Source organism: Bdellovibrio sp. 22V (genome assembly GCF_030169785.1).
In the GTDB taxonomy this organism is placed as follows: domain Bacteria; phylum Bdellovibrionota; class Bdellovibrionia; order Bdellovibrionales; family Bdellovibrionaceae; genus Bdellovibrio.
This window is the reverse complement of the sequence record NZ_CP125854.1, coordinates 2,173,361-2,230,531: the sequence shown is the minus strand read 5'-3', so window position 1 is coordinate 2,230,531 and position 57,171 is coordinate 2,173,361. Positions and strand designations below refer to the sequence as shown.

At 47.2% G+C, this 57,171-nt stretch carries 55 protein-coding genes and 1 tRNA gene (2 of these 56 only partly in view); 27 read left to right on the top strand and 29 right to left on the bottom strand.

Annotated features, from left to right (window positions below; genetic code table 11):
* A protein-coding gene (locus QJS83_RS10760; protein WP_284604716.1) for a hypothetical protein crosses the window boundary here: on the bottom strand, positions 1–99 show its 5' end (the start). It extends 447 nt beyond the left edge of the window; 99 of the gene's 546 nt are visible here — the first part of the coding sequence; its start codon is at positions 97–99; its stop codon lies beyond the left edge, outside the window.
* Positions 100–812: 713 nt separating this feature from the next.
* Here QJS83_RS10760 and QJS83_RS10755 point away from each other — a divergent pair.
* Positions 813–1,109 (top strand): hypothetical protein, encoded by a 297-nt coding sequence (locus QJS83_RS10755; RefSeq protein WP_284604715.1) that lies wholly within the window; start codon positions 813–815, stop codon positions 1,107–1,109.
* Positions 1,110–1,204: 95 nt separating this feature from the next.
* On the top strand, positions 1,205–2,203 hold the full coding sequence (locus tag QJS83_RS10750; RefSeq protein WP_284604714.1) for a carbohydrate-binding protein: 999 nt from the start codon (positions 1,205–1,207) through the stop codon (positions 2,201–2,203).
* A gap of 7 nt (positions 2,204–2,210) precedes the next feature.
* On the opposite strand, the gene QJS83_RS10745 is transcribed toward QJS83_RS10750, so the two are convergent.
* Both QJS83_RS10745 and QJS83_RS10740 read right to left on the bottom strand, forming a co-directional pair.
* On the bottom strand, positions 2,211–2,723 hold the full coding sequence (locus QJS83_RS10745) for a hypothetical protein (RefSeq protein WP_284604713.1): 513 nt from the start codon (positions 2,721–2,723) through the stop codon (positions 2,211–2,213).
* Positions 2,724–2,783: 60 nt separating this feature from the next.
* On the bottom strand, positions 2,784–2,933 hold the full coding sequence (locus QJS83_RS10740; RefSeq protein WP_284604711.1) for a hypothetical protein: 150 nt from the start codon (positions 2,931–2,933) through the stop codon (positions 2,784–2,786).
* Between the two features lie 65 nt (positions 2,934–2,998).
* Between QJS83_RS10740 and QJS83_RS10735 the strand changes: the two genes are divergently transcribed.
* A tRNA-Gly gene (locus tag QJS83_RS10735) sits at positions 2,999–3,074 on the top strand.
* A gap of 107 nt (positions 3,075–3,181) precedes the next feature.
* Here the strand turns inward: QJS83_RS10735 and QJS83_RS10730 are convergent.
* The 6 genes from QJS83_RS10730 to QJS83_RS10705 form a co-directional block, all read right to left on the bottom strand.
* A complete protein-coding gene (locus QJS83_RS10730) occupies positions 3,182–4,258 on the bottom strand; it encodes an ABC transporter permease (protein ID WP_284604710.1) in 1,077 nt (358 codons plus the stop codon).
* Positions 4,255–5,364, bottom strand: a complete 1,110-nt coding sequence (locus tag QJS83_RS10725) for an ABC transporter permease (RefSeq protein ID WP_284604709.1) — start codon at positions 5,362–5,364, stop codon at positions 4,255–4,257. The genes QJS83_RS10730 and QJS83_RS10725 overlap by 4 nt, the downstream gene beginning before the upstream one ends.
* Positions 5,361–6,101, bottom strand: coding sequence for an ABC transporter ATP-binding protein (locus tag QJS83_RS10720; RefSeq protein ID WP_284604707.1), 741 nt, complete (start codon positions 6,099–6,101; stop codon positions 5,361–5,363). Before QJS83_RS10720 ends, QJS83_RS10725 begins: the two co-directional genes overlap by 4 nt.
* On the bottom strand, positions 6,098–6,835 hold the full coding sequence (locus QJS83_RS10715) for an ABC transporter ATP-binding protein (RefSeq protein ID WP_284604706.1): 738 nt from the start codon (positions 6,833–6,835) through the stop codon (positions 6,098–6,100). The genes QJS83_RS10720 and QJS83_RS10715 overlap by 4 nt, the downstream gene beginning before the upstream one ends.
* 1 nt (position 6,836) lies before the next feature.
* Positions 6,837–7,568 carry an efflux RND transporter periplasmic adaptor subunit gene (locus tag QJS83_RS10710; RefSeq protein WP_284604705.1) on the bottom strand — a complete coding sequence of 244 codons (732 nt, stop codon included), beginning with the start codon at positions 7,566–7,568 and terminating at the stop codon, positions 6,837–6,839.
* Between the two features lie 136 nt (positions 7,569–7,704).
* Positions 7,705–8,595 carry a hypothetical protein gene (locus tag QJS83_RS10705; RefSeq protein WP_284604704.1) on the bottom strand — a complete coding sequence of 297 codons (891 nt, stop codon included), beginning with the start codon at positions 8,593–8,595 and terminating at the stop codon, positions 7,705–7,707.
* Between the two features lie 175 nt (positions 8,596–8,770).
* On the opposite strand from QJS83_RS10705, the gene QJS83_RS10700 reads away from it, so the two are divergent.
* Genes QJS83_RS10700 through QJS83_RS10690 form a run of 3 tightly spaced genes read left to right on the top strand, consistent with a single transcriptional unit; the run spans position 8,771 to position 12,756 of the window.
* Entirely contained in the window at positions 8,771–10,432 is a 1,662-nt protein-coding gene (locus tag QJS83_RS10700; RefSeq protein ID WP_284604702.1) for a HAMP domain-containing methyl-accepting chemotaxis protein, read from the top strand.
* Between the two features lie 42 nt (positions 10,433–10,474).
* A complete protein-coding gene (gene rffA, locus QJS83_RS10695; RefSeq protein ID WP_284604699.1) occupies positions 10,475–11,611 on the top strand; it encodes a dTDP-4-amino-4,6-dideoxygalactose transaminase in 1,137 nt (378 codons plus the stop codon).
* Positions 11,608–12,756: a glycosyltransferase family 4 protein gene (locus QJS83_RS10690; RefSeq protein ID WP_284604696.1), complete on the top strand. Its 1,149-nt coding sequence runs from the start codon at positions 11,608–11,610 to the stop codon at positions 12,754–12,756. The genes rffA and QJS83_RS10690 overlap by 4 nt, the downstream gene beginning before the upstream one ends.
* A 3-nt stretch (positions 12,757–12,759) precedes the next feature.
* Here the strand turns inward: QJS83_RS10690 and feoB are convergent, their stop codons facing one another.
* Positions 12,760–14,685, bottom strand: coding sequence for a ferrous iron transporter B (gene feoB / locus QJS83_RS10685; RefSeq protein WP_284604695.1), 1,926 nt, complete (start codon positions 14,683–14,685; stop codon positions 12,760–12,762).
* Positions 14,658–14,891 carry a FeoA family protein gene (locus tag QJS83_RS10680; RefSeq protein ID WP_284604694.1) on the bottom strand — a complete coding sequence of 78 codons (234 nt, stop codon included), beginning with the start codon at positions 14,889–14,891 and terminating at the stop codon, positions 14,658–14,660. The genes feoB and QJS83_RS10680 overlap by 28 nt, the downstream gene beginning before the upstream one ends.
* A gap of 207 nt (positions 14,892–15,098) precedes the next feature.
* Between QJS83_RS10680 and QJS83_RS10675 the strand changes: the two genes are divergently transcribed.
* Entirely contained in the window at positions 15,099–16,151 is a 1,053-nt protein-coding gene (locus tag QJS83_RS10675) for a BP74-related protein (protein WP_284604692.1), read from the top strand.
* Here the strand turns inward: QJS83_RS10675 and QJS83_RS10670 are convergent.
* Positions 16,148–16,636, bottom strand: a complete 489-nt coding sequence (locus QJS83_RS10670; protein WP_284604690.1) for a 6-pyruvoyl trahydropterin synthase family protein — start codon at positions 16,634–16,636, stop codon at positions 16,148–16,150. The two genes, QJS83_RS10675 and QJS83_RS10670, sit on opposite strands and share 4 nt — an antisense overlap.
* 29 nt (positions 16,637–16,665) lie before the next feature.
* Here QJS83_RS10670 and QJS83_RS10665 point away from each other — a divergent pair, with 29 nt between their 5' ends.
* Together QJS83_RS10665 and QJS83_RS10660 are read left to right on the top strand one after the other, a co-directional pair.
* On the top strand, positions 16,666–17,025 hold the full coding sequence (locus QJS83_RS10665; protein ID WP_284604688.1) for a 6-pyruvoyl trahydropterin synthase family protein: 360 nt from the start codon (positions 16,666–16,668) through the stop codon (positions 17,023–17,025).
* Positions 17,026–17,127: 102 nt separating this feature from the next.
* Positions 17,128–18,078, top strand: coding sequence for a hypothetical protein (locus QJS83_RS10660; RefSeq protein WP_284604687.1), 951 nt, complete (start codon positions 17,128–17,130; stop codon positions 18,076–18,078).
* A gap of 27 nt (positions 18,079–18,105) precedes the next feature.
* Here the strand turns inward: QJS83_RS10660 and asd are convergent, their stop codons facing one another.
* Positions 18,106–18,930, bottom strand: coding sequence for an archaetidylserine decarboxylase (gene asd, locus QJS83_RS10655; protein ID WP_284604685.1), 825 nt, complete (start codon positions 18,928–18,930; stop codon positions 18,106–18,108).
* Between the two features lie 95 nt (positions 18,931–19,025).
* Here asd and QJS83_RS10650 point away from each other — a divergent pair, with 95 nt between their 5' ends.
* Together QJS83_RS10650 and QJS83_RS10645 are read left to right on the top strand one after the other, a co-directional pair.
* Positions 19,026–20,573, top strand: coding sequence for an NAD(P)/FAD-dependent oxidoreductase (locus tag QJS83_RS10650; protein WP_284604682.1), 1,548 nt, complete (start codon positions 19,026–19,028; stop codon positions 20,571–20,573).
* A gap of 136 nt (positions 20,574–20,709) precedes the next feature.
* Complete coding sequence (locus tag QJS83_RS10645) at positions 20,710–20,961, top strand: GlsB/YeaQ/YmgE family stress response membrane protein (RefSeq protein WP_284604681.1); 252 nt, start codon at positions 20,710–20,712, stop codon at positions 20,959–20,961.
* Positions 20,962–21,021: 60 nt separating this feature from the next.
* Here the strand turns inward: QJS83_RS10645 and QJS83_RS10640 are convergent, their stop codons facing one another.
* The 4 genes from QJS83_RS10640 to QJS83_RS10625 all read right to left on the bottom strand — a co-directional run bounded on the left by QJS83_RS10640 (position 21,022) and on the right by QJS83_RS10625 (position 27,082).
* Positions 21,022–21,987: a DUF4382 domain-containing protein gene (locus tag QJS83_RS10640; RefSeq protein WP_284604679.1), complete on the bottom strand. Its 966-nt coding sequence runs from the start codon at positions 21,985–21,987 to the stop codon at positions 21,022–21,024.
* Positions 21,988–22,168: 181 nt separating this feature from the next.
* Complete coding sequence (gene icmF / locus QJS83_RS10635; protein WP_284604677.1) at positions 22,169–25,408, bottom strand: fused isobutyryl-CoA mutase/GTPase IcmF; 3,240 nt, start codon at positions 25,406–25,408, stop codon at positions 22,169–22,171.
* A 4-nt stretch (positions 25,409–25,412) separates the two neighbouring features.
* The gene (locus QJS83_RS10630) at positions 25,413–26,210 is read right to left on the bottom strand and encodes an enoyl-CoA hydratase/isomerase family protein (RefSeq protein WP_284604676.1); all 798 of its coding nucleotides are present in this window, start codon (positions 26,208–26,210) and stop codon (positions 25,413–25,415) included.
* An 11-nt stretch (positions 26,211–26,221) separates the two neighbouring features.
* The gene (locus QJS83_RS10625) at positions 26,222–27,082 is read right to left on the bottom strand and encodes a 3-hydroxybutyryl-CoA dehydrogenase (protein WP_284604674.1); all 861 of its coding nucleotides are present in this window, start codon (positions 27,080–27,082) and stop codon (positions 26,222–26,224) included.
* A 120-nt stretch (positions 27,083–27,202) separates the two neighbouring features.
* Between QJS83_RS10625 and QJS83_RS10620 the strand changes: the two genes are divergently transcribed.
* On the top strand, positions 27,203–28,570 hold the full coding sequence (locus QJS83_RS10620) for a hypothetical protein (protein ID WP_284604672.1): 1,368 nt from the start codon (positions 27,203–27,205) through the stop codon (positions 28,568–28,570).
* Here the strand turns inward: QJS83_RS10620 and QJS83_RS10615 are convergent.
* From QJS83_RS10615 to QJS83_RS10595, 5 genes are all read right to left on the bottom strand, one after another.
* Positions 28,567–28,860 (bottom strand): Mpo1-like protein, encoded by a 294-nt coding sequence (locus QJS83_RS10615; RefSeq protein WP_284604670.1) that lies wholly within the window; start codon positions 28,858–28,860, stop codon positions 28,567–28,569. The genes QJS83_RS10620 and QJS83_RS10615 overlap by 4 nt on opposite strands.
* 18 nt (positions 28,861–28,878) lie before the next feature.
* Entirely contained in the window at positions 28,879–29,616 is a 738-nt protein-coding gene (locus tag QJS83_RS10610) for a lysophospholipid acyltransferase family protein (RefSeq protein ID WP_284604668.1), read from the bottom strand.
* Positions 29,617–29,619: 3 nt separating this feature from the next.
* Positions 29,620–30,717: a TIGR04552 family protein gene (locus QJS83_RS10605; RefSeq protein WP_284604666.1), complete on the bottom strand. Its 1,098-nt coding sequence runs from the start codon at positions 30,715–30,717 to the stop codon at positions 29,620–29,622.
* Between the two features lie 45 nt (positions 30,718–30,762).
* Entirely contained in the window at positions 30,763–31,419 is a 657-nt protein-coding gene (locus QJS83_RS10600; protein ID WP_284604664.1) for a hypothetical protein, read from the bottom strand.
* Positions 31,420–31,566: 147 nt separating this feature from the next.
* Positions 31,567–34,293, bottom strand: coding sequence for a zinc-dependent metalloprotease (locus QJS83_RS10595; protein ID WP_284604662.1), 2,727 nt, complete (start codon positions 34,291–34,293; stop codon positions 31,567–31,569).
* 110 nt (positions 34,294–34,403) lie between these two features.
* On the opposite strand from QJS83_RS10595, the gene QJS83_RS10590 reads away from it, so the two are divergent.
* The 5 genes from QJS83_RS10590 (at position 34,404) to QJS83_RS10570 (ending at position 38,352) form a co-directional block, all read left to right on the top strand.
* Positions 34,404–35,774 carry a peptide MFS transporter gene (locus tag QJS83_RS10590; protein ID WP_284604661.1) on the top strand — a complete coding sequence of 457 codons (1,371 nt, stop codon included), beginning with the start codon at positions 34,404–34,406 and terminating at the stop codon, positions 35,772–35,774.
* A 44-nt stretch (positions 35,775–35,818) separates the two neighbouring features.
* On the top strand, positions 35,819–36,049 hold the full coding sequence (locus QJS83_RS10585; RefSeq protein WP_350158771.1) for a CPXCG motif-containing cysteine-rich protein: 231 nt from the start codon (positions 35,819–35,821) through the stop codon (positions 36,047–36,049).
* A gap of 28 nt (positions 36,050–36,077) precedes the next feature.
* Positions 36,078–36,635, top strand: a complete 558-nt coding sequence (locus QJS83_RS10580) for a GNAT family N-acetyltransferase (protein WP_284604657.1) — start codon at positions 36,078–36,080, stop codon at positions 36,633–36,635.
* Between the two features lie 10 nt (positions 36,636–36,645).
* On the top strand, positions 36,646–37,836 hold the full coding sequence (locus QJS83_RS10575) for an NAD(P)/FAD-dependent oxidoreductase (protein ID WP_284604655.1): 1,191 nt from the start codon (positions 36,646–36,648) through the stop codon (positions 37,834–37,836).
* Between the two features lie 111 nt (positions 37,837–37,947).
* Positions 37,948–38,352, top strand: a complete 405-nt coding sequence (locus QJS83_RS10570; RefSeq protein WP_284604652.1) for a hypothetical protein — start codon at positions 37,948–37,950, stop codon at positions 38,350–38,352.
* Between the two features lie 62 nt (positions 38,353–38,414).
* Here QJS83_RS10570 and QJS83_RS10565 read toward each other — a convergent pair whose 3' ends face one another.
* Positions 38,415–39,254: a trypsin-like serine peptidase gene (locus tag QJS83_RS10565; protein WP_284604650.1), complete on the bottom strand. Its 840-nt coding sequence runs from the start codon at positions 39,252–39,254 to the stop codon at positions 38,415–38,417.
* A gap of 552 nt (positions 39,255–39,806) precedes the next feature.
* Between QJS83_RS10565 and QJS83_RS10560 the strand changes: the two genes are divergently transcribed.
* Positions 39,807–40,754 carry an HNH endonuclease gene (locus QJS83_RS10560; protein ID WP_284604648.1) on the top strand — a complete coding sequence of 316 codons (948 nt, stop codon included), beginning with the start codon at positions 39,807–39,809 and terminating at the stop codon, positions 40,752–40,754.
* A gap of 319 nt (positions 40,755–41,073) precedes the next feature.
* On the opposite strand, the gene QJS83_RS10555 is transcribed toward QJS83_RS10560, so the two are convergent.
* On the bottom strand, positions 41,074–43,227 hold the full coding sequence (locus QJS83_RS10555; RefSeq protein ID WP_284604646.1) for a 3-hydroxyacyl-CoA dehydrogenase NAD-binding domain-containing protein: 2,154 nt from the start codon (positions 43,225–43,227) through the stop codon (positions 41,074–41,076).
* 103 nt (positions 43,228–43,330) lie between these two features.
* Positions 43,331–44,674 (bottom strand): thiolase family protein, encoded by a 1,344-nt coding sequence (locus tag QJS83_RS10550; RefSeq protein WP_284604645.1) that lies wholly within the window; start codon positions 44,672–44,674, stop codon positions 43,331–43,333.
* Between the two features lie 381 nt (positions 44,675–45,055).
* Here QJS83_RS10550 and QJS83_RS10545 point away from each other — a divergent pair, with 381 nt between their 5' ends.
* The 5 genes from QJS83_RS10545 to QJS83_RS10525 all read left to right on the top strand — a co-directional run bounded on the left by QJS83_RS10545 (position 45,056) and on the right by QJS83_RS10525 (position 51,476).
* Positions 45,056–47,395: an NADP-dependent malic enzyme gene (locus tag QJS83_RS10545; RefSeq protein ID WP_284604643.1), complete on the top strand. Its 2,340-nt coding sequence runs from the start codon at positions 45,056–45,058 to the stop codon at positions 47,393–47,395.
* Between the two features lie 23 nt (positions 47,396–47,418).
* Positions 47,419–48,495, top strand: a complete 1,077-nt coding sequence (gene chrA, locus QJS83_RS10540) for a chromate efflux transporter (RefSeq protein ID WP_284604642.1) — start codon at positions 47,419–47,421, stop codon at positions 48,493–48,495.
* Positions 48,496–48,558: 63 nt separating this feature from the next.
* Positions 48,559–49,824, top strand: a complete 1,266-nt coding sequence (gene hflX, locus QJS83_RS10535) for a GTPase HflX (RefSeq protein WP_284604641.1) — start codon at positions 48,559–48,561, stop codon at positions 49,822–49,824.
* A gap of 108 nt (positions 49,825–49,932) precedes the next feature.
* On the top strand, positions 49,933–51,066 hold the full coding sequence (locus QJS83_RS10530) for a hypothetical protein (protein ID WP_284604639.1): 1,134 nt from the start codon (positions 49,933–49,935) through the stop codon (positions 51,064–51,066).
* Positions 51,054–51,476, top strand: a complete 423-nt coding sequence (locus tag QJS83_RS10525; RefSeq protein WP_284604636.1) for a hypothetical protein — start codon at positions 51,054–51,056, stop codon at positions 51,474–51,476. The genes QJS83_RS10530 and QJS83_RS10525 overlap by 13 nt, the downstream gene beginning before the upstream one ends.
* Here QJS83_RS10525 and QJS83_RS10520 read toward each other — a convergent pair whose 3' ends face one another.
* Positions 51,477–51,953 carry an acyl-CoA thioesterase gene (locus tag QJS83_RS10520; protein WP_284604634.1) on the bottom strand — a complete coding sequence of 159 codons (477 nt, stop codon included), beginning with the start codon at positions 51,951–51,953 and terminating at the stop codon, positions 51,477–51,479.
* A 92-nt stretch (positions 51,954–52,045) separates the two neighbouring features.
* Positions 52,046–52,438, bottom strand: coding sequence for a helix-turn-helix domain-containing protein (locus QJS83_RS10515; RefSeq protein ID WP_041873967.1), 393 nt, complete (start codon positions 52,436–52,438; stop codon positions 52,046–52,048).
* A gap of 208 nt (positions 52,439–52,646) precedes the next feature.
* On the opposite strand from QJS83_RS10515, the gene QJS83_RS10510 reads away from it, so the two are divergent.
* Genes QJS83_RS10510 through QJS83_RS10500 form a run of 3 tightly spaced genes read left to right on the top strand, consistent with a single transcriptional unit; the run spans position 52,647 to position 54,984 of the window.
* On the top strand, positions 52,647–53,072 hold the full coding sequence (locus tag QJS83_RS10510; protein WP_284604631.1) for a response regulator: 426 nt from the start codon (positions 52,647–52,649) through the stop codon (positions 53,070–53,072).
* 22 nt (positions 53,073–53,094) lie between these two features.
* Positions 53,095–53,595: a chemotaxis protein CheX gene (locus tag QJS83_RS10505; protein ID WP_284604627.1), complete on the top strand. Its 501-nt coding sequence runs from the start codon at positions 53,095–53,097 to the stop codon at positions 53,593–53,595.
* Entirely contained in the window at positions 53,596–54,984 is a 1,389-nt protein-coding gene (locus QJS83_RS10500; protein WP_284604625.1) for an HD-GYP domain-containing protein, read from the top strand.
* Here the strand turns inward: QJS83_RS10500 and QJS83_RS10495 are convergent.
* Positions 54,981–55,583: an RDD family protein gene (locus tag QJS83_RS10495; RefSeq protein ID WP_284604624.1), complete on the bottom strand. Its 603-nt coding sequence runs from the start codon at positions 55,581–55,583 to the stop codon at positions 54,981–54,983. The genes QJS83_RS10500 and QJS83_RS10495 overlap by 4 nt on opposite strands.
* On the bottom strand, positions 55,584–56,786 hold the full coding sequence (locus QJS83_RS10490; protein ID WP_284604623.1) for a CCA tRNA nucleotidyltransferase: 1,203 nt from the start codon (positions 56,784–56,786) through the stop codon (positions 55,584–55,586). It abuts the gene before it with no gap.
* Between the two features lie 60 nt (positions 56,787–56,846).
* Between QJS83_RS10490 and queG the strand changes: the two genes are divergently transcribed.
* Positions 56,847–57,171, top strand: partial view of a tRNA epoxyqueuosine(34) reductase QueG gene (gene queG, locus QJS83_RS10485; protein ID WP_284604622.1) — the 5' portion only. It continues 719 nt past the right edge of the window; only the first 325 of its 1,044 coding nucleotides appear in the window; the start codon lies at positions 56,847–56,849; its stop codon lies off the right edge, out of view.

Sequence of the window (57,171 nt, the reverse complement as noted above, 5' to 3'; positions counted from 1 at the left end):
TGCGTAAAAATATTCCGAATTGGCAGATCGGAAGTAATGCGCACAACCACTTTGGATAGTCATAATGATTATGAGTATGTTAATAGTATCAATTTTCATAAATTATTCTCTTTAGCATAGCGACTCGTCCTTGCCAAATAAAGCAATCAATGGCCATACTGAGGCGTCGTTCTTATTCTAAAATCAGCGTCTTCCTGCGGAAACTCCTGTCCAGAATTCACGCTAAGACCTCCGAAATATCCAAACGGTTCACTAATGAATTTCGAAGCGGCTTTTGTAAATCCAATATCATAAAAGAGACTTGCACCAAGCTTGGCGGTGGAGAAAACATCTTGAATCCAGCTTCCCGTGACCCAATTCAAAACTCGTCAGAAAACGATCAAACTGCATAAGATAGGGAAACGCTACATTTGGTATGTGTGATTTTAATTGAAGAGTACACAGGGGAAATACCTTAAACTAGTTTCTGTAAGCTTCGTTTAAAGATCGAATATAACAGAACACATACCAGAAGATTTAAAGGCATGTACTTCATATTGTTTTTTACAGCCACCATAACGATTGTTGAAGTCATGCAAAAAAGAAAACTGATCAACGAAATAACAGCTATATACTTCAGCTTTACAGCAGCTATAGGTCTTTCAACATAGTCTCGAGTTCCCGCTTTTGGAATATTCACATGCCTTTTTTCTCTAGAAGATGACCTAAGAAGTTTTCTGTAATACAAAATCACAAGACAAACTACTAGGCCCACCCCTAATCCTTTAGAAAGAGGAGGAGCCGCAGTAACAACAAAATAGTAAATAATGTAAATGGAACCACACAAAACGATGGCTCCTTCTAAATACTCTAAAACAGAGATTATCTTACGAAGCGACATCTTATTTTTCCTCTTTTCCGGTAAAAAGGAAATCAAGCCGCAATTTTATGTTTCTTGCGCACATAATATGAAACCCCAAATGCCACTGAAAATAGAAGAAAACAAACTGCTAATTTGCGCCCACTTAAGCTTTCGAGAGAGCCTGGCGGCAGAAGTGCAATCACTAAAAATAGCCTTAAGTAGTCCTTTTTTTGTCTGCATTTTCTCCTGGTCTCTCGCAATTCTTTAAAGACAAATTCTACCTTTAAAGAATAAACAAAAGAGGATAAACTGCAAACATTTATTAGTTTAAATAACAACTATGTGCCATATTCGAGGTCGGCAGTGAATTATTTGAAAAACATATTTATATTGATAGTGCTCAGTCTTTTTTCTGTGGGCTCGTCCGCTGTGGAGAATGTTGTTGTACCGGATGCAGTAATTTCTAAATATATGTCCAGCCGATTCAAAACTGATCCAAATGGTCGAACAAGAAGCCATGAGAATATCTACACCGAAACTATTGTTGATAAATTTGCCGGAAAAATTTCTTCCTCTATCGCAGTCATTATGTATCGGACCCCCGAGGAAGAGTGTGAACTCATTTCTTTAAAATATGAAAAAGGAAGCTTCATCAAGGCGGGAGCTACCCAGTTGAAGAATTCGAATACAACGCGTGGATGCAGCCGTCTTGATGTGAGTGATCTCAACCTCGATGGCAAGCCAGAACTGGTTGTTAACACTACAAGTGGAAGAGAGGATGGCCCACCTGCTTTCTTTAAATTCGACGGTGTAAAGCTAGTTGATATTACTCCGCTTGCAAATAGAGATGGAGTCACGGCAACCGCGTTCCGAGAAGTCTCAGTTTCGGATAAGCCTATCAAGGGCGGCCTCATTATCTTTGACTATGACAAGTACAATCCTGAAGCTCCACGAAAAATGTATCAATTCGTTAATGGCGACATTAAGCTCATCGGGACTTTTAATTACATCAGTATGATTCCGAAAACTACGAGCCTGATTTCAAAACCGACAGTACCGACTGAAGGCACTTATATTCTTACGATGAAGAACGTCTCCAATCACAATCGTGCCGTGCGTGGCGAGGTCATTGTAAACGGCAGCGTCGTATTGAAGCCGCAAGACTTCTGTAAAGCACCTCCTCCAAAAACTCCAGATAAGGGCACAGACGATATGGACGATAAAAACGAAGACAGGCTTAAACGCTGCCTCCAGAAGGGGGATGTCTATGCCGTGGTTAACCTAAAAAAGACCAACGAAGTAAAATTTAAAATCTATGGTCGCGGAGACTCGCTAGTACAATTTACTCTCAATAAAAAGTAAAACACTGTTACTCCTCACACGTATCAGGCCCTGGGCCTCCGGTGATTGGCATGGGGTCGGGTTTGTTGGAGGTTTTTTTCAGAGTGATCTCGAAGGCGTCGTAATGAGGGTTTTTATATTCGGAGCGGGTTTGTAGAGTGAGGATGAATTTATCTTCGTGTGTGCGACGGAGGATAAATGTCTCGTAGTATTTGTAGCCCTCGCGGATAAAAGAGGCGAAGCCGCTGCCTTGCTCGACGTAGCGGGATTTTTGCCAGTCCTCGGTGTTCTCAGGAAGCCCGAAAGAGCGGACGTTGTAATAGCCTTCCACACACTTTGCGAAATACAGAGCGGTTCCAAAAGAGTTCGGTAAGACGGTCATCGTTTTGAAGTCACAGAGGCGTTCTTGAAACGAAGGATTGGGGCTCAGGTTTTCGCAACTGAGGATTTGATAGTTGCCCTGCACGTTTTTAAAAACATGCCCCGAAGCCGGAAGCCCCACAGACAAAAAGAAAATCGTAAAAAACCAATGCCATCTCATAGACTCCCCTTTTTTTGAGAACCTTTATGGTTTGAGATGGAGGCAGAGTCATGTTGCTAATTATTTAGAATTCATAAGAGCCGGAGGAGGCGTCTGCGGAGGGGGATTTTGCTTACGAGCGCCCCAAACATAGCCCACGAAATAGGCAGCACAGCCTATAAGAGCGAAAATCATCCATTTTTTGATGCGTCCGTACAATATTGTCTTCATTTTTTTGATTTTTACCCGTTGACAATAAGGACTGGCAACTGTAATTTTGGTTTCTCTTTGAGAGCGCGGGAGTAGCTCAGTTGATAGAGCGTCGCCTTGCCAAGGCGAAGGTCGCGGGTTTGAGCCCCGTCTCCCGCTCCAAATTTTCACTTTGCAAATATAGCAAAGCTCATTAAAAACCGCCCCTTCTGGCGGTTTTTTTATTTGTTCTCCACCCTAAGATCCATCGCAATTCAAAAATCCACCCCTCAAGTCAAAGTCGTCTTAAATCTGCGCCAGCTTGCTGTTATCGCCAACGTCGCCATCGCGGCAAGAATGAGGACGTTCACCGCGATGAGGCGCAGGTCGCCGCCTTTAAGCATTATGTTGCGCAAGAGTTCGATGAAGTACGTCAAGGGATTGAGGTAAGAAAAAATCCGCAGCGCCCACGGCATATTCTCAACGGGAAAAACCAACCCGGAAAGCAGAACCGAGGGAAAAAGATAAAGAAAACCTCCCATCATCGACTGCTGCTGATTCTTCGCGACCGTTGAGATAAAAAGACCAATACCGACTGTGCAGCAAACAAAGACAAAGGACGCAATAAGAAGCATCCACAGACTGCCTCGCAAGGGCATTCCAAATAAGACCATCGCCACACCGACGATCAAAGGAATATTGCTCATCCCCAGAAGAACAAAAGGAATGGTCTTACCAAGAATCACCTCTTCAGGCGTGACGGGTGCTGCGATCAAAGTTTCAAAGGTGCCGAGTTCTTTTTCTTTCGCAATCGACATGCCTGTGAGAAGAATTGTGATCAAACACACAAGAAGACTCATCACACCCGGCACCAAAAACAAAGACGTGCGCAAAGCGGGATTGTAAAGCACCCGAACGTCAAACTCGATCGGGGCTTTTTGCGGATAAAGGATTCGCACGATGTTTTGAAAATATCTTTCTATACTTTGTGCGCGGGTGACATTCGTGGCGTTAATAAGTAATTGCACGTGTCCCTCTTTTCGTCCGAGGCTTTTATCAAAGCCCTCTTCTGGTGCCACCAAAACGGCGTCGGCCTCCCCTTTTTGAATTTGCTCAAATGGATCTGCCACCGATACCTTCGCCGGAATAAACCAGCCGGATGCCAGTGCTTTACGATGAAGCTCCTGCAAAGGCTGATCGCTGACCGCGCCAAAGACACTCAGACGAATATTTTTAGCTTCGGTTGAAAGAGCCGTGCCAAAGATCGTCAATTGCACGCAAGGTGCGACAAACAAAAGAAATCGCATGCGCGGATCGCGCAGAGTCTGCAAAAATTCTTTGCGGATAAAGCCCAAAAGAGTTTTCATGGCTCGACGTCCTTTTTAAATTTCTTTGTCGCCAAAAAGATCATCAAAATAAAAAGCCCGCATTGGATCAAAAATGTTGGGAGGATCTGCGAAAATAAAGATCCTTGTAAGAACAACTCCCGACTGATTTTAATAAACCACCGTGCGGGAAGAATCATCGTCGCGTAATAAAAAAACTTCGGCATGTGTTCGATAGGGAAAATAAATCCTGAAAGAAGAATTGTCGGCAGCAAACCCGAAAGCATCGCGAGTTGCATGCTGAGCTGTTGCTTGCGAGTGACAACTGAAATCAACAGCCCTTGCGCTAAATAAGTGCTCAGGAAAATTAGACAAGAAACCATGTACACGAAAAAATTCCCGCGAAAGGGCACCTCAAACACCAGTTGCGACATCAAAAAAACAAATAAAACCGCGACCACGCCCATGATGGAATAAGGTAGAAGTTTACCCAGAATAATTTCAATCGGACGAACCGGTGTCGCCAGCAAAAGCTCCATCGAGCCATTTTCCCACTCCCGGGCGACAGTCAAGGCTGTCAGTAGAATCGATAAAATGGCGATGATCGCCGCAGCAAGCCCCGGCACCACAAACCAGCGACTGTTCAATTCGGGATTAAAAAGAAAACGGGTTTTAATATCGACCGGCGGAGTAAAAACACCGAAGTTGTTTTCGTTGATCTTCCTCTGAATTCCTCCTAAATATCCCACGATAGATCCGGCCGAAGAGTTGTCAGAACCGTCTATAAGTATTTGCACTGAGTTTTCCGCAAACGGGCGAAGGTCCCGACTGAATGTCGGCGGAATGATAAGAGCCGCGTGGGCCTCGCCTTCATCCAAAGATTGAATGGCATGCGCGGGACTCCAGACGGGTTTTGAAATGAAATAACCGGAACTGGAAAAACTTCTTTCAAGCTCCCATGAGTTTTGTGTTTTATCCCCCATGTAAACAGCGAGTTTGATCCGCTCCATATTGAATTCGATAGCGAAACCGAAAAAGAGCACCATAATCACCGGCATTCCCAACGCCAGCGCCAAAGTGAAAGGATCGCGTACGATATGAAAAACTTCTTTCTTGGCGATGGCAATTATCGAGCGTCCCCTTATCATGTGCCCTCCACTTGATGGATAAAGACATCTTCCAGGGACACGTCATGCGGATCTTTATCAGGAAAGCTCGCCTGTTTTAAACCTCGCGGAGAATCCAAAGCGATCAACTCCCCCGAGCGCATTAAAGCAATTTGTTCGCACATCTCGGCTTCGTCCATGTAATGAGTCGTCACGAAGACTGTTTTCCCCTCCCCGGCTAATTCTTTAATGAGCGCCCAAAAGCGCTGACGATAAGCGGGACTCACGCCGGCCGTAGGTTCATCGAGAAAAATCAATTCGGGATCATGCAAAACCGCGGCGACCAAACTTACTTGCTGCTTCACTCCTCCTGGCAGATCGCGCACCAAAGAGTTTTCATTGCCGCGAAAACGGATGAACTCAAGAAGTTTGTTTTTTTGTTCTTTAAATTTTCTTTCGTCCAACTTACGCAAGGAGGACGCAAATCCCAGATTCTCGCGCACACTCATATCGTCATACAGAGTGAACTTCTGCGACATATAGCCCACCCGTCTTTTCACCTCGAAAGAATCTTTTTGGACATCTAATCCGCAAACCCAGGTTTTTCCGTGCGTGGGCACAAGGAGTCCGCACAGCACACGAATCGTCGTGGTCTTGCCGGCTCCGTTAGCTCCTAAGAAACCAAAGATAGAGCCCTGTTCAACTGAAAACGTGATGTTGTTCACAGCATAATAGTCGCCAAACTTGACAGACAACTCTTGCACGTCGACGACCTTCATACCGACTCCAAAGAAGAGTCATATTGCAGAAATACCTGATCGAAGTTTTTACTTTTTCTTTCTTGAAGAATGTCTTGCGGAGGTCCCTCTAAAAGCATTTTTCCATCAAACAGAAGATGCACTTCTTCGCACTTAAGCGCTTCATCCATGTACGACGTCGTTACCAGAATCGTGATGTCTTCATGACCGCGAAGCTCGTAAAGAAGTTCCCAAAAATCGCGGCGACTCAAGGGATCGACACCATTCGTCGGCTCATCTAAAAGCAAAACACGCGGTGAAGAGAGCAAAGCGCAGGTCAGTCCGAGTTTTTTATACATGCCTCCGGAAAGTTGCGATGCCAGACGGTCAACAAAGGATTCTAAGCGCGCCATTTCCAAAAGTTTTTTTCTGCGCTCCATATACTCGCTATCGGGAAGTTTATAGAGCGTTCGAAAAAACTCGAGATGCTCATGAATACTCAATTCAGGATAGAGGCTTTGGGTTTGCGGCATGTAGGCCACGGATTCGCGGATATCGACAAAATTCAGGGTTTGACCGTCGTCTGTAAAAACAATCTTGCCTTCATCCGGCTTAAGAAGTCCCATGAGATGCCGCAAGAACGTGGTTTTACCCGCACCTTCGGGTCCGATAATGCCATGGATTTTATGAGCGGCAAAACTCATAGAGAGTCCCTTCAGAGCTTGCGTCTGTCTGAGTTTTTTAAAGACGTTTTCAGCTCGGAGGGAGATTCCCACCTTACTCCCCTTTCCACTCGAGAGTCATACCGGGCTTCAGAACACCTTCGGGATTTTGAAAATACACTTTCACCGCGTAAACCAAGCGCGTGCGCTCATCGCGTGTTTGCACGTTCTTCGGCGTAAACTCCGCTTCAGGATTGATATAAGAAATCACACCCTCAAAAGTCTTGTCGTCCATTTCCGGCAAAGTCGCCTGCACCTTTTGCCTCAACTTCAGCGGCGCGATTTCGTCGTGCGGGAGATAAAAATACGCGTAGACCTCTTCCAGATCGCCCATCGTCAAGAGCTTAGATCCTGGATTGACCATCTCCCCCGGTTCGAAATACGTCGTCAGAATCGTGCCCTTCAGCGGTGCTTTGATATCACACCAGCTGACACGCAATTCGGCTTCGGCTTTTTGATTTTGCACGCGATCGTAAGCTTCTCGCGGAATACCGCCTGCATTCATCAAGCGAGACGAGCGCGAATAATTTTTCTTTAAAAGGTCATAAGCCAGACGGATGTCTTCACAGGCAAGCTTCACCAGGTCTTGCCCCTTGGCCACGACCTGTCCCTCTTTCACAGGAAACTCATTAATGACAGAAGTCACCCGCGCAGGAATATCCACTTTCGTGACTTCAACGGTCCCCGCGTAAGAAAAATCGTTGCGAAAAAGAAAGACCTTTACAAGATAAGCCGCAAGCAGCAGCACGACGAGAATGACAAGAGGAAGAATTTTCTTCTTAGACATCCCTCAAGAGTAACAGGGCTTTTCCACGAGGATAAATCATCCTCGTCTCGAATGAGGAAAAACATACGGCTTCGAAAAAGAAAAAGCCGGAGGTTTTTCTCCGGCTTTTAGCAGATTTTAATTTATCTCCCGAAAATTACTTTGGAGGAGCAAACCAGCAACGAGGACGAGCGCCCACAGCGTCGCGCGGTGTGTAGCAAGAACCCGCTTTGTAATCAGAGTTGCTGACAGCTTCAGATTCTTTAGCTACGCAGAGCATGCCCGCGAAGTAAGTATCCAAACGGCATTGAGTCTCTGGATGTTGATCGTTGGTGCGAGAAACTTGTCTCTTATCTGGAGTACCGAAGTTAGGTGCTGTTGTTTCTTTACGCAAAGATTGGAAAAGATTTGCAACAGATTGGCCCGCCAAAGAAGTACGCAAGCAGATCAAACGATCTTTTTCATCAGAAAACTGCGCTTCACAACCCGCCACAGCAACTGGGTCCAAATCAAGATCTTTCAAGATTGCAGCGTTGTCGTCTTCAGCAAAGAAACGGCGAAGACATTTCAATGTTGCGAAATAGTCCGAACCACCTTCGTTTGTAGCCCAAGCTCCGCCCCACCAGCTGTTGATTTTTGGAGCACCACCATTGTGGTGACCGAACTCATGACAAGCTACCAAAGCAAAACCTTCGATGTTTGTCGCCTGGTGACGAGCCAAACCACCGTACATGTTCAAAACTTGCGTGTTGCCTGATCTTTGAGCAGAAGCATTCACTGTAGGATCATTCCACAAGCGGTTGATACGCAATGTATCGCCAGCTCTTTCTACGTCTGCCTTATAAATTCTTTCGAGACGGTCCAAAACGTCGTTGAATTGTTGTTCAGTGATCCCGCCCACAGTGAAAAGCCCGACTGGGATTTTCATATCATTCTCTGGTAGGAACCCTGCGCAAAGTGTCTTTTCTGATGCCGTATTGTGCGTAAAACCTAACGTCGCAACCAATGCAACGCCCGCCAACGCACGACTTAATGTCGTTTTTGTCATGACTTCCCCCTCCTTGAGTCTAGACGCAGAAAAAATCGTATCAACATGATGCGGACAAACTCAAACAAATATCCATAAGATGGAGCATCACATCATTTAATTAAAGATCCGCAATATATACGACGATTAGACCATTACCTCTTGGTTTCACTTCTGGATCGTAAAAGGAGTCATAATGTCATCTTCCTTGTCTTGGTTTCGTGGTCTTCGCGGAAAACTTTTGTTTTCTGCCGTTATTCCTCTGGCGGCGTTTGCCATTCTTACCGGAATTTCTGTGCGTTCGATGAATACCATTGGTGGTATGTTGGAAAATGCCTATACGAATGTCATTCCAAACATGGACTCATTGGGGCAGATCGGTATGCAAAGAGCGCGCGTCGGTTATTTCATGTGGGCGGCATTAGCACTCACGGATAACGAAAAAGGACGTAACAACTTTATCGCGAAAGCCGAAGATGCTTGGGAGGATTTTAAGGTCGCGCAAGAGATCTATGAAAAGTCCCCTAGCACTCCTGAAACAGACAAAATCTACGAAAAGACCAAAGCTCATAAGGCGGAATTTCACAAACTCACTGAAAGCATGATTGCCGCCCTTAAGGAGAACACACCGGAAGCGAATCAAAGAGTCATGACCGCGATGAACGGCGGCGAGTGGCACATTCTCGCGCTGGAAGTTCAAAAAGCCACCACCGACACGATGGCTTATTATCAAAAGCTTTCTCGTGAAGGTGATGAACTCCAAAAACAACATCGCCGTTTCGAAACTCAGTTGCTTATTATTATTGCTGCATTCTGTTCGTTGGCGATCTTCGCTATCTTGATGTTTATTGCTTACCGCGTTTCTAAATCTGTAAGCTCCATTGCCTCTAATTTAACAGATGCGGGCCATCAGGTTTCCGCAGCTATCGTACAATTGACTTCCGCAGGACAAACACTTTCGCATTCTTCAACAGAGTCTGCGGCTTCTTTGGAAGAAACCGTAGCGTCTCTTGAGGAGATGTCCTCGATGGTAAAAATGAATTCAGACAATGCCAAGCAAGCAGCGGCTTTGTCCCAGTCATCGAAAGAATCGGCAGAGCAAGGACAAACAGAGATCCAACATCTTATTTCGTCTATGCATGAAATTTCCAAGTCGTCTAAGAAGATTGAAGAGATTATCAGCGTGATTGATGATATCGCCTTCCAGACCAATCTTTTGGCTTTGAACGCTTCTGTCGAGGCCGCGCGCGCCGGCGAACATGGAAAGGGATTTGCTGTGGTGGCCGAAGCCGTTCGCGCTCTTGCGCAGCGCTCTGCCGTGGCAGCTAAAGATATCAACGGACTCATTAAAGACAGCGTGGATAAAGTAGGAAAAGGCTCTGAGATCGCCGATAAATCCGGAGAGGTTCTTTTCAAGATCGTGAGCTCCGTGAAAAAAGTGTCAGACTTAAACAATGAAATCGCAGCGGCTAGCTCAGAACAAACAACAGGCCTTCAGCAAATCAACAAAGCAATGAATCAATTGGATCAAGGCGCGCAGGCGAATGCTGCGTCCTCAGAAGAAATTGCGGCCTCGGCGGAAGAAATCAATGCCCAAGCTTTACAAATGAAGAACCTCGTCAATGTCCTTAATTCCACAGTCTTAGGCAGTTCTGAAAGCTCCCCTGAAGCCGGCGAAACGAAGAAAAAACCTGAACTTTCTCAGAAAGTCGTTCCTTTCCAAGCGAAGAAAACGGCTAAGCCTGCCGCGAGCCACCCTGCTGTAAAAAAGGCACACAGCAGCAGCGCGTCTTCTGTAATCCCATTTGATGAAGATGAAGACGGCCGAGGCAAAGTAGGAACTACCGACGGCTTTTAATCCATTTGCCCCCCTTAGAACCATACGCTACTATGCGGGGGCATGAAAATTCCTTTTAATTTACCTCCGAAAAGTTCCAACGAAGAGAAGTACATCTCGCAGGCCATTTCTTCTAAAAAACTAAGTGGCGAAGGTGGCTTCAACAAAAAATGCGTGGAGTGGTTTAATAAAAATCTTCCGACGTTGATGACAGTGATCACACCGTCATGCACTTCTGCATTGGAAATGGCGATGGTTCTTGCCGACATCGGACCTGGCGATGAAGTGATCTTGCCTTCTTTTACTTTCACCTCGACGGCAAATGTGATCGCTCTTTACGGAGCAACTCCTATCTTTGTCGATGTCGATCCGCGCACAATGAATATCGACGTCGTGGAAATTGAAAAGGCCATCACGTCCCGCACGAAAGTTATCATGCCTGTTCACTATGCCGGTGTGGGTTGTGAGATGGACAAGATCATGGATCTTGCAAACAAGCACGGTATTTGGGTTGTTGAAGATGCGGCCCAAGGGATTTTCGCTTCGTACAAAGGGAAAGCTTTGGGAGCTTGGGGTCATATGGCCGCGTTTAGTTTTCACGAAACGAAGAACATCGTTTGCGGTGAAGGTGGCGCTTTAACTATCAACGATCCCCGTCTTATCGCACGCGCGGAAATCGTGCGCGACAAGGGTACCAATCGTCAGCAATTCCTTAACGGTCAAGTCGACAAATACACGTGGCAAGATAAAGGGTCCTCCTATTTGCTTTCGGAGTTAGCGGCGGCGTTTCTTCTTTCACAATTGGAGGAAGGCCCAGAGATCACCAATAAGCGCCTCGCAATCTGGAACCGTTATCACCAGGGTCTCGCGGATCTTGAGACTCGAGGTGTACTGCAAAGAATGACCGTACCGGCAGAGGCAAAAGCCAATGCGCATATTTATTATATGCTCCTGAAAACGCCAGAGATGCGCCAAAAGCTTTGGGCGCATTTAAAAGAACTCGGCATTCAATCCACGACTCACTACGTGCCTTTGCATTCGGCTCCGGCCGGAGTGAAATACGGAAAAGTGCCGGGATCACTGCAACACACTGACGACGGCGCGAATCGTTTGTTACGTCTTCCGATGTTCGCGGATTTAGGTATTGAAAATGCCGATTACGTCTTGCAAAGTGTGCATAATTTTTTCGCGAAACAATGAGTAAACCTATTAAAGTTCTTCATAGTGCATTGTCTTATTCCTGGGGTGGACTTGAGATCTACACGGTAGAGCTCATTCAAAAACTTCAAGGCACCGGTCTGCAGCAACAAGTTCTGTGTTTTGCGAATTCGCGCATTTCCGAAGAACTGCACAAAAGCGGCGTACAAACAGTTGAGATCAAACGCAAGCTTTCGAAATTTCAACACGCCCGTCTTGTTCGCAGACTGATTCGCACGGAAAGACTGACTCACCTGCACTCGCACACGCGTAAAGACATGTGGGCTTGTGCTTTAGCGATTTGGAACCTGCGCAACATCAAGCATATTTACAATCTCTACATGAATGCGATTCCAAAGCAGGACTTTGTGCATCGCTGGCTCTTCTCCAAAGTGCATGCGCTTTGCAGTTCTTCAGAATCCGTGATTGCCGACGTTAAAAAGAATTTTCCCATTGCACCGGAGCGAGTGCATCTGGTGCGCTATGGCCGCAACGACGAGACTTTCAAGAATTCTCTGGAAGCCCGCGAAAGAATTCGGGCGTCTTACAATGTTCCTTCAGATAAAATCGTTATCGGTACACTCTGCCGCATTGATCCGGGAAAAGGCGTGCGTGAGCTTGTTATGGCTCTGGAACAGCTTTCTTCCGAAGAGCGCAGCAAAATCCAGCTGTGGATCGTTGGTGACCCGACAATCATCGATAAAGATGCTCAGGGAAAAGCGATTTATCTGCCCGAGTCCTTGGCGCTTATTGAATGGATGAAGCAGCAAAGCACTACACCCACTTACAACGGTCTGGTGCATATTCCTTTCCAAAAGGATTATGTTCCCTTCTTGGATGCGCTTGATATCTTTGCACTGGCTTCGCATAACGAAACTTATTCTTTAAGTGTTATTGATGCCATGCTGATGGCAAAACCCGTTATCGGAACCAATGCCGGGGGCACCACGGAACAAGTGGGTGAAAAAAATCAGCGCGGTTACCTGGTTGAACCTCGCTCTTCTTCGTCTATTGCAGAGGCCATTCGCTATTATCTAAAAAACAAAGAGTCTATTGCCTCTCAAGGAAAAGACGCCCAGTCGTGGGCGCTTGAGAATCATAGCTGGAATAAGGTTCTGACGTCTTATACCGATTTGTATAAGACGTAGTTCTTAAGAAACGCCGACCCATCGAAGGCCCTGCACCAGGGCCACTACTAAGACATAGGCAAACAAGTTAAAGACCACCAGTTGAGTCACCGCGAACTTCCAAGAGCCGCTTTCACGAATCTGCACACCCACTGTCGACATACACTGAAGAGCAATCAGGAAGAACAACATCAGCCCGATCACGGAGCTGACGGTAAAGATTTTCTCTCCCGATGAGTTTACAGCCGTTCCCATTTGCGTGAGAAGCGCGGCTTGCTGGGTATCTTCATCCGTATCTGTAATATTGAAAGTCAAAGCCAAGGATGAAACAAACACCTCACGCGCTGCAAATGCAGAGATCAGCCCAACACCCACACGCCAGTCGACACCCATAGGAGCCACGACCGGTTCAATCACTTTTCCTAATTGACCGACGTAACTTTCCTCCAACTTTTGGTGCGCATCTTCCAATTGATAATGGGGGAACGTGGACCCCGCCCAAATCACAACCGCGAAAACGAAAATCACCGGACCGGCTCTTTTCACGTAAGACAAAGTGCGAGTCAAAGATTGACGAAGCAAAACGCGCAATTTGGGACGGCGATAAATCGGAAGCTCCATCATAAAGAGTGACGGTTCACTCTTAGGAATGAACTTGCTGACGACTCCGGCCGCGAGAGCACCGATAAACATCGAACCGATGTAAAGGGCCGCCAAAGCGAGCCCCGCCTTCCATGCGGCATCACCGTGAAACAAGAACGCGATGAAAAGAGCGTAAACCGGCAAACGCGCTGAACAGCTCATCAGCGGAATAACAAAGGCCGTGATCAGACGATCCTTCGTTGAAGGAATATTTCTTGTCGCGATAATGGCTGGAACCGCACAGGCAAATCCAGACAAAAGCGGAACGAACGAACGCCCACTCATGCCCAAGGCTGAAAACGGACGATCAATCAATGTCGCCGCACGAGCCAGATACCCCGTGCTTTCCAAAATTCCGATGCCAATGAAGAGAATAAAAATCTGCGGCACAAAAACCAAAAACGCGGCAAAGCTTGTCACAATTCCGTTTGCCAAGAAATCCGTCCATAGCGCTCCTGGCGCCCAGGAAACAACCTGGTCCGCGAAAGACGTAAACCACCCGTCGATCAAATCCATGAATGGCGTCGCCAGCCAATAAACGCACGAAAACAGTCCACCCATGATCAAAACGAAAAAGAAAAATCCAAAGACGGGATGTAAAAGCACACGGTCTAATTTTTCGGTTGTCGCCACAATGCGATTAAGACGCTCTTGAGCGTGATCGGTTTTATGGGTCAAAGCGGTTTGCGCGATTTGCTCACACTGTTTTAATTTTGTTTCTTGAATTTCGAAAGACCAAGGAACAGGACGTGAAGGGGTCTTGGTTAAAGACAGTTTTTCGGCCTCAGTGACGATCTCTTTAAGGCCGCCTGCAAGGAGTCCGTCGAATTGCAACACCGGGCAACCCAGTGTTTTGCGTAAATATTCCATGTCGATCTCAATGCCTTCTTTGCGAAGAAGATCGGCCATGGTGATGACTACGATCATCGGGAAACCCGTTTCACGCAATTGCATAACAAGTTGCAAGTGACGTGAAATTTGCGTGCCGTCGACAACAAGAATAACGCCGTCGACTTGATCCAATTTTGGATTTTCATAAAGCGAACGCAACGTCACCCATTCATCGGCACTCTTGGGATGCAAGCTGTATGTTCCCGGCGTATCCATAACTTGGACGTCGTGATTCTGCGGATTGAGATGGGAAGCAAGTTTACCCAAAGAAAACTCTACGGTCGCACCTGGATAGTTCACGGTTTTAAAACGTGAGCCCGTCAGCCAGTTATAAAGCGTCGTTTTACCGGAGTTAGGAGCGCCCACAAGCGCAATGGCTTTACTTTGTACTACTGATTCTGTTTCACTCGCGCGCATGCCGCTTCCTCATTTCGCAATGCCAGAAAACTTGTATTGAAACGAACTAAAAGAGGGCCGCCAAACGGGGCTCTTCCCAAGATAGTTAACGTTGTTCCCACACGAAGTCCCATTTCATGGAGTCGTTCACGGAAGATATCATCTCCTGTGAAGCCAACGATTTCCACGGTCTGGCCCGGCTTTAATGCTGTATCGAGTAAATTCATGTCTTTCCTCTGGAGCCTTTTAGTTAAAGGCTTGGCCTCACAAATGGAAGCTCTTTAGCCCCCTTGAAGGCAACTGAAAACCTACTGAGAACAAACCTCAATAAGGGTTAATTTTCCCTCTCGGCGCGTGGAGAAAAAGCCGACCGAAAGTCTGGTTTTTAAGACCTTTGGTTAAGTTTACCTCGGCAAGACCGATCTGAAGTCTGTATGGATTTTCGTATTAAGACTTTGATCAGCAGCATGGTTTTCCTCTCGACGACTCCTTCGGCAGCTTCGGATGTGGTTTATGCTCCCGCGTTTTGCGAACCCAGTGCTCTCACTGTGTTTGTGAAAAATAAAACCAGTGAGGCGCAAAGACTCTGGACCCAAGTGCGTTTTGGTTCGGAAATCCAAGAACTTCATCACGACCTCGATCCTAAATCGACAATCAAAATTCGTGGGACCGAGTTTTTACCGGCAAAGATGGCTTTTTCACTCAAAGCCTGGAGCAAAAACAGCCTGCAAATCACAGCATCTTGCGATGAAGGTGGAAGCACTCCTTTAAGTGATGTGACTTCGCCAGCGCAGTCTCACGCTCTCCCGTCTGGTGTTCAAGCTGTGAAGATCTATGTGTTAAACCTTTTCTTGAAGTCGCAAACGGTGCACCTGAAAGCCTTCAATCGGTACGGCTTGGTCGTCGACGAAAAGACCGTATCACTTACTAACTATTATGATACAGAAACTTTGAAGTGGTCTTTCAAGACGGATGTTTCGCGTATCGAAATCGCAGGTCCAGAAAGGTTTCACTCACTTTTATTTTATGACTCTTTCGGCACGGAAAAGCCAAGCCCCGCGATGGCTTTAAAACCCGTGGAGCTTGCACCCGCAGTACAAAACAAATACTTCCTGGTATCCACCAAGGACCCTCGCCCCGAAGAGGCTTTTGTTGTCGCTATTTCGGATACACAGATGATCGAGATTGCTCGCGAACAGATTCGCAATCCTGCTTTGGAGAAAATCATCGTCGCAGGTATTGAGCTTGGAAGCGGCGGCTACAACCGAGCCTTTTTGTCCCGCGACAAATCCCCTTATTCTTGGTCTGTGAATCGTGTCGATGCTTTTGCGGACTTCGCGCATATTGATTGCGATGGAAGCCCCGATCTGACGGAAGAGCGTTTGCTGCAAAAACTCGAAGCCGGCGGTCGCATTTGTTTCTGGCGTTACCGCGTGGTCCGCGAACTCACCGCTTCCGAAGTCGCTACTGGAAAATTGAAACCTTAAGAAGGCACTGTCGTTGAAGCGCCCTGCCCGCGGGTTTCTTCAACGTAAACACGTACTTTTTGCACGCCGTATTTTTTAAACTCCGCATAGAACTCCTCCGCCAAAAGATGCGAAAGATTTTCCACACTCGTATTACTCACTGGCAGCAAAAGAACTTCGTTCAAAGGAAAAACGTAGAAACGATCTCGGAACGTCACCTCAAGAGACTTCGCCGTTTTTTTAAATTTCATATCAGGATGTTTTTCAGGCAGCAGAGTGATCTCGTCCCATTGATCCAAACGCGCTTTGATAAATTTCTTAAAAACGTTGAAGTCAATAAAGTAACCTTCGGCGTGAAGATCCGCTTCCGCCGGTGTTTTTAAGTCCACGCGCACTTGATAGTTATGTCCATGCAAGCGCTCGGCATGATTTTCGTCAAAAATCAAAAAGTGAGCGGCCGAGAATTTAAAGTTCTGTTTGGCCAAATGCAATGTGGTCGTGGACATATTCACCTCAAAGTGGTTATATCATTAACATGAAATTCGAACTGAAGCAGCATTTTCAAATTGAATCCGCCCGTTTCTTGCCGCATCTGCCCCTGTCTCACCCTTGTTCACGCATGCATGGGCATAGCTTTAAGATCATTCTGACTTTGGTGGGCGATTTAGACCCCAAAATTGGCTGGGTCATCGACTACAATGACATTCAAGCTAAAATGAAACCTCTTCTTGAAAAAATCGATCATCGCGTTTTAAACGAAGTCGAAGGTTTGGAAAACCCGACGTCGGAGCTTCTTGCAAAATGGCTTTATGACCGCGCTTTGCAGGTGCTTCCTATGCTCACAAAGGTGACGATCGCGGAAACGCCGCTCACTGAGTGCACATATCCTGCCTAAGAGACTATGTCATTTGCGCACCCCTCTCGCGCGCCCCTGCTAATCCCGCCATAATCGGAAAAAGGTACCAGGGACCTTTTTCCCATTTTTCTGGCGGAGATTATGAAAACGCTGATTCTGGTGTGCTTCGTTTTCTTTTCACTAACAGCTCAAGCTTCGGAACTCGAGCTGATTTTTTATCGTGCTCCAAAGCCTTTGAATTGGCGCACGCCCGGCCATCTTGTGCGCAGCAGTCTGCGTAATATGCGAATGAAGGTCGCGGGAAAGAATTATCCGCATCCTATCTCACACGTGAATATCCGTCTGCAATGCGGGAATGAACCTTCGATTTATCGAGGCATGACTTCTTACAAATCCAATGCCTCTTATCTTTGGGATTTTTTCGGCAAAGGCCAAGCCCTAGATACTTTCATCATCAATGTGCCAGGGCGATTTTATCGCAATGAAGAAATTCTGGCGTGGCTCCCCTACCTCAAAAAGAAAGGCTATGTGCGAAGCCTAGAGTTGCAGTTGAATGATGAGCAGTGCGCCCGAGCGCAAAGATATCTGAAACTCTATGAAGATCTCGGCCTGGATCAAATTTACGGGGGGCTTCGTTCACTTCCGCACGAGGGCGAGGGTGCCGGATGTTCGGCTTTTGCTGTAAGCTTCCTGCAGATTCTCGATTTATTTCCTGAAAGTGTGGACCGCGCTTGGCGCCGGGAACTGCGCGTGCCTTTGGAACTTATGCGCACTCGCTCGCAGTCTCCGCGCATTGGCGTTTTGGGCTATCTACGCGGACGGGATCGCGCTTGGGCCTCGCCTGCGGAAAAACATTTTGTGCTTAAATTCTGGGACCCTGAACTGATGTACAACTGGGTGGGCGACAAAGGAAAGATTTTCTGGGATGTGCGCACAGAGCCCACGAGCAAAAACTATTTTTTCGCTTATCGCAGAAATATTCTGGATAAGACCCTTCGCTATCACTTAAAAAATCTAGGCCGCGTGCTTACTGATGAGGAGGTTCTTGATACCTCCTCACGACCTTGTCGCAATTTTAATGTTTGCAGATAATGGGAAAAAGGCACCTGGTACCTTTACTTAGACGAGAGCGGCGTTGACTTTGACGGCCGGGCCCAAGTGAAGCTGTTTTTCAAACTTCTGGCGAAAAGCCGGAGGATACAACATCACAACTGTCGAGCCCATGCGGAACATTCCCAGCTCAGAACCCTTGTGCACCGGAATTTCCGGTGAGTAGGTTTTGTGTTGGAAAATATGCGGGCCTTTTTGATTTCCTTTGATAGTGTCATCGAAACTTAAAACGATGTGACCGACGTTTGTAGCCCCTACAAAGACAACGCCCACGGGTCCCATATCTGTTTCAATTTCAACAAGCACACGCTCATTCACCGTGAAAAGATCAGGAACATTTGTCGTGCTCCATTCATTCACGGGCCACAATTCGCCAGGCATATAACGAACATTTGTGATCACACCATCAACAGGAGAATGCACGCGGTGGTAGTCGGTCGGGCAAAGATAATAAGTCAGGAACAGACCCCCGCCCCATTTTTTCTGGCATTCAGGATCTTGAGTGAACTCATTAAGGTGATAAGTAATACCTTTAGCTTGAATCAACGTCCCGTTATCAATCGGCGAAGACTGCGTGATACGGCTGTCAGCGGGATGAACCGCCCAGGCCGAAGCCACAGGACGAATCCCTGATTTGAGGCGACGAACAAAGAACTCCCCGATAGAAGGATAAGCCGTGTAAGGTTTCTCAGCTTCCTCCAGATTGATGTTATAAAACCACGCAAAGGCCTTAATGGACGCTTTAGCCCAGATAGAAGGTCCTTGCCAGTGCATGAAATACCCCACCCAGCGGCTGAGGCGACGTTTTGGAAGAAGACGAGTGATTGCTGACATATAGAATATATATACCGACCCTCGCCCCCTTTGTCACGCGGGTTGGACTTTGCTATATTGAGTTTATTGGCCCCTAACAAGAGCCCGAGGTCTCCATGTCGAAAATATTCCAGAACGTCGAAATCCCTGTTGATTCAGATTTAGAAGAAAAATTGCAATGGTTGATGCCAGAGCACGGTCCTTACCGTATTCTCCGCCAAAGCGTGGATGCACGCCGTTCGCACTCCCCCCATTTTGTATACTCTATTGAGGTTGCTGAAAAAGGCGAAACACTGGAGATCCCGCAGTTTGATCTTGAAAAGATTCCGACCCCCAATGAAAAACCTCTGATCGTCGGTACGGGTCCTGCGGGTCTGTTCGCGGCGCTTCGTTTTGTTGAAAGAGGCGTGCCGTGTGTTCTTTTTGAGCGTGGCTCTGACAGTGGCGAGCGCATCAAAGGGATCAATCAATACTGGCGTTATGGCAAACTCGATCCGCGCAACAACGTGTGCTTTGGTGAAGGTGGTGCAGGTCTTTATTCCGATGGTAAATTGATCACGCGTATTAAATCACCCCATATTCCCTACGTGATGAACCGTCTTGTGAAGTTCGGAGCACCTGAAGAGATTCAATGGCTTTCAAATCCGCACGTAGGCTCGGACCGTATTCGCCGTGTGATTCCAAAACTCCGCGAATTCTTGCGCGCCAACGGCTGCGAAATTCACTTTAATACGCAAGTCACAGAAATTCTTCTTGAAGGCAAACAAGTTGTCGGCGTCCGTACTGAACACGGGACGGAGTTTAAATCTCCGCATGTGATTTTAGCGACGGGTCATTCGGCAGAGGACATGATCAATCATTTACGCGACATCGGCGTGCACTTAGACGGAAAATCTTTTGCGATGGGTCTGCGTGTGGAGCACTCGCAAGCGTCTATTAACAAAATCCAATATCGTCAGTTCTCTGAACACCCTAAGCTTGGCGCCGCGAACTACAAGCTGGCTCATCACAACGACAAAACGGGTATCGGCGTTTATTCTTTTTGTATGTGCCCCGGAGGATACGTTCTTTCCTCCGGCACCGAAGCCGATGGTATCGTTTGTAACGGCATGAGTAATTACAAACGGAATTCGCCTTTTGCCAATGCCGCCATCGTCGTGAGTATTGATCATGACAAAAACTTCGGCCAAGACGTTTTCGGCGGCATGAAAATGCGCCGTGATCTTGAAACGCGCGCCTATAAATCCGTTCTTGATGCCGGCGGGACTCGCGAACTGCCTGCGCAAAACTTAATGGATTTCCTCTATGGAACAAACTCCAAGACCGGTCCCCGAGCTTTGCGTGCAGGCTCCTCTCCGTCGGGAGCGATCAATGTCCGTCTTGACGAACTTCTGCCAAAACACATGCGCGATCGTTTACGTGAAGGGTTTGAAAACTTCCAAAGAAACATGAAAGGCTTCTTAACCGAAGACGCTCAAGTTTACGGTGTGGAATCCCGCACAAGCTGTCCTGTGCGTGTGACTCGTGACAATGAGTCCTTGGAAAGTGTCTCGCACGCAGGTCTTTACCCCGCAGGTGAAGGTGCCGGATACGCGGGCGGTATTACCTCAGCGGCATGCGATGGCATTCGTATCGCAGAAAAAATCATTGAAAAACTGAAATAGGTGCCAGGCCCTATTTCTGTGCCACCACAGCAATTGCCGATGAGTTTTGTGACTGTTGTCGAAAGCTTGGAAGAGTCTTTGGCACTCCCAACATCTCTGCGTTTAATAAAATAAATCTATTTTCGAAGGAGAGCACGTGGGACTGCTAGGGACTCTTATTATCGGCTTCATAGTTGGCGCTCTTGCCAAACTGATTATGCCAGGCAAGGATGTTGGAGGTTTCATTGTCACGACCTTATTGGGGATCATCGGAGCTTTTGTCGGAACTTATGTCGGCAGTTGGCTTGGTTTTTACGAAGTCGGCGAAGAAGCGGGCTTCATTGCGTCTCTACTGGGCGCCTTGTTGGTGCTTTTCCTTTATCGCAAGTTCGTTCAGAAACGGCATTAAGACAAATAAAAAAGGCTTCTCCGAAGAGAAGCCTTTTTAGTTACGTGCCTTAAAAATCCCTTACATCAATTCGTAAAGCTGTGATGGAGATACAATAGGCTCTTCACCATCAACCACTGGAGTGTAATCCCAACCGTCGTTACTTGAATCATTTTGGTCTTGAGTTATCACTAACTCTTCACCCGTTTCTGGATTCGTCACGACTTCAACAGGTTCTCCGCCCGTCTCGCCACCTGTTCCAGGGTTTGTGACCACTTCGCCACCAGTTTCACCACCGGTTTCGCCGCCGGTTTCACCACCAGTCTCGCCTCCGGTTTCTCCGCCCGGATTTTCAGGATTTGTGACAACCTCACCGCCGTCGTCCCCACCACCTTCACCTGGATTTTCTGGATCAACAGGATCTACGGGGTCTACCGGATCGACGATAATTGGAATTCGCATCGCCGATTTCAGTTTCAAAACTGGTTTCAACAAACAACGCCCATTGCCCTGTACGACAACGGATTTTTTAGCATCAAAGTCGACAACGATATTGTACTTGTTGCCGGCCTCGAACTGCACTTTGTTCGTCAAAATGATTTTAACTCCCGTTTTTTGCGCACTCGGAGTTTTCAACTCGCACATAGAGTCGTCGCCCTTGATGGCGTAATGCCCTTCAGACTTTAACACCAAACGAATCTGCTGAATTTGCAGACCCGCCGGAGCCACCACGTCTTGCAACGGGAGAGTCACACCGTTTTGCAGGGTTAATAAGTCCACCATGCCGAGGTCTTTCGCGAGGATCAAACGCCCGGCCTTGCTCGCGCCCGCAACCAGTACTTCCATATGGTCGATATTAACAAAGACTGATTTCAGATCTTCATGAGGAGCGTCGGTAAGCTTAAAACTCACCATCGACTCTTTCTGAGGATCAAAAGAGCTTGCACTGGAAGTACCTGAATCCGAATCCAAAGACCCGGATTGTGTACAAGCTGCGATCAGCGCTACGAAAGTCACAATGGATATCTTTCTGCCGATTTTATTCATTCTACCCTCCTGGTAGTGTTCAGTTCAGCTCTTACTGTACTCCTGGTGAGCAAAAGAATAAAAAAAGCCCTCTCTGAAACATTCATTTCGAGAGGGCTGTCTAAAGATTTTTCAGTTTCTTAAAGATTCAGCAGCAGGGGCCCTCTACTGCGCTGTCCACAGAATCAGGGCCTGGCACCTTTTAGAGGTTGCGCCGGTATTGACCGCCGACTTCATAGAGAGCTTGAGTCATTTGATACAAGCTGCAATGTCTTGCTGCAGACATCAAAGCCGCGAAGATATTGCCGCCATTCAAGACCGTGTCCTTGAGGTTCTTCAGTTCGATATCGGCTTGAGACTTATGGTCCACCTGATATTTTTGAACGTTGGAAAGCTGCTGGTTTTTCTCATCGTAAGAAGCGCGAGCAAGCTCGATTTTAGGTGGAACATAATCCGCAGCCATTGTCTTCGGATCAATGAACGTGTTGACACCGATGATCGGCAATGTGCCGTCATGTTTCAAGCGCTCATAGTATAAAGACTCTTCTTGAATTTTCGAGCGTTGGTACTGAGTTTCCATTGCCCCCAAAACACCACCACGTTCGTTGATCTTTTTAAATTCATTCAAGACGGCTTCTTCAACAAGATCTGTAAGTTCGTCCATGAAATAAGAACCCTGCATTGGGTTTTCATTCATAGTCATGCCGAACTCGCGATTGATGATAAGCTGAATCGCCATAGCACGACGAACAGATTCTTCCGTCGGCGTCGTGATCGCTTCGTCGTAAGCATTCGTGTGCAAGCTGTTGCAGTTATCATACAACGCAATCAAAGCCTGCAAAGTCGTGCGAATATCGTTAAAGTCGATCTCTTGCGCATGCAAAGAGCGGCCCGAAGTTTGAATATGATATTTCAACTTCTGAGAGCGATCGTTGGCTTTGTAAAGATCGCGCATCGCCACCGCCCAAATACGACGGGCCACACGACCCAGCACTGAATACTCAGGGTCCAGACCGTTCGAGAAGAAGAATGAAAGATTCGGAGCAAAGTCGTCGACTTTCAAGCCGCGCGCCAAATAGTATTCAACGAATGTGAAACCATTTGAAAGCGTGAACGCCAATTGTGAAATCGGATTCGCGCCCGCTTCGGCAATGTGATAACCGGAAATGGAGACGGAATAGAAGTTACGGATCTTTTGTTTCACAAAGAATTCCGCAATATCACCCATCATCTTCAAAGCAAAATTAATAGAGAAGATACAGGTATTTTGACCTTGGTCTTCTTTCAAGATGTCAGCTTGAACCGTACCGCGTACTTGTTGCAAAGTCCAAACGGCAAGATCCGCCCACTCTTGCTCTGTGAGCTTGCGGCCCAGTTCATTTTCTTTCTTCTCGACTTGTTGATCAATCGCCGTGTTGAAGTAGAATGCGAGGATCATCGGCGCAGGACCATTGATCGTCATCGACACAGATGTATTTGGATTGATCAAATCAAAGCCCGCATAGAGCTTTTTCATGTCGTTCAATGTACAAATGCTAACGCCGGACTCGCCGACTTTACCGAAGATATCTGGACGCTGATCAGGGTCTTGGCCGTACAAAGTCACGGAGTCAAAGGCCGTTGACAGACGATGCGCTGTCTCGCCTTTTGTGAGGTAATGGAAACGACGGTTGGTACGCTCAGGAGTTCCCTCCCCTGCGAACATACGCTTTGGATCTTCATCGGCACGCTTCAGGGGAAACACACCCGCTGTATAAGGGAATTCACCTGGAACGTTTTCCAGTTTCAAGTAACGGAATCTATCGCCCCAATCCTTCATTTTAGGAACAACGACGCGACGGATTTTTGTGCCGCTCAAAGACTCTTTCGTTAATGACTGACGAAGTTCTTTATCACGCACTTGGAACACCAATTCGTCACCCGAATAGCGTTCAACGAGCTTGTCGTAATTCTTAATCGAATCCAATTCTTCCGCAGTGAAGTCCGCTTCGAGTTCCGCAGAAACTTTTTTCACTTGCTCTGGCGGCGTTCCCAAAAGAGGTGCGACTTTATGAAGGCCGCCCAGTTTTGAAGCCTGCTCAGCCAAAGTCTCTGTGCGCTTCTTATATTTATGAATCGTTTGCACGATCTCCGCCAGATAGTTCTGACGGTCTGCCGGGATAATACCGTGCTCTTCCGCCGATAAGATGTTGGCTTTGTGAGCCGCATCGACTGTCCAGCGACCGGGCTGTTTTGTTTCCAAAACATCGGCAATTCTGAAGAACAATTTATTGACGCCGCCATCGTTGAACTGGGATGCCTGAGTCAAGAACACCGGCACTTCGACTTTATCATCGAAGATTTTACGCGAGCGTTTGTACTGTTTCGACACATCACGAAGAGCATCCAAAGCTCCGCGGCGATCGGCTTTATTGACGGCAATCAAATCGGCGAAATCGATCATGTCGATTTTTTCAAGTTGCGACTGCGCCCCGAAGTCAGAAGTCATCACGTACATAGAGATATCAGAAACTTCCGTGATGGCCATGTTACCCTGACCGATACCGGATGTTTCTGCAATGATGAAATCAAAATCCAACTGACGAACAAAGCTGAGAATATCCGGCAACGTCGATGCAATCTCACGACCGGAACCGCGCGAAGCCACGGAACGCATGTAAACTCTGTTTCGAGATAGTGAGTTCATACGAATACGGTCACCCAGCAATGAACCGCCCGTTTTGCGTTTGGAAGGGTCCACGCAGACGACCGCGATGGATTTTGTCGGGTACGCATTCAAGTAACGTTGCACAAGTTCATCGATCAAAGACGACTTACCTGCGCCCCCTGTTCCCGTTATACCCAAAACCAACGGCGGATTCTTTGCTTTGAAAGACTCCAGACCAAATGAATTCAATGAAACATCTTTATGGCCGTTTTCAATCGCCGTCAAAGCCACACCCAGTTCCACCGAAGGAACGATGTCGCCCTGGAAGATATTCTTTTTTGTCTTAAATTCTTTTTGTTTTTCTAGAAGGTCGAAATCGCAACCACGAACAATCATCTCGATCATTCCTTCCAAACCTAAACGACGGCCGTCGTCGGGGTGGAAGATTTGCGCAATTCCGTAAGCTTCGAGCTCACGTTTTTCTTCGTGAACGATGACACCACCGCCACCACCGAAAATCCTGACGTAACCTGCGCCCGCTTCATCCAGGAGATCCTTCATGTACTTGAAGTACTCCATATGACCGCCCTGGTACGAGCTGATGCACACGCCTTGAGCGCCTTCTTGCAAAACAGCTTTCACAACGTCGCTGACAGAGCGGTTGTGGCCCAAGTGAATAACTTCAGCTCCCATATCCTGAAGGATACGGCGCATGATATTGATACTCGCATCGTGCCCGTCAAAGAGGGCCGCTGCAGTAACGATACGAATAGGATTCTTCGGAGTGTATGCCATAGTTCTAGAGACCTTTAAAATTCGGCTTGCGTTTCTCGATGAAGGCGCCCGTGCCTTCTTTTACGTCTTCAGAAGTGAAAAGCTCTGCAAAAATCTTTGCTTCGTTCTTTTGCGCTTCTTCTACATCCATATCCCAAGCTTGATTGATAGAAATTTTCGCTGAACCGACAGCGATCGGCGCTTTCGCCAAAATCATCTCGACTGTTTTCATCACATTGTTCATGAGTTCAGCCGCCGGGAATACTTTGTTTACAAGCCCCATGCTTTGCGCTTCCTGAGCGGTAATCATCGCACCCGTATAAGTTAATTCACGCGCACGACGCTGTCCAATCGCTCTCGCCATACGAACAGTCCCGCCGAAGCCAGGAATCAAACCTAAGCTCACTTCCGGTAAACCGAACTTCGCGTTTTCAGAAGCGTAAATAAAGTCACATCCCAGCGCGAGCTCACAGCCTCCGCCCAAGGCGAAACCATTCACCGCCGCGATCACAGGAATTTTTAGCAATGTGAATTCATGGAAAATGCTCTGACCGCGTTTTGCGAAAGACAAAGCTTTCTCTTCGTCTAGTTCGTGAATTTCTTTGATATCTGCGCCCGCAACGAAAGCTTTTTCGCCGGCACCCGTGACAATCAAGGCCCGCGCATCTTCGTAAGACATTTCGCCGATCTGACGAAGAGCCTCGCCCATTTCATTGAGCACTGTGGAATTCAAAGCGTTCAGGGATTCAGGACGATTGATCGTCAGAACCCACACGCCATTTGTTTTTTGTTCAAGTAGAATTGTTTTATAATTACTAGCCACAAAATCTCCGTTTACTTCGCGGAATAGTCGTAGAAACCACGACCGGATTTACGTCCCAACCAACCCGCTTCAACGTATTTCACTAGAAGAGGACATGGACGGTACTTGGAGTCGCCCAAACCTTCATGCAACACATTCATGATCGCCAAGCACGTATCCAGACCGATGAAGTCCGCCAAAGTGAGAGGACCCATTGGCTGATTTGTTCCCAATTTCATCGCGCTATCGATAGACTCAACCGATGCAATGCCTTCATGAAGCGTGTAAACCGCTTCGTTAATCATCGGCATCAGGATGCGATTCACAATAAAGCCTGGCATGTCCTTCACTGACTCGACGAAAACTTTATCCATTTTCTCTGCCAAAGCTTTTACTGCTGCGAATGTCTCGTCGGACGTTTGCAAACCGCGGATGCCCTCAACCAATTTCATCAACGGCACTGGATTCATGAAGTGCATGCCAGCGACTTTCGTTGGACGTTTTGTCACGCCCGCGATTTTCGTGATAGAGATGGAAGATGTGTTAGACACCAACAATGCTTCGGGTTTTACAGCAGCATCCAGGTCTTTGAAGATTTTCAATTTCAAATCGATGTTCTCAGTCGCCGCTTCGATCACGATGTCGCAATCTTTCAAAGCGCTAGTTTCTTGCGCTGTTTTGATTCTGCCAAGTAAAGCCGCTTTGTCCGCTTCGCTCATGCCGCCTTTTTTGATAATGCGATCACAGCTTGCAGAGATTGTTGCAATTCCTTTTTCCAGAGCCGCACCACTCACATCGAGCATGATGACGTTGAAGCCAAAGTTCGCTGCCACTTGTGCAATACCGTTACCCATTTGACCTGCGCCAACCACACCAATCAGTTTGATATTCATTCTTTACCACTCCGCGTTAATATGTCTGTTAAAACAACCCGATATGACTACTTTACTTTAGGCCAGAGGTCAAAAGTTCTGGTCTTGAGAGCACCGAGCCTAAGCCCGCAAAATAAGGGAATGCGGTCCGTACTTTCGCTGTCTTTTTCAATGCTAATGCTCTCCTCTGCCTCTTGGGCCGCTCTTGCCACCGACGCAGGCACGGCTGTCTCGTTTTTCCGTAACAAAAACAGCCTCTTTCCCTCTGGCCAGGTGAGTCGAACAAAGCTTGAAGACAAGCTGATTCGCTCGGAAACGGAGATCGCTTACCGCACATCGTGGGACAAAAAAGAATACGTTCTCAATGGCGATCAAATTCTGCGCGATATTCAGGTGTCGCGTTTTGTAGAGACCAAAAATTCGGTCGTACTTTTAAGTTTGGATCGCGCCGAGGCGCCTCCCGTAAAAACTCTTCCAGCTAAAGCCTCGCTAGAAATTCTTTCGACCGATGACTATTGGGCGCGGGTGCAAGAAAAAAGCACCGGTGCTCAAGGCTACCTCCCCCTACATCTCTTGCAGAGCCGTCACGATGATGCCGGTGTCTTCGTGAATCTTGTCGATACGTACATTCGTAAAGAAGCTTCCGCTGCGGGCAAAGTCATTACGACTTTGCCTCGTTTGCGCCGGGTCACGCCTCTTGAGATCTCGAAGAGCTTTTTGAAAATCAAATACAACGGACACATCGGCTTCGTTGATACGACACACTTCGTTTCTCGCGCTGACTTCGCGAACCTCGCTTATCATCCCAAGAAGAACTGGGTCGCTGTTCTGTATCGCAACAACGATGCCGTCATCACGCAACAAGGTCTGACTCTTCCGATGAAAGAACTTTTGGGTTTCGTGACGAACTCGCATCGCGGGATTATCGTTCGTCCTGACTCTTCCTACGGCCCGCCTTTGCGTGCGCGTGTGGAAATTCTTAAACCGGAAGCGCACATTTGGGGTGTCAGTACTGTCGACGGCCACGGCGAAGTTTGGTGGAAGAAAAAAGATTTGCTAATTGAAGAGGCCAAGCCTTCCACAACAACAATCAGCACAGACACATTGATGAAAAGAGAAATTTATTCTATCGCCTTTGAGAATAAAAACTCAGTGCGCGGTTTGATTTCGTCTGAAGGTGTTTACACGACGGAAGATGGCATCACTTGGACAATGATTCCCTTCTTCGGAAAACAAAATTATCCCGTCAGCATTCATCCGAACGGCACGTGGTTTGTGGGTTCTTACAAAAGCACCAACAAAGGCAAAAGCTTTGAACCGTTCATCCGCTGGGACAATATCGCACAAGCAATTGAATCCGCTTATCACCGCAATCCGAAGATCATGCGTTTAACGCAAATCGAAGCTTTGCCAAACTCGCGCATTCAAATCCACGTCGACACCGGCGCAAAGCAAGTCAAGCTTCGCAGCTTAATCGGTGATTTGCATTGGGACGTGATTAAAAATTAATTCCAAAGCTTTCCCGCGCACATCATGTAAAACATTTTGAAGTCGCCGAGGAGCGACCAGAGGGGATGTTTGAAGGTCGCAGGTCGGTTTTTTTCGATGACGAAATGCCCGATCCAAGCGAAGCCGTAACCGATCACGGGTAAAAGCCACAAGATCACCCATTGTCTGGAAATCACCGCATCGAGAATCAAAAGATGAACGAAAAGTGTTCCGACAAAGTGCCATCGGCGATTGGTGGGGTGAGAGTGCTCTTGCAGATAAAAAGGCCAGAATTCCTGAAACGTCTTCATCTTGCTCTCACTCCCCTTTTAAAAATCATCCCCGCGAAAGAAAGGTTCCATCAGCTTACGCACATGTTCTTGCAACTGCGGGCGCTGCTCAACTGTGTATTGAGTGGCATCGACAGGCGGCAAAACTTGCAAAGTGATTGTGCGGCTCCACACGCCCCAATTGGGAATAGTGTGTCCTTTGGGCAAAATCGCGGCAGCCCCCTTAACGATCACCGGCACAATCGGAGCTTTCGCATTGATCGCGAAAATAAAAGGCCCGGACTTAAAGTTGCCCAGTCGTTCTGTTTCTTGACGAGTTCCCTCGGGAGCCAGAGCAAAGCGTTCACCGGCAGCGATGCGGGCTTGCGCGGCTTGATAAACCTTGAACACTTCTTCGCGGCGCTCGCGAGCGATGGGAAGAATGCCGGCGCGTCTCATCGCAGCTCCGAATACGGGAATTTTAAAAAGTTCGATCTTGGCGCCAAAACGGAAACTTCCCAGCCAGCCGTTCATCGCAAAAATGTCGAAAAAGCTTGTGTGATTAAAGACGAAAAGAAAACCGCCTTGCGGGATGTTCTCACGGCCTTTGACGACGACTTTGACTCCAAACATGCGACACGCATTGCGGGTCCAGAACTCGACAATGTGATCTTCGATCTTGCGATTGTTGAGCGTGAGATTGACGATAATCATCGCCAGCGCACAAAGCATAGTGTGAAGAGGAAACAAGATAGTCGCGATGAAAGATCGAGGATACGAAAGCAATTTCCAAAACATATACTAAGAGCCTGAATCAGGGAAAAGACGTTTGCGCGCCGCCATTCTTTGTCTTTCTTTATAAGCTTGATGCTCTGACGGGCCGGAGAGAATCTTTTGGTGCGCTTTTTCATCCATGATCTGAACTTCAAAAGGATAGAAGAAGCTAAACGCCTCTTTGCTTCCTTGCGGTTTAATATGAATGAGTTTGCGCGAAATAAATTTAATAAACTGATAGTCTGATCCAGAAAAGAAATTTTCTTTTCGCAGGAACTTCACATTTTCACCTTGTTCAGCGAGCTTTTGATCGAAGGCCTCTTGAATGCTCTTTTCATCCAAAGTATCGAGGCGATGCGAAAGATCGTCGACGACTTCCATGAAAACATCCACCGGATACAAGTTGTTCGAGCTTTGATCCGGCATAATATGCGGAAAGCTGATGACGTTTTCGCGAACAAGAAAACGCACGACTTGGAAAGTATCAAAAAGATTGCGTGTAACAAAACGCACGCCGAGTTTATCAAAAATCTTCATCGCCAAAGCATCGGGCTTTGCGAGAAGTTTAATAACCGTGCTGGAGGAAGTTTTAAAAGGTTTGACTTCAAAACCCAAAAGCTCAATCGGCTCCGCATCCTCGGCTGTTCTTAAAAACGTTCGGTGAGTCGTGCCGTCATGACGGATGCGTTCTTGAAAAGGCGTGAGGATTTGCGACTGAATCTCTTCCGAAAAAGTTCCGAAAAGATCGTTCTCGGCGTGAACGAATACGTGCATACAGCGAAGAACGGCACAGGACCAGCGTTGCAACTGCTCATCCTTCGGAGCCGCAGAACTCGCATATAACAAAAGTTGGCGAATATCGCCGAGATGTTTGCGGTCGTGCAGAATTTCAGGAATTTCGCTTTCGGTAAAACCTAACTTTTCAATCATTAGGACTAAAGCGCGACGATAATAGTACCAAAGCTTTTCAAGATCGTCTTGATTGGCGATATCAAAGCCATAGCTCAGAAGAAAAGCACTGGCCGCCTCAAGAGTGTGGATATTCAACTTGGGAATATCCACTGCGGACTTTCCTCCAACAACGGAGTTTAAAATAGAAGAATCAAAGATGAAACGTTGAGGCATCTCCCTATCTTCAAACTCGATAGGGAGTGAAGCAAGACGCGCCGCTTATTTAATAAGGGCGCAAGCGTAAGCGCGGAAGGAACCCAAAGTTCCGCTAGATGCTTGATAACCGTTCACTGCCGTATAGTTCTGATAATACACAGTCCCTGAAGCTTCCTGATTATTGTAAGCACCTTGAAGAATGATCTCACCATAGCTGTCTTTGAACTTAACTTGGAATTGACGCGTTGTACGGTTGATCATACCTTCGCTAGCCGCATTAAACTCAACAATATAAGGAGCGACCGTTTGCCCGTTGTAGACTTGGCCCACGTATGAGTCGACAATCTTAATGTGGATTGAAGAAGAACCTGTCACCAAACGGCCTGCACTATCAAACTGAAACGAACCTTTAAAGTCGATGCCCGTTCTGTCATTGATATTACCGCTGATAGTTCCCAAAGACTGAGGATCTAAAGTCGCAGAGACAAAACCCTTTACTTGCGACTCAAATTGCGGAGAAGCATAAGGATCAAAGATTTTACCCCAATCCATGTTTGCATTACCGCAAGAGCTTGGAGTTTGAACGCCGCCTTGAGTGACCCCTGTGCCACGACCCGCGTAGCGAGCTGTGCTTCCGTCTTTCTTCGCACACGCAGACAAAGACAATGCTGCGAGCACCAAAACTCCCATCAAAGATTTTGTTAAGAAAGTGTTTTTCATAAGGGCCTCCTGCAATCCTATAAGGCAAGAGGCGGACCAATTAAGACTCAATATATTGGATTTAATGAAAAAAGCCGTATCACCATGATACGGCTTTTGCCTAAGCGACTTTTTAAGGACGCAACTGTTTAAAGTCTTAACAGCGTCCTACTGCACCTTGCTGAGAGCAAAAAGAACGTTCATCTCTGAAGACAACCAAGCGGAAGCTCCGGCATCAACTAAGCCTTTACCAAGAAGATCGCTGGCCACTTCAAGAGGTTTTTTGATTAATGTGAGGTCTAATTGCGGATCAATCTCTTTCAAGAAGGCATTTACTTTATCGTACTGAGCCTTGCGGATCAGAGCGAGTTTTCCGTCGACGTCAAAACGCAAACCTTTCGAAGAAAGAACACGAGCCCATTTCGCGCGCTCTTCGGCAGTGAGGTAAACTTTGGCAACCTTGACCTCTTTCGCCAAACCCGTTCCCACTTTCACAGTTTGTTCGCCTTCGCGTGCCTCATTCAAATCCAAGTATAGATCCGCCAACGAAGCGGCCTCATCCGCAGTGATAAGATGACGACCTAAAAGGGAACTCACGATAACAGTGCCTGAATCCGTTTGCGTAGGCTCTTCGATCTTCGGTAAAAGCACCGACACGTCTTCGATCAATACTTTACGGTTCAAAGACGACAGTTTCGCGAAGAAGCGAAGTATTTTAACCTGGTCTTCAGAAGACAAAGTATATTCCCGACCTGCCAAAGTTTTACCGCTGGTGAAATACGCGGCGTTTTTCAATTCTTCGATCTGCTTATCCAGCCAAGCGACAGAAATAGTTCCGTCAGCATCCCGCAAAAGAGTGTTGATGATATTCGCATAACCACCTGCCTCTGCTAAAGAACGAGCGCGTTCTTTAACCAACGCTTCATCCAAGCCCATTTTAGAGTACAAGACTTGGCCCGCTTTCACGTTTTCCAAAGAAGCAAAGCCTGGGGCCGCCACGGAATTTTTTGTGACGTCCATCGTGACTTGCGCCACGAATTTAAGCGGCTCAAGATTGAGTTTTCCCCACTTCATCGTGTCCGCTAAAACGGTATCCATAGGAAGTGTCACTTCGGGTTGATCCCCCGGATACGCGCGCCCGATAATGGAGGCAAAAAGAACTTTCACGAAACTTTCTTTTTCACTTTTTGCATCCAGATATTTTCTGAGGAGCGGATTGTTGCCGGCATCAAAGCGTTCGCAACCATAAACCGCCAAACCTTGGCTGGTTGCCAAAGCAATGTCATCATCCGTGCAGTATTTAGAGACCGCTTCATCAAGAGCTTTATCGTCCTCTGAATAAGCCCACGTCATCGCCATTTTATCGTAAGACAACGGAGCGTATTTGATTTTCGCCGCCATCAAAACATCGTCAATGCCGGAGACGTAGTCCATGATACTTGTCGACGTTTCCAAACCTTGATGTTGCGGATCTTTCAAATAAGTTTTTGCGGATTCGTAAATCTCTTTCGTGGAAACTTTCGCAGAGAAAGAACCTGCGAAATTATGACGAAGACCCAATGCATGACCAAGTTCGTGCGCCACTGTCGCACGCACACTGTCTTGCGCCAGACGAAGTCTTTGTGAATCGCTCGCTTCACGGGCGATGTCGTTCAGAGCTTTTAAACTTGTCGTGAGATCACAAGCGACAGCTCCTGCCGCAACCACAGGCGAATCGCCATTAAGACCTACAAGATCCGCCGAACCAACACGCGTGAAAACCGAAGGCATAAACACTTGCGCGCGCAAGACCTCGCCCGTCAAAGGATCGGACTGACCGATAGCGTAAGCCGCGCCTGAATCCAACCACGGAATCCAGCGAATGAAGATGCTGCGATCTTCAGGACCTGCTTGAGGATCCACACCCGTTTTTACTGTGATCACGTCACGGCCAAAAACTTTATTCCAGTAAAGAGCCCCCTCTGTCACCGCTTGCACATAGTCCTCGGGAACTGCGGCGGAAACGCGTACGACGATAGGTCCTTTCGACGGAGACAAATCCCACTTCGTAATAAGATTTGTGATTTCTGTGCTATAGCCCTTTTTGCTGACTTTCGTAACAAAGAAACCTGCACGGCGCGATTTATCGTACTCTTTCTTTTTAAAATCTTGAGAAAGATTGTACGAGCGGATTTGCACATTCATCGCCAAAGTCTCTTCGCGATTTTCAATATTCAAAGAGCGGTCGCCGCTTTGTTTTACAACGTCCGCGCGAATTTTAGAGATTTGCTCAAGCTCAATATTCTTTTCGTCAAACTTGATATTGCGAACAAAAGAATCAATCACCGGCAAAGACGCAAACGAACTCTCCGTGAGATCGTTATTCTTTCCACGAGCTGCATCCACATCATACGAACTTTGCAGGACAAATGTTTTTAAACCCTGTCCCCAATCAAAAGTGATGGAGGCCGCGTCCTCTGCAATAATAGGGAATGTTTGAATGAGGTTTACGGTGCGGATCTCTTCGTAAATGCTATTATAGTTTTCACCTAAAATCGCGATACGGTTGCCTGACTTTTCAAAGCTCACGACGAGAGGTTTGAGGTCGTACCATTGGGGCGTTGAGCCTGCTGTTCTGCCGGAGGCCATAAGAAGGAAGATTTTCCCCAAAGCCGCCTTTTGAATCTTAATACAAGAAGCTTGCGCGCACAAAGCCGCACTGGCAGCTGACTCTGCGGAGTTCGCCGTTGTTAATTTTGTTGCTGCGTTTGTCTTAGCCTCTTTATCTGCAGGAGAAAAAGACTCCAGCATGTTTTCCGGTGCCTGCTTTGAGATGTCGACATTCAACGAACACGCGGTCATTGCCAATGAAGTTGCCACTAAGCCGATAGCAAAGATGCCCTTTTTAAAAGCCATAACGAGAAGCCCCCTTGATCTTTTCAGGTGACATTTATGCCAAAGAATTGCCAAGATCAAAAGGCATCTGAAAAAAAGTATGAAATGTGCATAATGTTGACAGGAGGCTCATGGCTCAAACCAAGCGTATTGCAGAGAAAACCTTTTTAGGACATCCACGCGGTTTGTTCACACTTTTCCTCACAGAAATGTGGGAAAGATTTTCTTTCTACGGAATGAGAGTTCTTTTAGTGCTTTACATGACTCAGTACCTGTTCACGCAAGCGGAGAGCGGAAAAGAAGTCTGGGGTTATTCAGCGATTAAAGGACTCCTTGAGGGGGCTTACGGCACTTTGTCGCACCAGGCTTTGTCGTCACACATTTACGGTCTCTATACGGCCTTTGTATATTTTACTCCTTTCTTTGGAGGCTTGATCGCGGACCGCTATATCGGTCAGCGCCGCGCAGTTTATGTGGGTGGGCTTTTAATGGCTGTCGGTCACTTTTTAATGGCTGTGGAAAGCCTCTTTTTCCCAGCACTTCTTTTCCTGATTTTAGGAAACGGTTTCTTTAAACCGAACATCTCCACGCAAGTGGGCGGTCTTTACGAAGAGGGTGACTCTCGCCGTGACGGCGCCTATACGCTGTTCTACATGGGTATCAACCTTGGCGCGCTCTTATCCCCCTTTGTGTGCGGAACACTCGGCCAGAAGGTCGGCTGGCACTGGGGCTTCGGCGCTGCGGGCGTCGGTATGGTGGCGTCGCTTATGATTTATCATTTCGGCGGCCGACACCTTCCTGAAACTGAACATAAAAAATCCGTGCAGGAGATTGAGACGAAGGCCCACACTCCTCTTAGCAAAGAAGAGTGGATGAGAACTTGGGCTTTAACGTTCCTGTGCATGGTCACGATTTTCTTCTGGGGCGTTTACGAACAACAAGGCAATACTATGCAGTTGTGGGCGGACCAGAAAACCGACTGGGTGTTCTTTGGTTGGGAAGTTCCTTCCACTTGGTATCAATCGATGAATCCATTGATCATCATCGTCTTTGCGCCGCTTTTGGACCGCATGTGGGCATGGCAAGCACGTCGCGGAAAAGCTCCTGGCACGGTGACAAAGATGGCGTTGGGATCTTTCCTAGGCTGTGTGGCTTCGATCATTATGTACATGGCGGCAGGTGCCGTGGGCGATGGTAAAGGCAGTGTCGCTTGGCTTGCAGCTTCGACATTCTTGATCACAATGGGCGAGCTTTATATTTCACCGATCGGTTTGTCTGCGGTAACGAAAGTAGCTCCGGTTAAGATTGTGTCTATGATGATGGGTGTTTGGTTCTTGGCGACGTTCTTTGGAAACTACGTCGCGGGCTACGTAGGCAGCTTCTACGAGGTCATTGCAAAAGAGAATTTCTTCTTATTACTCGCAGGCCTCAGTTTGATTCCTACGATCCTTTTCTTCCTGACTCATAAGGTGCTTTCAAAGTCTTTGGGTAAAGACATCTAGTTTGTTTTTCAACACTGGATATAGCTCTGCAGAAGCCTCTCTGGATGAAAATAAACAGAGAGGCTTTTTTTATGGAATATAAAGTACAGTGTCCCTTCTGCAGAGAAAAATTCGGAATGGAAATTTATCATGAGGACGGTGACGATCAGGAATTCGTTTACGATTGCGAAGTCTGCTGCCGCCCTATCGACGTTCACGCTTCCTGGGACGATTCCCATCAAAGATTTTCCCTAAGAATCAACCGTGGACCGGGTTTTGACGAGATGCCGATATAAGTTGACCCCGAATTTTGATTATGTCTTTATGTGGTCTATGCACATTCGTCCTCTAGAAAAGAACGACCTTGCCGCTATTAAAGTTTTTACGGATCACACGATCGGTCGCGATTATTTTTCTTTGCAAGAACTTGAGGAGTGCTTCAATAAGTCCGTCTCTCAAGGAATCATGTGCTCTTTTATTCTGGAAAACGAATCCGGCATTCAGGGATTTCGTCTTGCCTATCCTCCGGGAGCCTGGAGCAAAGGGAAAGGCTCTAAACTTCGCCCCGATCTTTGGAAGGTGTCCCTTGATAAAGTCGCCTATTTTCAGAGTTTATTCTTAGCTAACGAAGCCCAAGGCCAAGGCTGGGGGCCTCGCTTGTCTGAAGCTGCGATTGAGTCCTTTAAAAAACTGGGCGCTCAAGCTATTGTGACTCATGCGTGGAAAGAGTCGCCGAACAACTCCTCCATTCGCTATTTAACGAAGTTTGGTTTTGAAAGTGTCGCCACTCATCCTGAATACTGGATTGACGTGGATTACGAATGCGTGCGCGACGGAAAACCCTGCCGTTGCACGGCGGAAGAAATGATCAAGTATCTGTAAGGATCAAGTCATGAGCATGTCCTACTGGCTGCAAGAAAAAATCTCGAACTCCCCGGCCACAGCCTCACAAAAATACGACGTGGTGATTGTCGGCGGAGGAATCGCCGGTCTTTCCTCTGCCTACTGGCTGCAAAAAGAAAATCCGCAATTGAAAATCGCGATCTTAGAAAAACACCGTCTGGGTTTTGGAGCTTCCGGCCGCAATGCCGGCTTCGTTACTTGCGGCTCAACCGAGCATTTTATTAAGCTGCAAGAACAGTTCGGTCTTACTAAAGCCGTCGAGATTTGGAAGTTTTCCGAGGACAATCGCAAACTTCTTCTTGAGCATATCATCGAAGACAAATGGGATGACGTGGATTTCCGCTTGACCGGCTCCTGCACGGTCGCGCCAAGTTCAGCGCATTGGGAGAAGTACAAAAATGTCGCGCGCACAATGCGGGACTCTGGCATTGATGTTTACGAAGTCAGTCCCGAAGAAATGGAACGCGATTATGGCGTCACCGGCTTTGAAGGCGGCATTCAGTATCGCGGTGACGGTTACATCCATCCCATCAAGCTTCTACAAAAAATGCGTTCTCGTTTGAACGTCGACGTTTTTGAAGAGCACGATGTTTTAGACATTCATCAAACGGGCCACTCACAGGTCGTGCGCACTTCCCGCGGCGATTTTTCTGCGGGAAAAGTGATTGTCACCTTAAACGCTTACCTTCCCTTGGTGCTCAAAGATTTTTCTAACATCATTAAACCAGGCCGCGGGCAAATTTTGGTGACAGAGCCTCTTCCTGATTTCGTGAAAGGTCCTTGTTACCTGACGAAGCATCTTTGTTATTTCCGTCAGCTTCCCACGGGCCACTTGCTGATTGGCGGCTTTAGAAATCTTGCGATTGAGACTGAGAATACGCACGAAGACGCGATCACCGATCTTATTCAGAATGCGTTGTACGACTTCGTAAAAAGTCATTTCAAGTATGGACCTCAAGCGAAAGTGGCGCACCAGTGGTCAGGTATTATGGGCTTTTCTCCCGACGGCCAAATGCTTTTGGGAAATTTACCTGACAATCCTGGTGTGCATGTGATTGCGGGCTGTTCAGGGCACGGCATGGGCTTGAGCTTTAATGCTGCACGCACGATGGTTGGACACATGTTTGGCAAAGAAATCCCCGCTCATCTGCAAGTCGGTCGCGTTTTAGGCGATCTGTGACGTGGAATTTCGCCGTACACGGGGAAAAAAGTTCATAAAACAGGATTAAAAACAGACTTTCCACGGCAAAGACGCTATGGAATCGGCATTCAAAACCAAAGGATGCTAACCATGAAAACAATCGTTTTTGCTATTGCTATGCTTGCTTCCAGCCTTTCTTTTGCTGGCCAAAGAGTTTTCGATTGCTCTGCTACGAAACTTTCTACAAGCAAAGATCTTTCTTTCTCTGAAATCAATATTCAACAAAACCCACAAGTTCTTTTCATCGATGGAACTTATAATTGGTCTTTACAAGTGGGCGACGTTTCTTTGCAAACGGTAGACTCTAACGGTCCGGCTCTTTGGAAAGAATCTTCTTCGACAAAGAACACCGTTCGTTACGATTTCTGGGTTGAAGGCTCTTACGAATACGAATTGCGCATCAACGTAAAAGACCACACAGCAAAAGTTTACTGGTGGGGCCTCGGCGAAAGAGTCGAAGTCGGCACATTTGCTTGCGAAGTTGTTGAACAGTAGTTTTTGAATTTAAATTTTGATTTGCTTGAAAAGCCGGGGGAATCTCCGGCTTTTTTTATTTACTAAAGATGATCCAAAATCCACGACGATGAAGTGGCAACGCCTTTGTCGTAGTCAGATTTGAATTTGAGTTTGTGCATGAGGGAATTAACTCCGCCGACGTTGATGCCGGCAATGCCTAGAGCGGGCCCGTTTTCGTCTTGATAGAGGAACAACAAAGGACCCCCGGAATTGCCGCCGCTGATGCTACAGTTGGTGAAGCTCGCGCGAACAAAGCGTGGTTCGTCTTTGAATTTACCGGCGATTTCTTCCGGAGTTCTGAAATAACAACGGCTTTGCGTTTGTTGCAATCCGTGCAAAGTTTTTCGTTGTGCTTCGTCAGGATAGCCGACGCTGACTAATTCAGTTGTGAAATATTGCTGTGGAGCCAGGCGCATCAGTTTTAACGGTTTGATGGATGTAATATCATTTTGCAAAGTTAAAATCGCCCAGTCGTCGGCGAACCTGCGATCGGAATTGATATCCCCGGCTCTATCCATGCCTGCGATTTGCACCGAGATATTTTCACGAGTATTGGGAACAAAGAAAACTCGAAGACCGAGGTACTGAAACTCCCGCATTTGCGCTATACAATGCGCGGCGGTCAGGATCTTATTCGCCTGAATCAAAGTTGCCGAACAAAATGAGTAGTAAGTGGAATGGCCTTTGCTTTCATTCTCTTCGTGAAGTCGAACCAGATCTTTCGATAAAGAAATCCCGTAAGAAGCATAGTCCGAAGGCAAGATTGCCTGAATGCGCCCTACCGCTTCGTATTCTCCAACGTGGGAAAATGTTCGAAGGTCTTTGGCGAACACCAAAGTACTTTGCAGAATGAATAATGCGGCAATCAAGAACGATTTCATTGGCGAATAAAAGAGCAAGCCACATGCCGATAAGTCCGGCTTCAAAATAGCTTGAAGAGGCTCCTAACCTTAGACTGCCTCGAAAAAAAACATTCTTCGCGAGTCGCTGTCGAAAAGTTCGACAAGGACACACTCGCCGCTCATCGCTCTTTATCACTACTTACACTCCTCGCTTCGAGGAAATCGCGCGTTAGTTTTTATTTGTAATAAAATTTCGCTTGCAGCCCTTATCGAACGCTTCAGGTTTCTTTCTGTGCGACATTCAATATTTCTCCGCGAAGCTTCGTTGTAGAAAGATTTTCTCGCAGCAACAGAGCTTATAGAGCGTTTAACAGGCGATCTTTGCGCCTTTCGAATTCATAATTCAGATTCCAAAAAGCCAAAAAATGAGACCAAATTTTTCGTGATATAACACCTGCGGTGGAGGAAACGATGTCACTTCAAAAACAACTCTCTCGCGAAACGACTCAACGAGACTTTAAGAGTATTTCTAACAGCGAGCTCATCGCCAGAATGGAAAAACTGGTTCGCACGGAAAGAAAGATCACTCACTTGATTTTACTGCATATTGCTGAAATTGAAGAACGCAAGCTCTTTGCGGAGTTGGGCTTTGATGGGATGTATTCTTATCTGACCCGTGGTCTTGGATATTCTGAAGGCAGTGCCTATCGCCGATTGCAGTCCGCCCGTTTATTGAAGCAAGTGCCGTCGATTGCGGAAAAGATTGAAAATGGCAGTCTTAACCTGTCTCAACTTACGGAAGTTCAAAAGAGTCTAAAGGCTTTTACAAAAAATCAAAAGAGCAACTCCTCACAAGAATACGCAAACACAGACGACATCAAAAAGACATCTTCCGAAACCGAGACAAGCGATTCAATAGAAAAATCTACGGCAAATACCACGGAGTTGCTTCAAGTTTTAAGCAAACTCGAAAATAAGAACACATTCGAGACGCAAAAAACGCTGGCTATTGAGATGAATCTACCAATTCAGTGTCATGAAAAAATCAAACCGCAATCAGATGAGTCCGTTCGTCTGGAGCTTACATTCACCAAAGAACAATTTGCAGAGCTGGAAAAGGCAAAGAATTTACTTTCACATATTTGTCCGGATGGTTCTTTAGCTGAGGTCATAACGGCTCTAGCGCAGAGATTCAATCGGCAAAAATTAAAGGACAGCGCCAAAACAGAAAACGCAGAGACTTCTCAAAAAGACTCAACACGCACCGCCAACGCTTCGGAGGTTCGCAAGCCTTCGTCTCGCCGGAAATATATTTCCATTAAGACGAAGCGCATTCTTTTGAAAAAAGCTAACTATTGCTGCGAGTATGTGGATTCAAAAACAAAAATAAGATGCAACTCTAAGCATTTTTTAGAAGTGGATCACGTTTTACCAGTGGCGACAGGAGGAACCAATAACATAGACAACCTTCGTATCTTATGTAGAACACATAACGCTCTGGCCGCACGCACTTGGGGTTTGAAACTCAAAACTTGTTGAGGTTAATAAAACACTTACACTTATACACGAAACCTCGCAAGGCTCCAAAAAAATCTCCCCGCCGGAACCCAGCACGAAGATTGTACCCGTAGGGCTTTGCCAAGTTCACGAAACTGTCGCATTAGTTTACTTTAAGCGAAACGCATTTACGGCCCAAATGTATTCACAGCCCCTTGATTCCTTCTTTTTGCCCACAAGAATCATTCACGATCGAAAAAATCGTAGACCACTTCCAATAAAAAAGCCCTCTCGTTTTCGGAGAGGGCTTTTTTGCTATTTAATATATAGCTCAAACTTACTTGCTATTTACATCTCAAACTTACTTATAGAACTTGCTGTTCGACTTCGCCATGTTCGTAAGAGGAACAGACGGCTTCAAACGGCCTGCTTTTCTGCTGGCTGCGTAGTGCGCCAACTGATCCGCCACGTATTGCGTGCCTACAGAGTCTGTGTACTTCATCAAGCCACCGCGGAATGGAGGGAAGCCTGTTCCCATGATCATCGCCAAGTCGACTTCGTGTGGAGTTTCCACAATGCGGTCTTCGATCAAAGCCAATGAACACTCGTTCACCATCGCAAACACGCCGCGCTCGATACACTCTTTCGAGTCATAAGGATTGGAAGGTTGTCCCAAGCCCAACGCAGAGTAAATCGTTTGATCCACGTCACCGCGTTTTCCGTCTTCAGAGTATGTATAGAATCCTTTGCCGTTCTTACGACCTAGGCGACCGGACTTCTCAAGAGCTTCCATACATGGAGCCATCTCAATGCGCTCGCCGAAAGCTTTCTTAAAGATCTTAAGAACCTTGATACAAACGTCCAAACCGACTTCGTCCATCAATTCAAATGGCCCCATCGGCATACCGAACTCTTTCACGTAAGCCTTATCGACAAACTCAATGCTCATACCTTCTTGCATCAAGAACGCCGCCTCCGCCATGTAAGGAAGAAGAAGACGATTCACCAAAAAGCCAGGGCCGTCTTTAACAACGACAGGCATTTTCCCCATCTTCTTAGACAATTCGTAAATCGTTGCAATCGTTTCGTCAGACGTTTTTTCGCCACGAATAACTTCAACAAGAGGCATTTTGTTTACCGGATTGAAGAAGTGCATCCCTGCGAAATACTCGGGACGAGGATGACCTTTGGACATCTCTGTCACTGACAATGAACTTGTATTCGTCGCGATGATCGCATCAGGGCGCATTTGACCTGCGCACTCGCCGATCACTTTCTGTTTGATCCCCATATCTTCGACGATCGCTTCAACAACAACATCCAAGTTTTTAAAACCGGAGTAATCCGTCGTCACAGAAACCATGTCGATCTTTTGCTGGAATTGATATTTATCAATGGATTTGCGCTTTAGAAGCTTCATCCACAAGTCGCTGGCGTGCTTAAGACCTTTCCCCAAAGCTTCGGGATTTAAGTCTTTCATGCGCACTTGAATGCCTTTATCCGCAGCCACGTAAGCGATACCACCGCCCATCGTTCCTGCACCCAAAATACCCAACGCTTTCACTTCACGAGGTTTGACGTCCACACCAGGAACGCCGTTTTGTTTTTTCACCATCTCTGTCAGATAGAAAACGTGGATCAAGTTTTTAGAGATATCGGTAATACCCAACTCACAGAACCCCTCACGCTCGATGCGCATTCCCGCATCGCGGTCAGACATGCCGTAAGTTTTTTGAATCACTTCCAACGCTTTCAAAGGAGCTGGATAGTGACCTTTGGTCGCCTTCATCACGCCTTCGCGCGCTTTTTTGAAAACGATACCGCGACCCAAAGCGCTCTCAAGAACTTTGTTCACAGCCCCTTTCGCTTCAAACTTTTTACGGCGCTTTCTGCCGCCGGAAGCGATGATCTCTTGTGCCCACTTCATCGCCTGCTCTTGCAGAAGATTGGGGTGAACAACTTTATCGACCAAGCCGCTCTTCAAGGCTTTTTTCGAATTCACGGACTTACCAGCGAGGATAATATCCAAAGCCGCTTGTAAACCGATCACGCGCGGCATACGTTGAGTTCCGCCAAAACCCGGCAAGATACCCAATTGAATTTCCGGAAGACCAATCTTCGTTGAAGAATCATCTGAAGCGATACGATAGTCACACGCCAAGATAAACTCACAACCGCCGCCCATGCACGCGCCGTTCACAGCCGCGATTGTGGGCATAGGCAAATCTTCCACTTGGTTCATGATGTCTTGTCCGCCTTTAACAGCGGCGTCGAATTGTTCTTTCGTCGTCATGCTTTTGATTTCTTCAATATCAGCACCGGCGATAAAGATTTTCGGTTTGTTGGATTTAAAGATAACCGCTTTGTAGGAAGACTTTTTCAACTCCCCCAAAACTTCCTGAAGTCGCATCATCACTGGAGTCGAAAACTTATTTACTTTCTCCCCGACAAGATCAAACTCAACTACGGCAACGTCCCCTTGAGGAACAATCTTAATACTTTCTTGAATCGACATTTATGAAAACTCCTAAGTTGCTAAATTCAAAGTTTTATTCAAACCGCCTCAAACAAAGTTGTTGAGGCCAGGATAGCCTACGTCAGTGCCACCGTTACGCCGACTAGCCTTCGTTCTCGAGAACCATCGAACCACCTTGACCGCCGCCGATACAAAGGGTTGATAGACCGAACTGAACGTTTCTGCGTTTCATTTCTTTTGCCAAAGTCAAAACGATACGTGTGCCTGTCGCGCCCACAGGGTGACCCAAAGCAATCGCACCACCGTTAACGTTCAAGATATCGTCACGGATCTCGCCGACTTTCGCAGAAAGACCCAGTTTTTCTTGCGCGAACTTATCAGAATCCATGGCACGTTGACATGCCATCACCTGGGCCGCGAAAGCTTCATTCAACTCCACAAGGCCCATGTCTTTCATCGTCAAGCCCGCACGCTTCAACGCCAATGGCGAAGAATACGCAGGTCCCAATCCCATACGCTCTGGCTCAAGACCCGCAAAACCGTAAGAGCGGATTCTTGCCAGCGGCTTGTAGCCCATCGCTTCTGCTTTTTCACGCGACATCAAAAGAACCATCGCCGCACCGTCAGTGATCGGGCACGAGTTTCCTGCTGTGATAGAGCCTGTCGCTTTGTCGAAGAATGGTTTCAACTTTGCCAATGCCTCCATCGTTTGATTGTCACGGGGACCGACGTCTTCAGAAATAACTTCTTTGTATTCAGGCGCAAGGTACACAGGCGTTGATTCTTCACGCATGCGACCTTCTTTCATCGCCTTGGAGGCCAATTGATGCGAACGCAGAGCAAACTTATCTTGCATCTCGCGTGACAAGCCCCACTCTTTCGCCAAGATCTCTGCCGTCTGCCCCATGTTGATACCGACGAAAGGATCTGTCAGACCGAGCATCACGGAGATTTGCGGGAAGTATTCGTCTTTCATATTCCCTTGCAACAACGCTTTGATTTGATTGACGTCCGCCTTGAAGAGCTTCCACAAAAGTGGTAACGCTTGCTTCGGACCGCGAGCTGCAAAAAGATTGTCGTAAATGTCTTGGAATTTTTTCGGAGGCAATGTCGGCATTTGCGACATGCTCTCTGTACCGCCGGCAAGAATGACATCCATTGTGCCGGATTTGATTTTTTCATAACCGTTAGAGATCGACTCCAACGCGGAAGCACAGTTTCTGTGCACTGTGTATGCAGACGTCTTCAAAGGAATACCTGCATTCAAAGCTACAACGCGCGAAATATTCACAGCATCTGGAGGATTTCCAGTGTTTCCAATGATCACTTCATCAACACTATTCACGTCCAAATTTGTCTGAGCAATAAGTTGCTTGAGTGCTGTCTTCCCTAACTCCGCAGGGTGAACTTTCTTTAACTTTGTTCCTGCTTTCGTGAATGGTGTGCGAACACCTTCAACAAGAACAACATCACGAGGTGATTTCATTTGCGTCTCCTTAGCTGATAAGCCATTAAAATCATATGTCTTTTCGGTTGTTCCACCAAACAGAAAGAGAGCAAATTTGAGGCAGTCGAGGTCGATGCGCTTCGCATTAACAAGGTCCAGTTCAAGCAAATCAGCGATCCATGGCCTTTTTGTGGAATAACTAGAGGACGTGCTCTAAATTTGAGCAACGTTCGTGTCGCTTTGTACACACTCCTCCTTTAGAGGTGCTTTACCCTCCGCACAAAGAGCCCCATTCATTGACCCTTCATGGCCCCCTCGGTAGAGTAAGTGCACTTGTCGCCGAGGACCTTGTAACCCCTTGAATGGGTTAGAAAAAATTCTCTCTGTAAGGTTCCGGCCCCACAACAAAAAGGAGCATCCTTGGATACAAAAACAGAAACCAAAACAACGACGAATAACTTCGATCAAGAAGCGCTCGATTACCACAGACGCGGCAAACCAGGAAAAATCGAAGTCATCTCATCCAAGCCGTGCGTTTCTGAAAAAGATCTTTCTCTGGCGTACTCTCCAGGCGTGGCAGCTCCTTGCAAGGAGATCGCGAAAGATCCTGCAAAAGTTTACGACTACACTTCCAAGGGAAACCTTGTTGCCGTGATCTCTAACGGGACGGCGGTTTTGGGTCTGGGTAACATTGGCCCGGCAGCGGGCAAGCCTGTGATGGAAGGCAAAAGCATTCTCTTCAAACAATTCGCGGGCATCGATGTTTTTGATATCGAAGTGGCGGCGACAGATGTGGATGTTTTCTGTAACGCCGTTCGTGTTCTTGAGCCTACCTTCGGCGGCATTAACTTGGAAGACATCAAAGCTCCTGAGTGCTTCGAAATCGAAGAGCGTTTGAAAAAAGAAATGAACATTCCGGTTTTCCATGATGACCAACACGGAACTGCCATCGTTTCGGGTGCTGCGCTTTTGAATGCGTGCTCGATCACAAACCGCAAGATGGAAGACGTGCGCATCGTTGTAAATGGCGCCGGCGCTTCGGCAAACTCTTGCGCGAAAATCTTTATCGCTTTGGGCGCCCGTCGTGAAAATATCATCATGTGTGACTCTCAAGGTGTGATCTACAAAGGCCGTACCGCCGGCATGAACAAGTACAAGGAATTTTTCGCAAGCAACACGGAAGCTCGCACACTGACGGAAGCCCTTCGCGGTGCTGATGTATTCGTCGGTCTTTCCGTGGCAGGAGCTTTGACTCCGGAAATGCTCAAAGATATGGCAAAAGATCCTATCATTTTCGCTATGGCGAACCCGGAACCGGAAATCACTCCAGACAAAGCGCGCGCCGCTCGTCCGGATGCAATTATTGCCACAGGCCGTTCTGATTATCCAAACCAGGTGAACAACGTCTTGGGCTTCCCGTCGATTTTCCGCGGCGCTCTGGATACACGTTCAACTTCAATCAACGAAGAAATGAAGTTGGCGGCGGTTCATGCCTTGGCAAAACTCGCTCGCGAAGACGTTCCGGATAAAGTCTCTGACACTTACGGCGGCAAAAGCTTTAAGTTCGGCCGTGAGTATTTGATTCCAAAACCTTTCGATACTCGCGTTCTTTTGTGGGTGGCTCCGGCCGTCGCAAAAGCGGCGATGGCTACAGGTGTAGCGACTCGTCCGATTGAGGATTGGGATCACTATCGTGAAGGTCTTGAAGCGCTTCAAGGGCCCTCAAAAGTTTTCATTCGCTCTGCGATCAATCGCGTGCATGACAATGCTTCTGCGAACGGTGGCGAGCTTCCAAAAATCGTGTTCCCAGAAGGAACAAGCACAAAAGTTTTGAAAGCTTTGGCGACCTTGGTTGAAGAAAAAATCTGTCAGCCGATTCTTTTGGGCTATCCAGATCGCGTGAAAGAAAAGATCAATGCGTTGGATATTCCAATGTTGAAAAACGTTCCGATCATTCATCCTGCGGCTTATCCAAAATACTATCAGTACGTGGAAAAGCTTTACAGCCTTCGCCAACGTAAAGGAATCAACCTGCGTGAAGCGGAACGTTTGATGGCGGACCCGAACTACTTTGCGGCGATGATGGTGATGATGGGTGATGCGGACGGCGTTGTAAATGGCGCTTCCGTCAACTATGCAGATGCGGTTCGTCCGATCCTCCAAACTGTCGGCGTTTATAAAAATGGCGTACCTGCTGGTTTGAATTTCGTTCTTCTTGAAGACAAGTTCCTCGTGTTGGCGGATACGACTGTGAACTTCAATCCGACAGCGGAGCAATGCGCGCAAATCGCATTGCAAGCGGCGAAGATCGTTGAGTACTTCGGTATCGAACCACGCATTGCTATGCTCAGCTACTCAAACTTCAGCGGCGCCGAAGGCACACCATGCAAGATGAAGAAAGCGGCGGAAATCGTGCGTGGTCTTCGTCCGAATTTGATGGTTGATGGCGACATGCAAGCTGATACAGCGGTAAATCCAGAGATCATGGAAAGACTCTTCCCGTTCTCGAACCTTAAAGGCGGCGCGAACGTGTTGATCTTCCCGAATTTGGAAGCTTCAAACATCGCTTATAAGTTGATTCAACAAGTAGGCAAAGTCGAAGTCATTGGTCCTTTCTTGACGGGTGTGCGCCGATCTTGCAACGTTTTACAAAGAACGACGACCGTCGACGGCATCGTGAATTCCGTTGTATTCACAGCGCTTGAAGCGCAATACATCAAGGAAGTTTTGAAAAATCGTAACAAGGAAAAAAGCCTATAAACAGCCTCGCTGAACTTGCTTGGTTGTTTCTAAAACTCGGGGCCACCGCTTTTGGTGGTCCTGCGGCTCACGTCGCTCTGATGGAAGAAGAATTCGTTCATCGCCGTCAGTGGCTTTCGCGAGAAAAGTTTCTCGACCTTATTGCACTCACTAATTTAATTCCGGGCCCGAACTCGACAGAGCTTGCGATTCACATCGGGCATCAACGTGCTGGCTGGTGGGGTTTTGCAATCGCTGGTCTATGTTTCATTCTTCCCGCATTTATTCTTGTCACGGTAATCGCGTATTTTTATCAAAAATACGCAAGCCTGCCGCAAGCAGGAAGTTTCCTCATCGGCGCGCAAGTCGTCGTTCTTGCGATCATTCTGCAGGCGTTCTTTCGCTTCTTTAAAAGTCTTTTCAAACTGGAGCAGGCCCGCGATTTCTTTCGCAGGGACACCTGGTCGTCACCGCGCGCTTCAGTTATCGCCTTTATTCTTATTGGCAGTGTTTATCTCAGTTTTCAAAGCTGGCCTGAAATTACGATTCTCCTCAACTGCGGGCTGATCTCGCTTTTTGTGTCCCGCCGTTTTACAGTGGAAAGAAAGTTTGAACTGGGATCGCTCTTTTTGATTTTTCTAAAAATCGGCTCGGTTCTTTTTGGCAGCGGCTATGTTCTGCTGACCTTTTTGAATTCCGAATTTGTCGAGCATCGCCAGTGGCTGACAGAAACACAGCTTCTTGATGCTATTTCCGTGGGGCAGTTCACGCCCGGGCCCGTGTTTACAACGGCCAGTTTCATTGGCTATCTTTTAGAAGGATTTAGCGGAGCGGCCCTCGCAACCCTGGGAATCTTTCTACCCGCTTTCTTTTTTGTCGCGCTGACGATTCCTCTTTATAAAAAGATGTCGCAGTCCCTGACTCTCCGGCTTTTTCTCGACGGTGTGGTCGCCGGCTCTTTGGGACTTCTGCTTTTTACACTCTGGACTTTCAGTCAGCGGCTCAGTCACGCGCCTGCGAATATTCTATTATTTGCGGTGGCATTTATTCTTCTTATGCGCACGAAAATCCCCAGTGCGCTGCTTATCTTGCTAGGTGGGCTTTTCACGGCATTCCTTTAAAAATTTAACTTTGTCACACCGAACGACCGTGCTAGAATTAAGACCAAGGGAGGGTTGATCTCATTGACTAATCAAGCCCACATCAAAGCCCAAGATAGAGCCATCGTCATCGGCGTCGGACTCAAATCCGAGCCCCTCAGTGAAATTAAAGAAAATCTGCTGGAACTTGAAGAACTCGTCTCTGCCGCCGGCGGAGAAGTGGTCGGTTCACTTATTCAAGTTTTACCGCAATGGAATCCAGCGACACTGATTGGAACAGGCAAAGTCGAGGAAGTGGCCGAGATGGTTCGCGATAGCGGCGCAAGCCTGGTTGTCATGGATCACCAGCTTTCCGGAGTCCAACAAAGAAACTTAGAACAAATAGTTAAAGTAAGAGTTGTGGATCGCAACCAGTTGATACTTGATATCTTCGCGCAACGAGCGCAAACATTTGAAGGAAAACTTCAAGTAGAACTTGCACAATTGCTCGATCAAATGCCCCGCATGGTCGGTGCGTGGTTGGAGTCTCTTTCTCGTCAAGGTGGTGGTATCGGCACACGCGGTCCTGGTGAAACCGCTCTTGAAAATGACCGTCGCCGTATTCGTGAGCGTGTGGCTCTTATTAAGAAGAAACTTGAAGGTGTTCGTAAAAATCGCGCGCAACACAGACAATCTCGCCGTCGTCATGAGATCCCGTCTTTTGCGTTGATTGGTTATACCAACTCTGGAAAAAGCTCGATTCTCAACAGACTGACGGGCGCGCAAGTCTTGGCGAAAAACCAAGTCTTCGCAACTTTGGATCCGACGACTCGCAAGATCTTTTTGCCGGATGGACCTCCTGCTGTCGTCACAGACACCGTCGGATTTATCCGCAAGCTGCCAACTCAGTTGATCGAAGCTTTTAAAGCAACACTTGAAGAGTCTTCTGAAGCCGACGTGCTTCTTCACGTGGTGGATTTGTCTTCGCCGAATATGGAAAGACAGATCGAAGTCGTTGAAGAACTTATCAAAGAATTCAACTGGGCTGATAAAAAAATCATCCATGTCTTTAACAAGGTGGATGCAGCTCCTTTGGAACGCCAGTTCCGTGTGAAAGCCTACCCGCGCGTTTTCGTGAGCGCACTGACTGGCCAAGGCATGGAGCAGTTGAAAAAACTTATGGCGCAAACCGTGAGCGAAATGCAGACCGACGTGCAGCTTTACTTCCCACGCTCTGAAGAATACAAAATCTTCGACTTGGGACGCGAAGCTCAGATTCTTCGCAAAGAAACAGCCACTGAAGGAACTGTCTGCTACACGCAGCTTTCACCAGCTCTTATGAGCCGCTGGAAAGAATACTTAGTTAAATAAGCTTGTTCCGTATACGAAGGAAACTCGCGGATCACCTTTATGTTGGTATTTCGCGGACTATGGTCTTGTTTTAGTTAATGTCTCGCCGAGAGAGCCGATAAGGCCCTAGTGAAACAAGCTTTTATTTGTCTTTCAGTTTTAGTTCTTTCTTTCGCCCTCAGCTTTGAGTCGTCCGCGCAGTATAAATGTGTGAACGACAAATCCGGCAAAAAGGGCAATCAAAATCAAGACATCAATAAATCTCTCACAGCGGCTTCTGACCCTCTTACGGTCGCTTTTAATACGAAACGCTCAGGTCTTGATATCAAAGACTGTCCGCCGTCAATGAAGGCGTCTTCTCCGCAACTGAGCGGTGATTTTATCGACGCGATCAGCAGAATTTCTTCGGTAAGGACAAAGCAGATTAAAAAAGAATGTATCGAAGCTTCTTTGCAACGTGAAGTCGGCAATGAAGGCTATAGCTGTAACGGCGATACTAAAAAGAAATTTGAAAACGCCGGAGCCAGCGCCCCTTGCTTGAGCCAAAAAACAGTCGATTTTATTCACTACGCCGTGAACCAGGCGATCAACTGTATGTCGACGGGACGAAATCCCATCGATCCGCGTTTTATCCTGAAAAAGTTTAACAACGAAACAGCATTCAATTTTTACATCGCTTACAGCGGCGGCAAAGGCTTAGGACAACTGACTTCAAACCCTGTCGACGAAATCGCCGGTTGGTATAAAGGCAAAAAATTTATCGAAGGTAACGCCTTCTATATTCTTGAAGGTCTGATGGCGAGTAACAACCCTTCCTGCAGACCTTTTAAAGAGATCATTCAAAAAGACATCAACTCCCCGCCGCCCTCCCCTGGCTCTGCCCGCAACTATTGCGCGTGGATCCGCCCGGGCGATGGCATCGCAAGAAATCTTGTGTATTCACTGGGATATTATATTCACATGCGCGATAACATCATCAAACCCGCGTTGGAAAAACGCGCGCAAAAACTTGCTCGCAACGATGAAGTCATCAACTATCTGACTCTTGTTGCTTACGGTCCCGGTGGCCCTGAAGAAGCAAAAACCTTGATTCGTCGTTTCCGCTTTAGCGACAGCACAACCCCTGCTCAAGCAAAATCAAAAATCATTGCCAACAATGCTTACGTCAATCAGACGGAAGATAAGTTCGCAGATGAGCTTTTGAAAGTCATGAAAGACAAACCCACCGAAGCGGATAAAAGAGGCGACACATGCGTGCAATAATCTTCACTCTTGTCGCTCTTTCATTTTCGTTTGCGCAAGCCGATCTGAAAAAGGTTGACGACTTCTATAAAGAGTCTGAAGCTGCTTACCAAAAGGCAGCCAAAGAAAAAACTTTTGCAAAGAAGTCCTCTTATCTAAAAGACTTAAAGAAATCCTTTGAGACGACCTTAAACGACTACGAGAAAACAAATCCCAAAGAAGGTTCTGCGCAGGAACAAGAAGTCTCGCGTCTTTACTATACTTTGGAGCCTGTTTTTGACGTTGCGGATTTAAAAACAGCCTCTGAAAAAGACTGCGATAAGAAAGAACAAACCGTGCGCGCTCATGCCAGCATGGGACAACCCGAAGGCGCGACTCTTCCGGCTCGAGCTCAGGAAGCGATTCGCTGGCTCGAGATTCTTTGCAAATAATTACTTATTAGGACGATTTTGCAGACGTTGTTGACGACGGTTTTGCGCCTCTTGATAGCGGCGTTTATCGTCTTCCGTTTCAAGCTCGAGTGTTGGAATTTCTGCAGGCTTTCCGTTCGAACCTAATGCCACGAAAGTACAATATGCCGAAGCTGTATGGAATGTCTCGCCTGTTTTAGGATTCTCGGCATCGACACGAACGCCGACTTCCATCGAAGTTCTGGAAGTGAAGTTCACACTGGCTTTCAAATTCACCACCCAGCCTTTATAGACCGGAGCCACAAAATCCAGACGATCAATACTTGCCGTGACGACTTCCTTGTTTGCATGTCTTTGCGCCGCAATCGCTGCTGCGATGTCGATCCAGGACATGATCGTTCCTCCGAAGACGGAACCCAAAGAATTTGTGTGCGAAGGCAGAACCAGTTGAGTCATGATGACTTGAGACGAGGCCACGGGCTTGGAAGTTTTACTCATGGAGATTCCTTTTGCTGGGGCAGACACCCAAATAAAAAAAGGCACAGCCTATCAGCCGTGCCTTCTTATTCTATACCTTTTTTGAGAAAGGTCTAGATTCCACCCATACCGATGTCGGAGTTACCACCACGGTTCAAACCGCCACCTGGAAGAGTCGTTGTACCCGCAACAGTCGCAGATCCAGCTGGGATCGTTTGAGTTGCGTTGTTATTGAATGCAGTCGCAGCAGCTGCACTTTGGTTGTTGCTTTCAGCGCGTACTTCGCTTTCAACGAAACCAAGGTGAGGCAAGCACCATACGATCAACTGTGCACGAGACTTAACATTCATTTTTTTATAAATGTTTGTGAGGTGAAATTTTACTGTTTTTTCAGTAACAAAAAGCTGATTCGCAACTTCCTTGTTGGACAAGCCTTTTGAAACAAGTTCAGCAACTTCTGCCTCTCTGTTTGAAAGACCTTTTTGAATGAGGACATCTCTGAGCATCCTTGCTCCCTCCCGCTAAATTGTTTTAGTTTTAAATCCGTCTAAACCTTGTACGCCACCCAGGACTCATGTCCAAAAGTAGCACGACCACCTGTAATAAAGTCTGACAACAATTTCTGGAATTCGCAATAGGTTTGGACTCTAGTTTTAAAAAACTAGACCGATAAGCATGTGGATTTTACAAGTTTCCCTTATTTCAGGAGATATTATGTTTCCCACAAATACTAAGTTTTTAGTCGTCGACGACTTCGCAACTATGCGGAAAATCATCAAAAAAGTGCTAAATGAGCTTGGCTATACCAATGTCGAAGAAGCGGACGATGGCAAAACGGCCCTGCCTATGATCCAGGCAGCTCATGATGCGGGCCAGCCTTATGGATTCATTATTTCGGACTGGAATATGCCCGGCATGCAGGGAATCGACCTATTAAAAAGCTGTAAGGCAGACCCTCGCTTTAAGTCAGTCCCCTTTATGTTAGTAACGGCGGAGTCTGAGCAAAAACACATTCTTGAAGCGGCAAAAGCCGGTGTGTCTGATTACGTAGTGAAGCCTTTCAATTCAGCGACTTTGAAAGGAAAAATGGAGCGCGTTTACGCGAAACACAATCCTTCGGCAACAGCGAAGGCATCTTAATCTAGTTTTGGAGATTTAATTCATGTCTGCTGCACCGAAAGTTGAAGCGCTCAATCCTCTCTTCGACAAACGCCTGATCAGTGCTTTTGTCGATGGAGTTGTTAAAACACTTAAAACGATGGCTCAAACCGATGCCACTCCGGGAAAACCTTTTATCGAACCTCAGTTCGTTCTTAAAGGTGAAATCGCCGGCATGGTCGGTATGGTCGCCCCTCCCCTTAAAGGCACTCTTTTGATCTCTTACGGTAAAGAGAGCATCTTCCATATTCTTGAGAACATGCTTGGTGAAAAATACACCGAGATCAACGGCGAAGTTTCCGACGCTGTTGGTGAGATGACAAATATGATCTACGGCTCCGCGAAGACGACGTTGAACCAACTTGGGTATAACTTCGAAATGGCGATTCCGACGGTGATCGCAGGTGATTTCAAAATCACTCAAGCAGATAAAGGTGCTACGTTAGTTATTCCTTTTAATCTTACGAATGGATCCACTTTTTATGTGGAGATAACGGTGGCCTAAATGGCAAATCCTTCAGGTCGGACAGTTGACGTCCTTGTAGCGAGTCCCCGTGACTCCTTCTGGGAGGCCGTCGCTGTCATCCTGAAGGGTTACTATCCCTATCAACTGAAGCATTTCCGCTCCGTTGATGACCTCCTGGAAACAACCTCTTCTGAAGACTTTTCTCCCATTCTCGCTCTTATCGACGGACAAGACGGCACCAACAAAACCAACGAATGGGTGCAGTCCGCGAAAATGAATTATCCCAACTGCCCGATCATTGTTCTGCACTCTGCTGAAGCCCCTTTGGACTTCAACGTCGTCAGAAAGAACGGCGCAGATCACTTGATGCACATCAATTTCGACCGTGAGTTTATCTCCGACATGGTTTTGCAACTCGCTCCGATTGAAATGGAAGGCGACTGCCTGCCGATCACAGCATTAATGCCTGTGGATTTGCGCGATATGGACGCCCAGACAAACGTGAACTTCGATGTTTTCTGCCATCTTCCAGCTAACCAGCGCTCGATCTTAATTCGTAAAAACGGCGATTGCGTTGAAGAAAAACAGCTTCTTAAATTCAAAAACTTGAAACAGCAGATGTACATCAAGAAAACTCAGATGAAAGAGTTTTTTGAGTATGCCCGGACGGTCATGAGTCAGCGTAACGAACCTTTGCCGATTTCCATGACCGAAAAGTTTCACCGCTCTAAAAAAGCGATCTATGAAATCATGACGCAATTCCTGAATGGCGCCGCAACGGACTATCAGGAAGGAAAGCTGATTTACGAAAAATGCAAAAGCATCGTCGCCGATTTTGAACTTACCAAAGACATGGATTCAGAGACTCTCTTTGAAGAGATCTTTCGCTTCGCAGGCAACACGCGTTCGCTCTATCACGACTGCATCTGTCTTTCCGCTTACGGCGCTTACTTCGCGCAACTCTTAGGCTGGAATCAGGAAAAGCGTGAAAGTGCCGCGATTGCCGGACTTCTTCATAATGTCGGCTTGGCGCAGCTTCCCGCCTCTGTTGGCGATAAACCTGTCAGCAAGTACTCAGATGAAGAGCTCGCGCAGTATAAACTTTATCCCGACCGCTCTGTGATTATGGTTAAGAGCAAAAAAGTGCCTTTGTCTCCAGAGATTTCTGAAGCGATTGCTCAGCACCGCGAAAACAGCGCACGAACAGGATTCCCCAAACAGCCCGAAAGCAGCGACTTAACAGAGTTTGGAAAGCTCATGAGTTTGGCTTATCGCTTCCATGAACTCACCGCTCTGCAAGAAGGCGCACAAACTTGCACGCCAACCCAAGCGATCAGCGTTCTTCGTGATAATGCGATGAAAGGTAATGGCGAAGTGGATCTGATTCTCACCACGCAAATCTTTAAGAAATGGAAGCCGGCCGCTTAGTCTTCAAAGGTGACATCGACATAATCTTGAATGTCGAAAACTTCCCGCAAATTCGCCTGGCGATTAGACCAATCAATTGATTTTAAAATCATTTGGGAAGAAACAAGTCCCTCATAAGCATAAAGAAGGACGAAGATGACGCCCACAATCCAGCGCAGCTCGGCTTTATTCGCTCTGGGAGTCGCTTGCACCACGCGAGTCTCAGCCACCCAGTCACAGAGATGTGTGCGATCGTAGCGAAAGAAGGCCAAGGCATAAATGGCCCACGAGAAAAAGAAACTCAATCGGCCTGCGAGCGCACGAAGCACACATTGCGACCAATGCAAGGGCTTTTGATAATCCCCCGCCGGCACCACCCGCAATCCCAGGAACCACTTTCCCGGAGTCGCCTGCAGCAAATATAAAAACACAAATTCAAACAAAGCAGGAATTAAAAACAAAACCGCAAGCTGGATAAAATTAAGAAAGACATCATCTTCCGTGAATGCCAGGCGAAAGAAAACTCCCGCAAAAGGCAAATAGAAAGGCAGAATAAATAACTGATCAATTCCGTGGGCAAAAAATCTCTTCCACGTACTTGGAACATATGCGAATTCCATCTAAGACGGCTCTCTTTCCAAATATTTCTGCAACCACTGCAAAGCCTCGTCACGACTGCGCAGTTTACGTTCTAGTTGTTGTTCGTAGGCCAATGCCAGACACTCCCCGATAGCTTTACCGCTCAACTGTCCTTTGATATCTTCTCCGTTTAAAAACGGCTTCGGCAATTGCTGTTGCCAAAAGGACCACTCGGCGAAAAGCTCTTCGATTTCAAGCTTCCATAAAGTGTTTTGTCGTAACAAAATCTGTAAAGCATAAAGAACGCCGTCTTCTTGCAAACGCTGCAAACGCTGACCCATGCTTTGTTTGAAAAAATCTTCGGGCGACTTCCACAGGGTCCAAGCTCTTTCAATGGCGCGCATTTCTTTCACGGAAAGTCGCAAGAGCTTCAGGCCTTGTTCGAGTTCAGATTTCTCTGCCTTAGCAAAAAAAAGACTGAAATTCTGCCAGGCCTCCACGGCGGGATGATCGGTCCAGGAGTTATCGCGCTCGCGGAAAGGAAAAAGTTCTTTCATTAACCCCGACATCGACATGATGTCCAGCCCTCGGCGCAGTGCTTTGGCTTTTAAAAGCTTGGCCATTTCGTCGCGAATGCGCTCGCCACTGACTCGCTTGACAAGCGACGCCATCTTGCTGACGGCCGCAAAGCTTCTTTCTTCAATATCAAAATCCAACTGCGCGGAAAAACGCGCGGCTCTCAACAAACGCAAATGATCTTCTTGAAAACGTTTTTCCGGTTCGCCCACCGTGCGCAAAATACGCGCTGCCAGATCTTCTTGCCCGTGAACATAATCAAGCACGTCTTTGCTCACGAGATCATAAAAAAGCGCGTTCACCGTGAAATCGCGGCGTTGAGCGTCTTCTTGCGGCGACGAAAACTCAACCCCTTCAGGCCGACGGCCATCTTTATAATCCATATCCGTTCGGAATGTCGCGACCTCGATGTCGGCCCCTTCGACGAGAACTCGCATCACGCCGAAGACCTTTCCGACGTTGACCGTTTTTTCAAAAAGAGACTCAATTTGATCGGGAGTCGCATCCGTCGCTAAGTCCAAGTCGTTAGCCTGAATACCCAAAAGGGCATCGCGCACACAGCCCCCGGCCAAAAAGGCCTTGTAGCCATGCGCTTGCAACCTGTGGTAAATTGCCTCCACAGCCGCCCAATGAGGATGAGATTCCAAGAGTTTTTGGACTTGTGACATGTCCTCATTGTAGAAAAAGACCGGCCTGAAAGAAAGAGTTTGTTCGTGACGCCACAGGAGATGAAGTCTCTTATTGATGAAACCATTGAAGAATTGGGGTTTTCCCATTTCGGTTTCACGTCATTGAGCAAACCTTTGAGTTTTGAGTTTTATCGCGAGTGGCTCAACGAAGGTCTTCACGGGGACATGAAATATCTTGAAGAACATGCGCCGATCAAAGAAAACCCGCAATCGAAGTGGCCGCGCGCCCAAAGTGCATTGGTCTTTGCGATTCCGTATTACCCCCACCCTGAACGCAAAACCGACTTTCCCCTGAAGCAAGCGCGCGTGAGTCTTTATGCCCAAGGCATGGACTATCATTTCTGGTTTAAAGAGCGCATGGGAG

What these genes read in the sequence shown, in the direction of transcription:
- QJS83_RS10740 (WP_284604711.1), bottom strand. Translation starts at nt 2,933, where the DNA reads ATGAAGACAATATTGTACGGACGCATCAAAAAATGGATGATTTTCGCT.
- QJS83_RS10520 (WP_284604634.1), bottom strand. Translation starts at nt 51,953, where the DNA reads ATGAGTAAAACTTCCAAGCCCGTGGCCTCGTCTCAAGTCATCATGACT.
- QJS83_RS10565 (WP_284604650.1), bottom strand. Translation starts at nt 39,254, where the DNA reads ATGAAATCGTTCTTGATTGCCGCATTATTCATTCTGCAAAGTACTTTG.
- feoB (WP_284604695.1), bottom strand. Translation starts at nt 14,685, where the DNA reads ATGCGCGCGAGTGAAACAGAATCAGTAGTACAAAGTAAAGCCATTGCG.
- QJS83_RS10580 (WP_284604657.1), top strand. Translation starts at nt 36,078, where the DNA reads ATGTGGTCTATGCACATTCGTCCTCTAGAAAAGAACGACCTTGCCGCT.
- QJS83_RS10575 (WP_284604655.1), top strand. Translation starts at nt 36,646, where the DNA reads ATGAGCATGTCCTACTGGCTGCAAGAAAAAATCTCGAACTCCCCGGCC.
- QJS83_RS10700 (WP_284604702.1), top strand. Translation starts at nt 8,771, where the DNA reads ATGTCATCTTCCTTGTCTTGGTTTCGTGGTCTTCGCGGAAAACTTTTG.
- QJS83_RS10550 (WP_284604645.1), bottom strand. Translation starts at nt 44,674, where the DNA reads ATGAAATCACCTCGTGATGTTGTTCTTGTTGAAGGTGTTCGCACACCA.
- QJS83_RS10745 (WP_284604713.1), bottom strand. Translation starts at nt 2,723, where the DNA reads ATGAGATGGCATTGGTTTTTTACGATTTTCTTTTTGTCTGTGGGGCTT.
- QJS83_RS10665 (WP_284604688.1), top strand. Translation starts at nt 16,666, where the DNA reads ATGAAATTCGAACTGAAGCAGCATTTTCAAATTGAATCCGCCCGTTTC.
- QJS83_RS10585 (WP_350158771.1), top strand. Translation starts at nt 35,819, where the DNA reads ATGAAAATAAACAGAGAGGCTTTTTTTATGGAATATAAAGTACAGTGT.
- QJS83_RS10595 (WP_284604662.1), bottom strand. Translation starts at nt 34,293, where the DNA reads ATGGCTTTTAAAAAGGGCATCTTTGCTATCGGCTTAGTGGCAACTTCA.
- QJS83_RS10570 (WP_284604652.1), top strand. Translation starts at nt 37,948, where the DNA reads ATGAAAACAATCGTTTTTGCTATTGCTATGCTTGCTTCCAGCCTTTCT.
- QJS83_RS10590 (WP_284604661.1), top strand. Translation starts at nt 34,404, where the DNA reads ATGGCTCAAACCAAGCGTATTGCAGAGAAAACCTTTTTAGGACATCCA.
- rffA (WP_284604699.1), top strand. Translation starts at nt 10,475, where the DNA reads ATGAAAATTCCTTTTAATTTACCTCCGAAAAGTTCCAACGAAGAGAAG.
- QJS83_RS10680 (WP_284604694.1), bottom strand. Translation starts at nt 14,891, where the DNA reads ATGAATTTACTCGATACAGCATTAAAGCCGGGCCAGACCGTGGAAATC.
- QJS83_RS10620 (WP_284604672.1), top strand. Translation starts at nt 27,203, where the DNA reads ATGCGGTCCGTACTTTCGCTGTCTTTTTCAATGCTAATGCTCTCCTCT.
- QJS83_RS10495 (WP_284604624.1), bottom strand. Translation starts at nt 55,583, where the DNA reads ATGGAATTCGCATATGTTCCAAGTACGTGGAAGAGATTTTTTGCCCAC.
- QJS83_RS10525 (WP_284604636.1), top strand. Translation starts at nt 51,054, where the DNA reads ATGCGTGCAATAATCTTCACTCTTGTCGCTCTTTCATTTTCGTTTGCG.
- QJS83_RS10730 (WP_284604710.1), bottom strand. Translation starts at nt 4,258, where the DNA reads ATGAAAACTCTTTTGGGCTTTATCCGCAAAGAATTTTTGCAGACTCTG.
- QJS83_RS10675 (WP_284604692.1), top strand. Translation starts at nt 15,099, where the DNA reads ATGGATTTTCGTATTAAGACTTTGATCAGCAGCATGGTTTTCCTCTCG.
- QJS83_RS10705 (WP_284604704.1), bottom strand. Translation starts at nt 8,595, where the DNA reads ATGACAAAAACGACATTAAGTCGTGCGTTGGCGGGCGTTGCATTGGTT.
- QJS83_RS10725 (WP_284604709.1), bottom strand. Translation starts at nt 5,364, where the DNA reads ATGATAAGGGGACGCTCGATAATTGCCATCGCCAAGAAAGAAGTTTTT.
- QJS83_RS10625 (WP_284604674.1), bottom strand. Translation starts at nt 27,082, where the DNA reads ATGAATATCAAACTGATTGGTGTGGTTGGCGCAGGTCAAATGGGTAAC.
- QJS83_RS10720 (WP_284604707.1), bottom strand. Translation starts at nt 6,101, where the DNA reads ATGAAGGTCGTCGACGTGCAAGAGTTGTCTGTCAAGTTTGGCGACTAT.
- QJS83_RS10650 (WP_284604682.1), top strand. Translation starts at nt 19,026, where the DNA reads ATGTCGAAAATATTCCAGAACGTCGAAATCCCTGTTGATTCAGATTTA.
- QJS83_RS10660 (WP_284604687.1), top strand. Translation starts at nt 17,128, where the DNA reads ATGAAAACGCTGATTCTGGTGTGCTTCGTTTTCTTTTCACTAACAGCT.
- QJS83_RS10500 (WP_284604625.1), top strand. Translation starts at nt 53,596, where the DNA reads ATGGCAAATCCTTCAGGTCGGACAGTTGACGTCCTTGTAGCGAGTCCC.
- icmF (WP_284604677.1), bottom strand. Translation starts at nt 25,408, where the DNA reads ATGGCATACACTCCGAAGAATCCTATTCGTATCGTTACTGCAGCGGCC.
- QJS83_RS10670 (WP_284604690.1), bottom strand. Translation starts at nt 16,636, where the DNA reads ATGTCCACGACCACATTGCATTTGGCCAAACAGAACTTTAAATTCTCG.
- QJS83_RS10505 (WP_284604627.1), top strand. Translation starts at nt 53,095, where the DNA reads ATGTCTGCTGCACCGAAAGTTGAAGCGCTCAATCCTCTCTTCGACAAA.
- QJS83_RS10690 (WP_284604696.1), top strand. Translation starts at nt 11,608, where the DNA reads ATGAGTAAACCTATTAAAGTTCTTCATAGTGCATTGTCTTATTCCTGG.
- QJS83_RS10755 (WP_284604715.1), top strand. Translation starts at nt 813, where the DNA reads ATGGAACCACACAAAACGATGGCTCCTTCTAAATACTCTAAAACAGAG.
- QJS83_RS10490 (WP_284604623.1), bottom strand. Translation starts at nt 56,786, where the DNA reads ATGTCACAAGTCCAAAAACTCTTGGAATCTCATCCTCATTGGGCGGCT.
- QJS83_RS10555 (WP_284604646.1), bottom strand. Translation starts at nt 43,227, where the DNA reads ATGTCGATTCAAGAAAGTATTAAGATTGTTCCTCAAGGGGACGTTGCC.
- QJS83_RS10605 (WP_284604666.1), bottom strand. Translation starts at nt 30,717, where the DNA reads ATGCCTCAACGTTTCATCTTTGATTCTTCTATTTTAAACTCCGTTGTT.
- QJS83_RS10515 (WP_041873967.1), bottom strand. Translation starts at nt 52,438, where the DNA reads ATGCTCAGAGATGTCCTCATTCAAAAAGGTCTTTCAAACAGAGAGGCA.
- QJS83_RS10600 (WP_284604664.1), bottom strand. Translation starts at nt 31,419, where the DNA reads ATGAAAAACACTTTCTTAACAAAATCTTTGATGGGAGTTTTGGTGCTC.
- asd (WP_284604685.1), bottom strand. Translation starts at nt 18,930, where the DNA reads ATGTCAGCAATCACTCGTCTTCTTCCAAAACGTCGCCTCAGCCGCTGG.
- QJS83_RS10510 (WP_284604631.1), top strand. Translation starts at nt 52,647, where the DNA reads ATGTTTCCCACAAATACTAAGTTTTTAGTCGTCGACGACTTCGCAACT.
- QJS83_RS10610 (WP_284604668.1), bottom strand. Translation starts at nt 29,616, where the DNA reads ATGTTTTGGAAATTGCTTTCGTATCCTCGATCTTTCATCGCGACTATC.
- QJS83_RS10640 (WP_284604679.1), bottom strand. Translation starts at nt 21,987, where the DNA reads ATGAATAAAATCGGCAGAAAGATATCCATTGTGACTTTCGTAGCGCTG.
- QJS83_RS10615 (WP_284604670.1), bottom strand. Translation starts at nt 28,860, where the DNA reads ATGAAGACGTTTCAGGAATTCTGGCCTTTTTATCTGCAAGAGCACTCT.
- QJS83_RS10710 (WP_284604705.1), bottom strand. Translation starts at nt 7,568, where the DNA reads ATGTCTAAGAAGAAAATTCTTCCTCTTGTCATTCTCGTCGTGCTGCTG.